This is a genomic window from [Clostridium] aminophilum DSM 10710 (genome assembly GCF_000711825.1).
Lineage (GTDB): Bacteria > Bacillota > Clostridia > Lachnospirales > Lachnospiraceae > Clostridium_R > Clostridium_R aminophilum.
The window spans coordinates 57,672-99,711 of sequence record NZ_JONJ01000014.1 but is presented as its reverse complement, the minus strand read 5'-3'; the positions used below and the strand labels follow the sequence as shown (position 1 = coordinate 99,711).

At 50.4% G+C, this 42,040-nt stretch carries 32 protein-coding genes and 1 other RNA gene; 2 read left to right on the top strand and 31 right to left on the bottom strand.

What is annotated here, in order from left to right; translation table 11 throughout:
* Window positions 1–401: 401 nt before the first annotated feature.
* The 17 genes from BR86_RS0110960 to BR86_RS0110880 form a co-directional block, all read right to left on the bottom strand.
* Window positions 402–1,142 carry a YebC/PmpR family DNA-binding transcriptional regulator gene (locus tag BR86_RS0110960; protein ID WP_031473865.1) on the bottom strand — a complete coding sequence of 247 codons (741 nt, stop codon included), beginning with the start codon at window positions 1,140–1,142 and terminating at the stop codon, window positions 402–404.
* A gap of 90 nt (window positions 1,143–1,232) precedes the next feature.
* A complete protein-coding gene (locus tag BR86_RS15280; protein WP_051684760.1) occupies window positions 1,233–2,015 on the bottom strand; it encodes a hemolysin family protein in 783 nt (260 codons plus the stop codon).
* On the bottom strand, window positions 1,964–2,590 hold the full coding sequence (locus BR86_RS15275; protein WP_051684759.1) for a DUF21 domain-containing protein: 627 nt from the start codon (window positions 2,588–2,590) through the stop codon (window positions 1,964–1,966). The genes BR86_RS15280 and BR86_RS15275 overlap by 52 nt, the downstream gene beginning before the upstream one ends.
* Before the next feature lie 37 nt (window positions 2,591–2,627).
* Window positions 2,628–4,160 carry a bifunctional ADP-dependent NAD(P)H-hydrate dehydratase/NAD(P)H-hydrate epimerase gene (locus BR86_RS0110950; RefSeq protein ID WP_031473863.1) on the bottom strand — a complete coding sequence of 511 codons (1,533 nt, stop codon included), beginning with the start codon at window positions 4,158–4,160 and terminating at the stop codon, window positions 2,628–2,630.
* Window positions 4,157–4,528, bottom strand: coding sequence for a holo-ACP synthase (gene acpS / locus BR86_RS0110945; protein WP_031473861.1), 372 nt, complete (start codon window positions 4,526–4,528; stop codon window positions 4,157–4,159). Before acpS ends, BR86_RS0110950 begins: the two co-directional genes overlap by 4 nt.
* On the bottom strand, window positions 4,525–5,205 hold the full coding sequence (locus BR86_RS0110940; protein ID WP_031473859.1) for a redox-sensing transcriptional repressor Rex: 681 nt from the start codon (window positions 5,203–5,205) through the stop codon (window positions 4,525–4,527). Before BR86_RS0110940 ends, acpS begins: the two co-directional genes overlap by 4 nt.
* 280 nt (window positions 5,206–5,485) lie before the next feature.
* Window positions 5,486–6,640, bottom strand: a complete 1,155-nt coding sequence (locus BR86_RS0110935; RefSeq protein ID WP_051684757.1) for a hypothetical protein — start codon at window positions 6,638–6,640, stop codon at window positions 5,486–5,488.
* 17 nt (window positions 6,641–6,657) lie between these two features.
* Entirely contained in the window at window positions 6,658–8,043 is a 1,386-nt protein-coding gene (locus BR86_RS0110930; protein ID WP_031473855.1) for an SPFH domain-containing protein, read from the bottom strand.
* A 298-nt stretch (window positions 8,044–8,341) separates the two neighbouring features.
* Window positions 8,342–9,289, bottom strand: a complete 948-nt coding sequence (gene argF / locus BR86_RS0110920) for an ornithine carbamoyltransferase (protein ID WP_051684756.1) — start codon at window positions 9,287–9,289, stop codon at window positions 8,342–8,344.
* A complete protein-coding gene (locus tag BR86_RS0110915; protein WP_031473851.1) occupies window positions 9,286–10,473 on the bottom strand; it encodes an aspartate aminotransferase family protein in 1,188 nt (395 codons plus the stop codon). Before BR86_RS0110915 ends, argF begins: the two co-directional genes overlap by 4 nt.
* A 31-nt stretch (window positions 10,474–10,504) precedes the next feature.
* Complete coding sequence (gene argB, locus BR86_RS0110910) at window positions 10,505–11,371, bottom strand: acetylglutamate kinase (protein WP_031473849.1); 867 nt, start codon at window positions 11,369–11,371, stop codon at window positions 10,505–10,507.
* Window positions 11,372–11,457: 86 nt separating this feature from the next.
* Window positions 11,458–12,396, bottom strand: a complete 939-nt coding sequence (gene argC / locus BR86_RS0110905) for an N-acetyl-gamma-glutamyl-phosphate reductase (RefSeq protein WP_031473847.1) — start codon at window positions 12,394–12,396, stop codon at window positions 11,458–11,460.
* A 33-nt stretch (window positions 12,397–12,429) separates the two neighbouring features.
* Window positions 12,430–13,824: an argininosuccinate lyase gene (argH, locus tag BR86_RS0110900; RefSeq protein ID WP_031473845.1), complete on the bottom strand. Its 1,395-nt coding sequence runs from the start codon at window positions 13,822–13,824 to the stop codon at window positions 12,430–12,432.
* A 27-nt stretch (window positions 13,825–13,851) separates the two neighbouring features.
* Window positions 13,852–15,105, bottom strand: coding sequence for an argininosuccinate synthase (locus BR86_RS0110895; protein WP_031473843.1), 1,254 nt, complete (start codon window positions 15,103–15,105; stop codon window positions 13,852–13,854).
* Between the two features lie 543 nt (window positions 15,106–15,648).
* A complete protein-coding gene (locus BR86_RS0110890) occupies window positions 15,649–17,022 on the bottom strand; it encodes an ABC transporter permease (RefSeq protein ID WP_031473841.1) in 1,374 nt (457 codons plus the stop codon).
* 208 nt (window positions 17,023–17,230) lie between these two features.
* Window positions 17,231–19,204: a COG1361 S-layer family protein gene (locus tag BR86_RS0110885; protein ID WP_143099362.1), complete on the bottom strand. Its 1,974-nt coding sequence runs from the start codon at window positions 19,202–19,204 to the stop codon at window positions 17,231–17,233.
* 126 nt (window positions 19,205–19,330) lie between these two features.
* Complete coding sequence (locus BR86_RS0110880) at window positions 19,331–20,017, bottom strand: ABC transporter ATP-binding protein (protein ID WP_031473837.1); 687 nt, start codon at window positions 20,015–20,017, stop codon at window positions 19,331–19,333.
* A gap of 255 nt (window positions 20,018–20,272) precedes the next feature.
* Here BR86_RS0110880 and pyrB point away from each other — a divergent pair, with 255 nt between their 5' ends.
* Both pyrB and BR86_RS0110870 read left to right on the top strand, forming a co-directional pair.
* On the top strand, window positions 20,273–21,196 hold the full coding sequence (gene pyrB, locus BR86_RS0110875) for an aspartate carbamoyltransferase (RefSeq protein ID WP_031473835.1): 924 nt from the start codon (window positions 20,273–20,275) through the stop codon (window positions 21,194–21,196).
* Window positions 21,190–21,621, top strand: coding sequence for an aspartate carbamoyltransferase regulatory subunit (locus BR86_RS0110870; RefSeq protein ID WP_031473833.1), 432 nt, complete (start codon window positions 21,190–21,192; stop codon window positions 21,619–21,621). The genes pyrB and BR86_RS0110870 overlap by 7 nt, the downstream gene beginning before the upstream one ends.
* 378 nt (window positions 21,622–21,999) lie before the next feature.
* Here BR86_RS0110870 and rnpB read toward each other — a convergent pair.
* The 14 genes from rnpB to BR86_RS15270 form a co-directional block, all read right to left on the bottom strand.
* Window positions 22,000–22,348: RNase P RNA component class A (gene rnpB / locus BR86_RS15285), an RNA gene on the bottom strand.
* A 65-nt stretch (window positions 22,349–22,413) separates the two neighbouring features.
* A complete protein-coding gene (locus BR86_RS0110865) occupies window positions 22,414–24,066 on the bottom strand; it encodes a nucleoside kinase (RefSeq protein WP_031473831.1) in 1,653 nt (550 codons plus the stop codon).
* Window positions 24,067–24,079: 13 nt separating this feature from the next.
* Entirely contained in the window at window positions 24,080–24,880 is an 801-nt protein-coding gene (locus BR86_RS0110860; RefSeq protein ID WP_031473829.1) for a Nif3-like dinuclear metal center hexameric protein, read from the bottom strand.
* Entirely contained in the window at window positions 24,867–25,583 is a 717-nt protein-coding gene (locus BR86_RS0110855; protein ID WP_242841604.1) for a tRNA (adenine(22)-N(1))-methyltransferase, read from the bottom strand. The genes BR86_RS0110860 and BR86_RS0110855 overlap by 14 nt, the downstream gene beginning before the upstream one ends.
* A 117-nt stretch (window positions 25,584–25,700) precedes the next feature.
* On the bottom strand, window positions 25,701–26,870 hold the full coding sequence (gene rpoD, locus BR86_RS0110845) for an RNA polymerase sigma factor RpoD (protein ID WP_031473825.1): 1,170 nt from the start codon (window positions 26,868–26,870) through the stop codon (window positions 25,701–25,703).
* Window positions 26,871–26,988: 118 nt separating this feature from the next.
* The gene (gene dnaG, locus BR86_RS0110840) at window positions 26,989–29,070 is read right to left on the bottom strand and encodes a DNA primase (protein ID WP_031473823.1); all 2,082 of its coding nucleotides are present in this window, start codon (window positions 29,068–29,070) and stop codon (window positions 26,989–26,991) included.
* Between the two features lie 224 nt (window positions 29,071–29,294).
* Complete coding sequence (locus BR86_RS0110835) at window positions 29,295–30,629, bottom strand: saccharopine dehydrogenase NADP-binding domain-containing protein (protein ID WP_031473821.1); 1,335 nt, start codon at window positions 30,627–30,629, stop codon at window positions 29,295–29,297.
* Window positions 30,630–30,633: 4 nt separating this feature from the next.
* Window positions 30,634–33,321 carry an MFS transporter gene (locus tag BR86_RS0110830; RefSeq protein ID WP_161767321.1) on the bottom strand — a complete coding sequence of 896 codons (2,688 nt, stop codon included), beginning with the start codon at window positions 33,319–33,321 and terminating at the stop codon, window positions 30,634–30,636.
* Between the two features lie 294 nt (window positions 33,322–33,615).
* Window positions 33,616–34,341 (bottom strand): GntR family transcriptional regulator, encoded by a 726-nt coding sequence (locus BR86_RS0110825; protein WP_051684754.1) that lies wholly within the window; start codon window positions 34,339–34,341, stop codon window positions 33,616–33,618.
* A gap of 317 nt (window positions 34,342–34,658) precedes the next feature.
* A complete protein-coding gene (locus tag BR86_RS0110820; protein ID WP_051684753.1) occupies window positions 34,659–35,663 on the bottom strand; it encodes a hypothetical protein in 1,005 nt (334 codons plus the stop codon).
* 26 nt (window positions 35,664–35,689) lie between these two features.
* Window positions 35,690–37,438, bottom strand: a complete 1,749-nt coding sequence (locus BR86_RS0110815; RefSeq protein ID WP_031473816.1) for a hydantoinase B/oxoprolinase family protein — start codon at window positions 37,436–37,438, stop codon at window positions 35,690–35,692.
* A gap of 1 nt (window position 37,439) precedes the next feature.
* A complete protein-coding gene (locus BR86_RS0110810) occupies window positions 37,440–39,503 on the bottom strand; it encodes a hydantoinase/oxoprolinase family protein (RefSeq protein WP_031473814.1) in 2,064 nt (687 codons plus the stop codon).
* 154 nt (window positions 39,504–39,657) lie between these two features.
* Window positions 39,658–40,578, bottom strand: a complete 921-nt coding sequence (locus BR86_RS0110805) for a PfkB family carbohydrate kinase (RefSeq protein WP_051684752.1) — start codon at window positions 40,576–40,578, stop codon at window positions 39,658–39,660.
* 184 nt (window positions 40,579–40,762) lie between these two features.
* A complete protein-coding gene (locus tag BR86_RS15270; RefSeq protein ID WP_075034489.1) occupies window positions 40,763–41,935 on the bottom strand; it encodes a TRAP transporter substrate-binding protein in 1,173 nt (390 codons plus the stop codon).
* Between the last annotated feature and the right edge of the window lie 105 nt (window positions 41,936–42,040).

Genomic DNA, 42,040 nt, shown 5'->3' with positions numbered 1-42,040 from the left:
TAGGGTCAGCAATTACAGTTTATCTGAGGTATCTTTCTTTTTCTATAAATTTACACTTCTATCCACACTTTAAATGTTACAGGAAGCTATGAAACAAAAAAATCCCCGATCCGATCTCCCGATCGGACCAGGGACGTAAGATACGCGGTTCCACCCTGATTACCGCAAAAAATGCGGTCTCTCATTGTGATGATAACGGAATCACCGGACTTTATTGGAGTCTCTCCGAGGTGGCCGTGAACCTGTCCCGGCAGAGCGCTTTCAGCACCGGAATCCGGGCGCTCCTCTCTTTGCCGTTCGTATGAACACTAATCCTCATCTGCGATTTCAGTGATATATTGAAATGCGTTTTTCGCATTTCCTTCAGGCATTCGGTATTATATACCGCCTCCGGAAAAAAATCAATCCTCGTCTGCGTTCTCCCAGTTGTTGTGAACGGCCTGAACGTCGTCGTCCTCATCCAGAAGATCCAGAATACGGTTGAGCTTCTTCTTTGCATCCTCGTCGGAGACATTGACCCAGGTCTGCGGAATCATGGTGATGTCTGCTTCCACCATCGCGATGCCTTCCTTCTCAAGTGCCTCGCGAACCTCGGAGAAATTCTCCGGATCGGTGATCACTTCGAAATCATCCTCATTCTCGGTGAAGTCCTCTGCACCTGCGTCGAGAGCGAGCATCATGAGCTCGTCCGCATCCATCTCGCACTCTTCCTTGTCGATGATGATCTGACCCTTGCGGTCAAACATGAAGGAAACGCTTCCCTGTGCGCCGACATTGCCGTCGCCCTTGGAGAATGCCGCGCGAACGTTTGCCGCGGTACGGTTCTTGTTGTCGGTCAGAGTCTCAACGATGATCGCAACGCCTGCCGGACCGTAACCCTCATATACCAGGTTCTCGTAGTTTACGGATGCCGCATCACCGGCCGCTTTCTTGATACCACGGTCAATGGTGTCGTTCGGCATGTTTGCCGCCTTTGCCTTCGCAATGACATCACGGAGCTTGCTGTTGTTTGCCGGGTCTGCTCCGCCTTCTTTTACTGCAACGGCGATCTCACGTCCGATGACAGTGAAGATTTTTCCCTTAGCCGCATCGTTTTTCTCTTTTTTGTGTTTGATATTCGCAAATTTTGAATGTCCTGACATAACAGCACTCCTCTGTATTTTTTCTTTGTTCCATGTTAGGAAACTTAACAATCAAATATTTTAACACTCGGTTCCGGTCCTGACAAGCGGTTATTTCACTGTATTTGCAGACTGACTTTCCGCGGCGGGCTCCGCCGGCTGCGCACTGCCTGCGGCCGCATTTGCCCCCGGTTTCTGGGCGTAGATCAGATGAAGCGTTCTGCGGCGCACATCGCGGACACGGAAAGTCCAACCGCAGGACCGGATAATCGGTTTTTCATGTTCCTCCGGAATGCGGCCGAGCTGACCGATCAGATAACCGCTGATCGTCTCGAAGGACTCGAGCGTCTTCCCGTCAAATTCAATATCCAATGCGCGGGCCACATCTTCCAGCGGCGTATCGCCGACGAGAAGAAAGCTCCCGTCCGATCTCCGGGTAATTCTCTGCTCATCCTCGTCGTACTCGTCTTCGATGTTTCCGACGATCTCTTCGAGGATATCCTCCATGGTGATCAGTCCGGCCGTCTGTCCGTACTCATCGATCACGACCGCCATATGCACCTTTCTGGTCTGCATCTGATGAAAGAGCTGGTCAATGCTGGCGATCTCGGGGATAAAATACGGTTCCCGGATCAGTCCTTTCAACTCCTTCAGTTTTTTCTGACGGTTTCCGTCCTCCTCCGAAAATTGCAGCACATCGCGGATATGGATCACACCGATGATGCGGTCGATGGTATCGAGATACACCGGAAACCGGGAATTTGCCGCCTCATTTAGAATGAAATCCACGGCGTCATGAAGAATCATTTCCCCGTCCAGCGCCACGATGCCGGAACGGTGCGTCATGATATCACCGGCGGATTTTTTGCCGAGTTCAAACACATTATTAACCATCTCGGCTCCTGTGCCTTTAATACGCCGTTTTCATGTCCCTCTGTCACCAGATATTTCAGATCATCGCGGGTGACCTGCTCGTGATCCACCGCCGGATCAGTGCCGATCAGGCGAAGAAGCGGATACGACAGCCACCGGATAATCGCGCGCAACGGTGAGAGAATCGTGATCACCGCGGTGACCGGATGAAGAAAGCGTTTCGCCCAGCCCTCCGGATAATCCGCGCCCCTTTTCCGTGGAATGACAATGCCGAACACAACCGTGAACAGCGCCGTTCCGAGAATCACCGCCGGAATCGCAGCCCCCGGAAGCTCCCGAAGCAGCAGATAACCGATCACACCCTCCGCCATGCACAGGATCTGCTCCATCAGGTGAAGGGATGAAATGAAGCCTTTCGGCTCATCGATGAGTTCCATGAGCGCTTTCGCATCCGGATCCCCGTCTTCACTCTGATCTTCCAGTTCCGTCTGATTCAGATTCTGGATCGCCGACCCGAAGCCGTAGAATACCGCTAATATACTGCTCACCGCACAAATCGTCAGAATTCCGACCGGCCAATATTGGTGTATGTCCATTTCTCTTCCCGTCCTTTAAAACATCCTCATGAAGTTCTCATGAAGCAGTAAATGATCTCATCAGCCGGTCCGCTATCTCCGTGGCAAGCACCGAGTGCTCTCCCTTTTCGATTCCGGCAAGTGTTCCGGCTTTTCCGTGTATATATACTCCAAGGCAGGCGGCATCGTCAAGTTCGAGGTCAAGCGCCGCCAGCCCCGCGATGGTTCCCGCAAGCACATCGCCGCTGCCTCCCTTCGCCATGGCCCCGCTGCCGCTGTCGCCGAGAAATACATTTCCGTCATGCCGGGCAACCACCGTCACGGAATCCTTCAGTACGCAGATTACGCCGTGCTCCTCACTGTACTCTTTCGCACATTTGACCGGATCCCGCTTGATCTCCGCAGCATCCAGATCGGTAAGTCGCGTCATCTCGCCGATATGGGGCGTAATGATGACATTTTCCGTAAAATACCCGGCAAGGTGCGGATATTCCGCCACCGCATTCAGTCCGTCGGCGTCAAGAATAATCGGAACATACGCGCTCAGAAGAATGTGCTGAAGAAGCTTCTCCACATGTCTTCCGGTCCCGAGCCCCGGGCCGAGGACGATCACGGATGCCCACTCGCAGGCTTCTTCCGCCATCTTCCGGAAGTTTTCCGGTTCCTCCATCGCCTCTTCCGGATCGTAAGCGGTAATGATCGCCTCCGGAAGAAGGGTCTGAAGAACCGGCACATTGGCCCGCACCGTAAAGAGGCGAACAAGTCCCGCACCGGTCCGGTACGCCGCAAGCGCCGCAAAATATGCTGCTCCGCACATTCCCTCCGAGCCTGCCGCGATCAGAACCTTACCGTAGGTTCCCTTGTGCGAATCCGCTTTTCTCGGCGGGATCCGGTGAAGATCCTCCGCATCGTATGCAAAGAAGCGGTCGCCGGAATATCCGTTATATTCCGGGAATCCGATGTCCGCGATCTCGATCCGTCCGCAGAGTCCGTGCCCCGGATAGAACACCATACCGGTCTTCTCAAGTCCGAAGGTGACGGTCAGATCCGCGCGGACCGCACTGCCGAGTATGGCTCCGGTTCTGCTGTCCACGCCGCTCGGAAGATCCACCGCGACAACCGTCCCGCTGTTTCTCGCGTTCAGGTACGAGACCGCATCCGCAAAGTCTCCCTCCACATTCCGGGAAAGACCGACGCCGAAGAGCGCATCCACGGCAAGGATAAATTCTCCGCCCTCAAAATCATTCCACGCGGTAACCGGAATGCCAAGCCGGTCCGCAATGTCCAGCTGTTCCTGCATCTCCGGGGTATACCTTGACGGATCGCCCACCGTGACGATGGCGGTCTCATATCCCCGAAGCGTCCAGATTCGGGCCATCGCCACACCGTCCGCACCGTTATTGCCGGTTCCCGCCAGAATCAGAAGCGGCTGTTTCCGCTCTCTGCGGAAACATTCCGGAAATGTCTTCTCCGCACAGTCACAGCAGGAAAGCGCGGCCCGCTCCATCAAAACCAGCGAAGGGATTCCGATTTCGCGGATCGCATGCGCGTCAATTTCTTTCATCTGAGCACCGGTAACAAGATGTCTCATGGCTGATCCTGCCTTTCCGCGACCGCAAACGCAGTCGCCTCCGTCTTTGTATTGGTAATAGAAACATGAATCCGGACGATACCGAGGCTGTCCGCGCGTTCCTTTGCTTTTCCGTAGAGAACGCAGTACGGTGCGCCGAGTTCATCGCGGAGTGCCTCGATGTCCGTCGGTCCGAAGTTCCGAAATCCGGTCCCGAGCGCTTTGGAAACCGCTTCTTTTACCGCAAAATCGCCGGCAAGCCGCGAGCTGCTGCCCCCGGCCTGTCGGCGCTCATTCTCCGTAAAGACATGCGAAACAAAGGTCTCCCTCCGGCAGGCATGTTCCATACGTTCTATCTCTGTTGTATCGATTCCGATTCCAGCAATCATTGATTTTCCATCTCTCGAAGCGTTTCGGCTTCCTGCTTCATCTTGTCCTGAAGCGAACAGACGCGATAGGAAAGACGCATCAGGCTCTCTGACAAATGAACATTCTCGACAACGACATCATCCGGAACCTGAAGATCCACATGGGCAAAATTCCAGATTGCCTTAATGCCCGAATTCACCAGTCTCTGTGCAATCTCCGCCGCTTTCGATTTCGGAATCGTGAGCGCTGCGATCTGAACGTTATTCTCATGGATAAAGTTTTCCAGATCATCGATTCCTCGAATTTCCACGCCGCGGACCACAAGCCCCACCAGGCGCGGGTTCACGTCAAACATTCCCTTCAGCACAAAACCACGTTTTTCAAAGTTCGCATAATTGGCAATCGCCTGTCCGAGGTTCCCGGCACCGATGATGATCAGATTGTGCTGGCGGTCGATTCCGAGAATCTTGGCAATCTCCGAGTACAGATACTTTACATTGTAACCGTATCCCTGCTGCCCGAACCCGCCGAAATTGTTAAGATCCTGACGGATCTGGGAAGCTGTAACCTTCATCCGCACACTGAGATCATTGGAAGAAATCCGTTCAACCCCTTCTTCGATCAGTTCTCCAAGATACCGGTAATACCGCGGAAGTCTGGTAATTACCGCCTTTGAAATCGTTTTCTGCTGCTCCACTTTTAAAACCTTCTCTCTGTCAAAATCATTCCCGGACATACAGACTTTGATTTTTGCGGCCCCCCGCAAGCGCCCGTACCCGCAAGCGTTGCCGGCGACTGCCGCGATCACGAATTGAAACGCGCGAAGCGTGTTTCGTCTCGTCTCTGATTAGTCAGTTTTGATTATAACATACGTCAAATTCTTGTCAATCAGATATGATTTCAACAAATTTACACCGCAATATTCACTCCGCACCGTATTTTTGTACAGTTTGCAGCGGAAATATAACCTGTTTCGGTCAGAAACCGCCGTTGATCAGATAGTAGAGAATGAATGCAACGGCCAGACCGATCAGAATCGCGGCTGCGACGCGAAGAGCCGAAACCGGCGTGTCGCCGCTGACGCGGCCCGTCTGTCCGTTGACCACAAAGCGGTATACTTTATCGCCGTAGCGGAAGGATGACATCCAGACCGGAAGTAAAATATAACGGTAGCCGATCCCGGAATAATCCGTCCGGATCGAGGTGACCTCCGCACGGTCACAGACATGCTGGCTCCGGATCCGCCCCGCCGCTTCGCTCCGCATTCTGGATTCAAGGATATCCTTTGCCTCAGTCCACGCATCCTTCATGCGGACGGTATAACGCTCCGCCGTAAATCCCGCAAGATAATCCGGCTTGTAAACCACCGCCTCTTCCATCCGGAACGGTTCTACCCCGCGGATCATCGCCTGACTGTTTTTAGTCGATGCGCAGACGATCTGATCCCGGACCGGGAGGGAGAATTCGCCGCGTGTCGAATGCCAGTCCACCACAACCTGTGTCTTTTTTCCGTCCGAGCTATGCACGGTCCGCTCTCTCCCGTATCGGCCGGTGTAAACTGAGTGGGAATCGGCGTCAAAGGACCAGTACGGGAGATACACGCCCTGAAACGCGTCCGGACGCGCGCTCTGCTTCGCCTGCGTCGGGCAGAACAGTTTTCCGTTGATCCACCTTGTAAACCGTCCTGCCGCCTCCTTCCGGGCGATGCCGAACGGAATCACGCCGCCCGGAGCCATCACATTCTGCTCCGCATCGCCGGCTTCCACGATCTGCGTGCTTCCGCAGTACGGGCAGACCTGCGCGATGGCATTGACATCATAGACACTTCTCGCGCCGCAGGAACGGCAGACAACGGTTCTCGTCTCCAGTCCCCAGTCCGTGGAAGCCGTTTCCTCCGAATGCTCAAAATCAAGCACTTCCGGCCGGTCCGGTTCCCGATCTTCTTCTATCTCTTCTTCATAGCCGCAGAACTCACATTTCAGACGGGAACTCTTCGGATCAAAGATCAGAGGAGCTCCGCACTGCGGACATTTTTTATTTGACTCTTCGACCTGTCTGGCCTCCTTCGGCTCTTCATATCCCTCATCCGGGGATCCGCCGGAAGCCTCCGTCGTCATTCTGGTCTCATCCATTGATCTACCTCATCCGATCATCTGACAATATCGCCGTCATCAAACGGGTCCCCGCAGTTCGGGCAGAACTTCGGCGGCCTGGTCGGATCTTCCGGCTCCCAGCCGCATTTATCGCAGCGATACTGCGGTATCCCGGCCGGTTTTGCCTTGCCGCACTCGGAACAGAATCTGCCCTTGTTTTTTGCGCCGCAGGAGCAGGTCCAGAACAGTTCTCCCGTCTGCGGTCTCTCTTTTCCGCACTCCGAACAGAATTTTCCGGTATTCCCCTTATGCCCGCATTCACAGTCCCAGGAAGCCGCATTGGATGCTGCCGGTGCGGGGGCCGCCCCGGACGGTGCGCTCTGCGCCGCTGCCTGCTGTGCTGCGGCCTGCTGCTGTGCCGCGGCCTGCTGCTGTGCCGCCATTCCGAACAGACTTCCCGCATTCATCCCGCCGGCCATATTGGCCATATTCATCCCGGCAAAGGCCATCATCGGTCCGGCTGATGTGTTGGCGGCGGCCGCTTTCATTGCGTCCGCCTGCGCAGCCGTCAGATGCGCCGCGGCCATCGCCGGATTGGAGAGAACGGCATTCTTCTGCAGCTCCTTGATGGTCTTCTCATCCTCCTCGGAAGCAGTGATGGAATTGACGCCGATCGCCGTGATGGAGATTCCGTAGTGTCCGCCCCAGTTCTCCGTCAGCTCCTGATCCAGCGCTCTGCCAAGCTCCATGGAATGCGCCGGAACTGCACTGTAACGGACACCCATCTCCGAAATTCTCGCGAATGCCGGCTGCAGCGCGGTCAAAAGTTCACTGCGCATCTGGGATTCGATCCGGTCTTTCGTATAGTCATTCTCAACATTGCCGCAGATATTCTTGTAGAAGAGGATCGGATCCGTGATGCGGAACGCATATTCTCCGTGGCAACGGATCGCGATATCCATATCCAGTCCGATGTTGCGGTCCACCACGCGGAACGGGATCGGCGTCGCCGTGCCGTATTTGTTTCCGATAATATCTTTGGTGTTGAAATAGTACACTCTCTGATCGTTCCCCGTATCGCCGCCGAAGCCGACGCGGTGCGCGAAGCGTCGAAAGCTTTCCCTGACGCTCTCTTTCAGATTACCGTAAAAGATACTCGGCTCCGTGGACTGATCATACTGAAACGCGCCCGGCTCCGCACAGATCTCCACAATCTCGCCCTGATCGACGATGATCATGCACTGACCGTCATTGACCGTGACAATGGATCCCTGCGAAATGATATTATCGGTTCGTTTTGTGTTGAATGCCCTCTTCTGCTGTCTGACCTGTCCCTTTACCGCTAATGTATCGTTGTCAAGTGACGGACAGTAAAAATACTCTTTCCACTGGTCTGCCAACACCGTTCCCGCTGAAGCAGCTGCAACCTGAATCAGTCCCATATCGGTCCTCCTCTTCCTTCTGCCGTTCTCTTTAATGTTCTTTCTCCGGAATTTTTTATGACAGACACAGTTATTTCCCGCATTTGCCATGTGACAGATTAATTGTACTCTATTTTTCCAAAAACTCCATGTTCATATCCTGAATATTTTCTGACAAATAGATCGTGGCGGCGCGCTTCCGCTCAGCGTCGTGTGCATCCTCACGGAGCGTTATTGTTTCATAGGGAATTTCGGAGAAATTTCCTGTGAAATAAAAAAAGCAGATGCCCGATGATGATTCGGACACCTGCTTCTCACATTACTCGAATTTTTCTTTCTTCATCGGCTCGGATTTTCCGGCTCCCCGTCCCATCAGAAGAACCATCACGGCCTTCTGCACGTGAAGGCGGTTCTCCGCCTCCTCAAAGATCTCTTCCGAATGTTTCTCAAAGGTCTCTTCCGTGATCTCAAATCCGCGGTTGGCCGGCAGACTGTGCTGAAGCAGCACATCCGGTTTTGCGGCGGAAAGCATATGCTCGCTGACGGTAAATCCGCGGAAGACTTTCTGCATCTGAACAGTGGAGGCCTTCTCCCCCGGCGGAAGGAGCGATCCGGTCACCACGACGTCGGCATCCTTTACCGCTTCCGTCGGAGAATAGGAGTACTCACAGTCCGGATTGCCCTTTGCAAAATTCTTTGCAGCATTGTCCGGTCCGTATCCCGGCGGAGTCGCAACGCTTACCTTCATGCCCATTTTCAATGCGCCGACGATAAAAGAATTGCAGACATTGTTGCCGGAGCCGACATACGCGGCTTTCAGACCGTTCAGCACACCGTATTTTTCGCGAATGGTCATGAGATCAGCCAGAACCTGACACGGATGCGCGAGATCCGTCATGCCGTTGATGATCGGTACCGTGCTGTATTTCGCAAACTCTTCCAGTTCCTGCTGCTTTCTCGTGCGGATGACCACCCCGCTCAGATAACGGGAAAGTGTCCTGGCCGTGTCCTGAACCGGTTCCCCGTTAAAAATCTGCATGTCGTCCGCGGACAGATACTGTGACTGACCGCCCAGCTGATAAATGCCGGTCTCAAAAGAAACTCTCGTTCGGGTGGACGCCGTATGGAAGATCAGTCCGAGTGATTTTCCGGACAATCTCGTGTGTGCAATGTCGTGTCTGCTCTCATACTTCAGCTGATCCGCAAGATCGAGAATCTGTGTGATCTCTTCCGGAGTGCAGTCCACAAGTCTTAACAGATTGTTCATGATCCGAATACCTTTTTCATAACCGCTACCGCGCGGTCAATTTCCTCTCTGGTAATGACAAGCGGCGGAAGAAGACGGATGACATCTGTTCCTGCTGTCAGAACCATTACCCCCTGGTTTAAAAGTTCTTCTACAATTTTAAGCCTGTTTTCCGGATTCTTCAACACAATTCCGAGCATAAGACCCATGCCGCGGACATCCGTAATCTCCGGAGAACCGATCGAGAGGATGCTATCTTTCAGATATTCGCCCTTTTTCTCCACTTCCGCAAGGAATTCCGGCTGAGTGACCACATCCAGAACAGCACTCGCCGCCGCGCAGCTCATCGGGCTTCCGCCGAAGGTACTTCCGTGATCCCCCTTGCCGAGAACGTCGGCACACTTTTCGCCGACCATGACCGCTCCGATGGGAAGACCGCCGCCGAGTCCCTTTGCCATGCTGACCACATCCGGCGTAACGCCGAACTTCTGGAATGAGAACAGCGCTCCGCTTCTTCCGATTCCGGTCTGAACCTCATCGACCATAAAAAGAATATCATTTTCACGGCAGAACTCGCAGGCCGCCTTCACGTAGTCCGCATTCAGAGGGCGGACGCCGGATTCACCCTGAATCAGCTCCATCATCACACCGCAGGTATCTTTCCCGGCCTTTTTCTTCAGGTCCTCGAGATCATTTGCCTCCGCATAATCGAAGCCCTCGGTAAACGGGAAGAAATTCTGGTGGAAATGATCCTGACCGGTCGCCTTCAGTGTGGTGATGGTGCGCCCGTGGAAGGAATTGACCAGTGTCACGATCTTGCTTCGGCCGTCACCGTATTTGTCATGGGAATACTTCCGGGCAATCTTGATCATTCCCTCGTTCGCCTCCGCGCCCGAGTTTCCGAAGAACACCCGGGACATACCGGTCGCCTTCACCAGTTTTTCCGCCGCGTTGATCATCGGCTCGGTATAATAAAGGTTGGAGACATGCATCAGCTTGTTCGCCTGCTCCGTCACCGCCGCCGTCACCTTCGGATTGTGGTAGCCGAGACAGTTTACGCCGATGCCGCTGGTCAGATCCACATACTCTTTTCCGTCGACGTCCACGAGAACCGCGCCGTCACCGTGATCGAAGCACACCGGAAAACGGCCGTAAGTCTGCATGACATAGGTTGCCTCGCGATCTTTGATTTCCTGAAAACTCATCGTTATTCTCCCCCTTTTCCCTCTTATGCGCTTATGAGAACATGGTTCCGACACCCTCGGAGCTGAGAAGCTCGATCAGGATGGAATGCGGCACACGGCCGTCTTGAATATTGGCTCTCTCGACACCCTGACGGACCGCTTCGACGCAGCAGTCCACTTTCGGGATCATTCCGCCGGAAATGATACCCTGCGTGATCAGCGCCGGAACCTGCGATACTTTCAGTTCCGGGATCAGAGTGCTGTCGTCCTTCGGGTCACGGAGAAGGCCCTTGACATCCGTGAGAAGAATGAGTTTCTTTGCATGGAGTGCAACGGCAAGCTTTTCCGCTGCGGTATCGGCATTGATATTGAAATTCTCGTCATCATTCATGCCCGCGGCTACCGAAGACACAACCGGAATATAGCCCTTTGCCAGAAGATCGGTCACAATCTCCGGATGAACCTCCACAATATCGCCGACCTGGCCGTAGTCGGTTCCGTCCGGATCCACCTTCTTCACTGCGCGGAAGAGACCGCCGTCCATGCCGCCGAGACCCACGCCGTGGCCGCCTGCCTTGTCCAGAAGGCTGACCAGATTCTTATTGACTTTTCCGCAGAGAATCTGCTGAACAATGTCCATGGTCACCTGATCGGTGTATCGGAGTCCGTTGATGAACTTCGACTCATGTCCGATCTTCTTCAGCATCGCAGAAATTTCCGGGCCGCCCCCGTGCACGAGAACGACATGAATACCCAGCATGTTCAGAAGGACGATGTCCTTGATGACATCCTGCTTCAGTTCTTCGCTTGTCATGGCGTTTCCGCCGTATTTTACAACAATGATCTGTCCGGTATATTCCTGAATATACGGAAGCGCCTCAACCAGTATCTTTGCTCTCTCTTCCGGCATAATGGTCATTTCTTTTCCTCCTGTCTCATTTCGGTTCCTGTCATTTTCTCTGTGAATACCTTCACGTGAATGCCGTTACGTGATTTCCGGCACCATCACACGTTCAGTCCGGCTGTCTCGTTGAAGCCGAGCATGATATTCATGTTCTGAACAGCGGAACCGCTGGCTCCCTTTCCAAGATTGTCAAACAGTGCGGTCACAATGGTCTGATCCTCGTGGCCGTTCACGATCAGCTGCATTTTGTCACTTCCGGCAAGAGTGTTGGCCGCGATCATGCCGTCATATCCAAACTCGTGCACCTGCACCATCGCTGCATCCGCATACCACTCCGCCAGTTTCTTCTGAACATCCTGCGCGCTCGTTACGCCGTTCAGCTGACTGTTGTGGAACATGATTGTGACCGCCATTCCTTTGTAGTAATCATCCACTACCGGAAGGAATACCGGCGCATGGGTCAGTCCGCAGATCTTCTGCATTTCCGGAATGTGCTTGTGTTTGAGTGTCAGTCCGTAAATTCTCGGGCTTGACAGCTCTGCCGGACGGCCTTCGTCCTCATACTCCGCTATCATCTTCTTTCCGCCGCCGGAGTATCCGGTCAGGGAAAATGCGGTCAGCGGAAGGTCTTTCGGGATCACACCCGTTTCCACCAATGCATAGACCGGAATCACAAAACCGGAGGCGTGACATCCCGGATTCGCCACCCGCTTCGATGCCGCAATCGCCGCTCTTTTCTCAGGGGAGAGTTCCGGAATACCGTAGTCCCAGCCGGGGGCAACACGGTGAACGGTCGCCGCATCGATGATGCGTGTCTTCGGATTCACCACGAGTTCCGCGGCCTCCTTCGCCGCATCATCCGGAAGGCAGAAGAAAACGATATCCGCCTCATTCATGATTCTCTTTCTCTCTTCCACATCCCGGTGCTTCTCATCCGAAATCTTCAAAAGCTCAATATCAGTTCTGCTGCCCAGTCTGTCCGCTATCTGAAGTCCCGTTGTTCCGGATTGTCCATCGATGTATACAAGAGGTTTTGCCATAGGATACCGCCTTTCTTCTGCTTTATTCTTCGGTTAAGATTCAAACGCCCGGTGCGCCTCGATAAATGATCCGATCACGCCGATCTGCCGCTCAACTTCCTCCGGTGCCGGTCCGCCGAATGACTTTCTCCCCTTCACACAGGTGGAAAGATCAATGGCGTGGTAGACATCCTCCTCGAACAGCTCGGAGTGCTGACGGAATTCTTCGAGTGTCAGGTCGCCCAGTCCCTTTTCCTTCTTTACACACTCGCCGACAAGCTGTCCGGTGATATGGTATGCATCGCGGAACGGAACGCCTTTTTTGGTGAGATAGTCCGCACAGTCCGTCGCATTGATGAATCCGCGGCTGGCGGCTTTCTTCATATTCTCCGGAAGAACGGTCATGGTCTCGAACATCGGTTTCAGAACCTTCAGACACATTTTCACCGTGTCAATGGCATCGAACACCGCTTCCTTGTCTTCCTGCATATCTTTATTGTAGGCAAGCGGAAGACCCTTCAGGAAGGTCAGGCACGTCATCAGCGCGCCGTACACTCTTCCGGTCTTGCCGCGGATCAGCTCGCACACATCCGGGTTCTTTTTCTGCGGCATGATGGAGCTTCCGGTGGAAAATGCGTCATCCAGTTCGATAAACTTGAATTCCCAGGAACACCAGAGGATGATCTCCTCGGACAGGCGGGAAAGGTGCATCATCAGAATCGACAGGTCCGAGCAGAGCTCGATGCAGTAATCGCGGTCCGAAACACCGTCCAGAGAATTATCGGTCACAGCGGCAAATCCGAGCTGCTCCCGGACATAATCACGGTCGATCGGATAGGTCGTGCCGGCCAGAGCACCCGAGCCGAGAGGCATTTCATCCATCAGCTCATAGGTGTTCTCCAGTCGCTTCACATCCCTTTTCAGCATATTCGCGTAAGCCATCATATAATGGCCGAAAGTGACCGGCTGCGCCCTCTGAAGGTGCGTGTATCCCGGCATCACCGTCTCCGTGTGCTTTCCGGCGGAATCGTTCAATGCCTGCATCATGTCGAGGATCAGGGCGTGAATGTTCCGGATCTCTTTTTTGACGTACAGTCTCATGTCCAGTGCGACCTGATCATTTCTGGATCTCGAGGTGTGAAGACGCTTTCCCGCGTCGCCGATCCGCTCGGTCAGAATCTGTTCCACAAACATATGAATATCTTCCGCATCATCGGAAAATGCAATCTTTCCCTCTTCGATCTCTTTCAGAATCACACCGAGTTCCTTCACGATGCGGTCCGCCTCGTCCTGCGGGATGATTCCCTGCTTTCCGAGCATCTTCGCATGTGCCGTCGAACCGGTGATATCCTCCCGATAAAGACGGTTGTCAAACGGAAGGGATGAATTGAAATCATCCACAGTCTTATCGGTTGTCTTGCTGAACCGTCCAGCCCACATTTTTGCCATCTGATGTCCTCACTTCCTGCCCTAAAATTATTCCACGTCCGGGAAATGCTTTCCGGTCTTTGCCGCAAGTTCTGCGTCATTCAGTGCGCGAACCTTAAGCGGAAGGCCGTAAAGATTGATGAATCCTGCCGAATCTGCCTGATTGTAGCAGTCGTCCTCATCAAAGGTTGCCATTCCGGAGGAATACAGACTGTACGGACTGGTCACGGAAGCCGGGATAATGTTGCCCTTGTACAGTTTCAGCTTCACGTCGCCGGTAACGGTCTCCTGTGTGGAATCCACGAAAGCGCTCAGCGCCTTGCGAAGCGGTGTGTACCACTGACCGTTGTAGACAAGCTCGCCGAACTTCTGTGCCGCAATCGCCTTGAAGTGGGAGGTTTCCTTGTCCAGTGTGATCTCTTCCAGTTTGCTGTGTGCCGCATAGAGAATGGTTCCGCCCGGAGTCTCATATACGCCGCGGCTCTTCATTCCGACCAGACGGTTCTCGACGATATCCAGAATGCCGATTCCGTTTGCTCCGCCGATACCGTTCAGATACTCGATCAGGCTGAGCGCATCCATCTCCTTGCCGTCCGCCGCAGTCGGCACACCCTTCTCAAAATGGATCTCCACGTAGGTAGCCTTGTCCGGGGCATTTTCCGGAGAAACGCCGAGTTCCAGGAATCCCTCTTTATTGATCGGAGCCTCGTTCGCCGGGTCTTCCAGATCCAGACCTTCATGGCTCAGATGCCAAAGATTCTTGTCCTTGGAATAGTTGGTCTCCTTGCTGATCTTCAGCGGAATGTTGTGTGCTTCCGCATATTCGATCTCCTTCTCACGGGAATCCAGCTCCCAGAAACGCCACGGTGCAATGACATCCATGGCCGGAGCAAAGTGCTTGATCGCAAGTTCAAATCGAACCTGATCGTTGCCCTTTCCGGTACATCCGTGGGCAATGGCGTCCGCACCCTCTTTCTTTGCGATCTCGACAATTCTCTTTGCGATGATCGGACGGGCGAAGGATGTTCCGAGAAGGTATTTCTCGTATTCGCCGCCGGCCTTAATGGTCGGAACAATGTACTCTTCCGCAAACTCTTTCTTCAGATCGAGGATATAAAGCTTGGAAGCGCCGGTTTTCTTTGCCTTTTCTTCCAGTCCGTCCAGCTCCGCTCCCTGACCGACATCCGCCGATACCGCAATGATCTCAGCACCGTAATGCTCTTTCAGCCACGGAATAAGAACCGATGTGTCAAGTCCTCCGGAATATGCAAGCACGATTTTGTTATACTTTTTCTCTGCCATAGTCTGTATCCTCCCTGTCATGATATTGAGTTCCGGTGTGCGCCCCGCTCCATTCTTACCTGGAGTTATCGGGTCCCGCCATACAATTCCTCCGGGTGATTTCTCCTGAAGTTGAACCGATTATATCGCCTCATTGAATATTATGCAACCACATTTTGCATATTTATTGCATATTATTACATCTTTATGCACTTATTAGGTGTTATTATCCATTTTTGATGCATATATAGACATTATGACGAGAATCCGGCCGCGATGTAATATTCACAAAACATTGCATATTTTGGTGTTTTATGTATTATTATACATCATTTTTATGTCGGCTATAACCCGCTTTCATGGAGCCTCACATTCTGATTCTACACCCATTTTTATGATCGCAAGCGCAGATGATACTTTTTTTTTCGCGGGACGTGCACATCCTCGCGGAGAGCTTATGCGGTATGGGAAAGTGTGAAGCACTTTCTTATACCACAAAAAATCTCCGGATCCGGCCTCTGACAGCCGGATCCGGAGATCCATCATTTGATTTTATTTATTCCGTTAGTCATTGCGGATAGCGCTGAGCGGACTGAGCTTCATTGCCCGCTGAGCCGGGAAGAAGCCCGCTGCCATTCCGACAAGAACAGCAAACAGGAGGGCTGCTGCCGCAAGCCAGATCGGGATGACCGATATGGCAACGGACGCCGTATCTCCTCCAAACTCACTCCCGGCGATCGCACCGCCCAGAAGTCGGTTGATCACCACGGAAATCCCATAGCTGAATACCAGACCGAATACTCCGCCCAACAGGCCGATGAGACCTGCCTCGATCAGAAACATGCTGCGGATGTCGCGCATATCGCATCCGAGAACTTTCATGATGCCGATCTCTCTGGTTCTCTCATAGATCGACATCATCATCGTATTGGCTATGCCGATGGCGGCAACGAGAAGCGATACCGCTCCGATTCCGCCGAGAACTGCCTGAATCATGTTTGAAGTCTGTTGTGTCTGCTTCAGATATTCCATCTGGCTTGTCGCCTGATATCCCATATCCTGCAGCGTCTTCTGGACGATCTCAACTTCCTCCATATCATCGACGTCGACTCTCGCCTCATTGTAAATAAAGTAGCGGTAAGGCTTTCCCTTTTTGTTCGTCGGCTGCCCCGGAATCGCCCGTTTTCGGTATATTTTCCGAAGCTGCGCTTTCAGCTGATCCAGATCCGTGATCACGCTGTAACTGTATCGGTTCCAGGAACCCTCTTTGCCTTCAATGTAACCAACCGTGTCCAGAATGTATTTTTTCGGTGCGGTCGGTTTGGTCCCGTCGTCTCCGGATGCCGGATTCTTCGCCGCATAATAAGAGTCTGTATCGAATATGGTAAACATCGGCAGATGAAAATCAACCTTCTGTTCCATACCGTCCATATCAAAGTCATACCGGTTCGACGCTTTCGGATCAAAGAAACTGGTTCCGACCATATTGCCGACCAGAAGCTTCACACCGTTATCCGACTCCTTCGGATACGTTCCCTCCCGAAGTTGGATGGATTGCATGGCCCGGATCGGAATTCCGGTCAGGGTGACATTTGCCTCATACGGTCCCTGTTTCATCAGAACGCTGGTCTCAAGAACCGGATAGGCATCCTGAACATGCGGAATAGAACGAAAACTGTCCACCTTCTCGTCCGTCAGAAACTTTGACTCCGCATTCTTGTCCTGCGTCGCGTCCCCGTAATTATAGACGGTAATCTGCGTCAGACTTCCGAGCTGTTCGACAGAGGACATAAAAAACTGCTTCAGTCCGATTCCAAGGCTCAGCATGACCACAATGGACGTCACGCCGATAAAGACGCCGAGCACCGTGAGAAATGTCCTCAGGCGCCGTCTGCTGAGGCTGCCGAGACTGATTTTCAAAAGATCCCGAAAACTCATTTCTCTGCAGCCTCCTTTCTTCTCCTTCACCGGCGGTTATCTCTGCCGCTGTACCTGTTTCTGTACCTGTGCCTGCTTCTGTGTCTATGCCTGCTGTACCTGCTGTTTCTGTGTCTGTTCTGTGTTCGCTGCGGTTTCTACTGTCTGCTGCTTTTTCTCTTTGCGGAATAATCAGACCGCCTTATTTAGCAGGAGATCCATTCACGTTCTACTGACCGGAAGTATTGTCCTGACCGTCCCCGCCGTCAATGGCTTCCTCTTCCCGTCTCTTTCTCTCGGCTTCTTTCTTTTTCCGCTTTCTGTGCCAGAAGAAGATCCCCGCCGCTGCGACCGCACCGATCAGAGCTGCCGCAATCATCTTATTCCGTCCGGATCCGGTATCTTCCTCGATCTCCGGCTCCATCCCCGTATAATCCATCTCCGGCACCGGCTCGGTGACCATCAGCGTCAGTTCCTTCTCTGACTCGGTGATCTCGCCGTTTTCATCCTCGTAAGAAATGATGATCCGGATCTTTCCGTCATCCTCCGTCGGAGCGACGCCCTTCAGCATGGCATCCACATTTCCGGTCTCACCGGGCTTGATATTGCCGACATAGGCGTCACGGGTCTCGATGGAAGCGCCTTCAAAGCGCGCCGTCACGTTGTAGAGAATCACCTTTCCCGTGTTATTGATTCCGAACATGACATTGGATTCATTGCCCACCGTCACATTGTCCGGCATCACTTCAATGGTTCCGGTTGTAAAACGCGGTTCCTGTTTGACCGGGATGGCAATGCTGACTTCCGCGGAGGCATTCTTAAACTCCGGGCTGTCGTAGACTTCCTTGATCGTCATCTTATACGACTTCTGCGCCGCAATGGGTGACGGTGTGTACTGCAACACCAGCTCCGAAGACCCGTTTGGGCCGAGGCTGTTGATCACCTTGCTGGACCCGCCGCTGGACGATGTGAAGATCGGCGTGGATTCCACCTCTTCCGACACGAAATTCAGCATGATATTCGATGCACCGATGCTGCCGGACGCATTTTTCATCGTCACATGAAGTTCAAACGGCTGACCGGCATAGACCTCTTCCGGCTCGGTGCGGAAGGAATCCACAACAATTCGCGCCTTGCTGCGGTCCTGCTCGCCTGCATCCTTATCAAGATCATTGTCATCCTTCTTTCCCTTTACACGGACGTAGAACACCAGATCTTTCGGCTCGGAATACTCGCCGTTTTCTTCCTCCCGCCAGCGGACCTGATAATGGATCGGATAGAAGCCGCCGGTCACATCTTCCCGAACCGCCATACTGTAGTGGGCGGATGTTCTCGCCCCGGATTCCATATCGCCGAGTTTCCGCTGATAATTTCCCTCATTGATATCGAAAGGGAATTTTGTGACATCCCCGTCCACCTGCATGTCAACGGTAACATCATGGGCCTTCCGCTGTCCGATATTGGTGAAATTGACATCAAAATCCATGACCTCCGAATGCAGCGCATACGGTGTAAACTGGTCATCGCCGATCCGGAAATCATAATCCAGCGTCGACTTGTCCTCATCATCCTTGTCCTTATCCGATGCCGGGGAAACCCAGATATTGACGCCGCTTGTCCAGTTGGGCACATGCGCGTCCCCGTCACTCTCAAAACGGAAAAAAGCCTGATAATATCCTTCCGAGAGATCTTTTCTCAGCCGGTAGGTCAATGTGACCGACTTCGCCTTTCCCTTTCCGATGTTTCCGATGGTCTTCTCCTTAAATGTATCGGAATCTGCCTCAAACGGATACTGGGAATCCACATAGCGGAAGTACGTGTCTTCCTCGTCCTCATCGTCTTTCTCCCGGATGAGATTCTGATCCTCCATGATGCTTTGGGACTCATCCGGTGTGCAGAGCGTCACCTTCAGATTCTTGATGTCGTACGACTCATCGCCGTGGACAACCATCGAGATCTTAATCTTCTGTCCCGCTCTTGCCCGCGGAACTTTGCTGGTCGTGATTCTCCCGTCATTAAAGGATGTCACATCCAGCATGGCCGCCTCGGCCCGCATCGGAAATTCTCCGTCAAAGAGAGCCCCCGGTGCCGTATGATCTGCCGATTCGGTATTCCGTACCGCTGCCGGCGCAAAACTGATCACCGCCGCGGCCAGCAGAACCTGTGCGGTCCGAACGACATACTTACACCATTTCTTTTTCATATTTCTTTTCCCCGATTCATCAATCTCCGTTTGGCGGCCGGTTCGTCTTTCTGCTTTCAAAACCTGCCGGAACCATTTCTTATCCGGTCCGACCGTCAGGCGATCCATAAAAAAACATCTTTTCCCTCAGTCGATCGTGTGGATCTTTCCGTCCACAATATGAAAACGCCGGTCCGCATATGACGCAATCTGATTGTCATGCGTAACCATAACCAGCGTCTGCCTCTGTTCCCGGACGATGTTCTGCATCAGTTTCAGCACATCCATCGTCGTGTGAGAATCCAGATTTCCGGTGGGTTCATCCGCAAATATGATCTCCGGCTTTACCGCCAGAGCCCGGGCGATACCGACACGCTGCTGCTGACCGCCGGACATCTGTCCCGGCATATGGTCCATGACCTTTCCGAGCCCGACCAGCTTCAGATATTCTTCCGCAATCCGCATTCTCTCCTCCGGCCGCATGCGCCGGAACGAAAGCGGAAATGCCACATTTTCCTGCGCATTCATCGTCGGAAGAAGATTGTAGGACTGGAAAATGAACCCGACCCGTTCCCTGCGGAATGCAACCAGCTCATTTTCCGTCATGTGCTCGATATGTGTTCCCGCAATCACGATTTCTCCGCGGGACGGCGGTTCCAGCCCGGCCAGCATATTTAAAAGAGTGGACTTTCCTGATCCGGAAGGCCCGACGATCGCGCAGAATTCGCCGCGCCGGATATCGAAGCTGAGTCCGTCGAGTGCATGAACCGCTGTCTCACCGACGTGATAGATCTTATAAAGATTTTTCACCCGGATCACCGGTTTCTCTTCCATATGACCGCTCCTCTCTCTTTCCGAACCGTTGGAAATATTGACCGCAAATCCGTTCTTCTCTCCGTCGTCTTTGGTTAACCTTAGGATAGTTTACCACAAAAACCATATTCCGCCTTATTACTTAATCCTTACAAAAACCACCCAATAATGTCTGTTTTTTGACCGAAGATCTCATCGGAATCCCATGTGGAATTTCCCGATCATTTGCTATATAATCATTCCGACAACTGAAGACTGGCACCAAAGGAGAATCACATGAGACACATGCTTAATCCGCTGGATTTTTCTGTAGAGGAGACCAATCAGCTTCTGGATCTCGCCACAGATATCATGTCGGACCCGGACAAATACGCTCACGTTTGTGACAGAAAGAAGATTGCAACGCTCTTCTACGAGCCGAGCACACGGACACGCCTCAGTTTCGAGACAGCAATGCTGAACCTCGGCGGAAGCGTCATCGGCTTTTCTTCTTCACAGTCCAGTTCCGCCTCAAAGGGCGAGAGCGTATCGGACACCATCCGCGTTATTTCCTGTTTCGCTGATATTGCAGCGATCCGTCACCCGAAAGAAGGCGCGGCGATCGTCGCAGCATCAAAATCCGGTATCCCGGTAATCAATGCCGGAGACGGCGGACATCAGCATCCGACCCAGACACTGACCGATCTCATGACCATCCGTACCTTAAAGGGAAGACTGGATCATATGACCGTCGGCCTGTGCGGCGACTTAAAATTCGGCCGTACCGTTCATTCTCTGATCAATGCGCTCTCCCGCTATGAGGGAGTCCGTTTTGTCCTGATCTCTCCACCGGAACTGCGTGTGCCGGATTATATTAAAGAAGATGTTCTGGATCCGAAAGGCATCGAGTACAAAGAAGTCGTCAGCCTGGACGATGTCATCCCGGAACTCGATGTTCTCTATATGACCCGAGTACAGAGAGAACGTTTTTTCAATGAAGAAGATTATCTCCGCATGAAAGGCTTCTATATTCTGGATGCGAAGAAAATGAAACTGGCCAAAGATGACATGTATGTTCTCCACCCGCTTCCGCGTGTCAATGAGATCACCGTGGAAGTTGACGATGATCCGCGTGCCGCTTACTTCAAGCAGGTACAGTTCGGAGTTTACGTGAGAATGGCACTGATTATGACACTTCTGGGGGTAGAAAAACCATGCTGAACATAAGCGGACTGGGCGAAGGCATCGTCCTCGATCACATCAAACCGGGCAGGAGCCTTGACATCTATTTCATGCTCGGACTGGACAAACTGGAATGCCAGGTTGCCATCATCAAAAATGCAAAGAGCAAGGCCATGGGCCGCAAGGACATCATCAAAATCGAAGGCGGACTGGATCTTGTCGATCTGGACGCACTCGGCTATATCGACCACACCATCACGGTCAACATCATCCGTGACGGCGTCGTTGCGGAGAAGAAGAAACTCTCTCTCCCGAAGATGGTCACCAACATCATTCAATGTCACAATCCCCGCTGCATCACTACCATCGAGCAGGAACTCCCGCAGGTCTTCTATCTCGCCGATGAGGAAAAGGGAACCTACCGCTGCAAATACTGCGACGAAAAGTACGCGAAAAAGGGATGAACAAAGTCCGCAAGCGGACTTCGGCTCCCCCATCCCCTCAGTCCTGAGGGGAGCCCCGCGGACTTTGCGCGCCGCCGCTGGTCACCGTTAGGTGACAGCTTCCTTACAGCGGCGTGCGCATCCTCGCGGAGCGTTTTTATTTCCTAGGGAATTTCGGAGAAATTTCCTAGGAAATAAAAAAGAGAAGGCAATCGGACGCCAAAGCCGATTGCCTTCTCTTTTTTATCCCGCGGTATATCCCCTGATCCGGTGCGTATAGTCTTTTTCCCGGGATCAGGTGTATATCGTTTCTCTTCTGAATTATTTTTCTGAATTGATCTTCTGAAATAATCTCTCGAACGAATCTTCTGAGTTTATCAGAAATACTATATTATTAGAGTTCTGAGCCGAACGGTAAGCCGGGTTATGTCTTTGGATGGTCATCTATCTAGACCTGATGTCGCCACCAGGCTCAATCGACCTGCCCGAGAACTGACGGGCCGCCATATGTTCTCTGTTCGGTCTTTCTCCGGATGGGGTTTACATGTGCCCCGCCTGTTACCACGCGGGCGGTAGTCTCTTACACTGCCTTTCCACCCTTACCATGAAATCATGGCGGTTTATTTCTGTTGCACTGTCCTGGGAGTCACCTCCACCAGACGTTATCTGGCATCCTGCCCTGCGAAGCCCGGACTTTCCTCTCCCGCGGCCTTTCGGCACTTACGGCAGCGACCATCTGTCCTGCTCAGAACATCCGTTACTTTATCATCTTTTATTCTCTCTGTCAAATGAGATCTCTGTCTCTTCTTCTCTTTATGCGCCGAAGCATCCTCCGCCCACAAACTCCCGGAGCAGGGAATTGTTCGGAACGGTCTCGCTCGAAACGCCAAGGAAATAGCTGAGGAATTTCAGCAGACGTTTCGCCTCCGGATACTCTTCGCTGTCCCGCGGCACCCTGTAGAGGAGCGGCTCCGCAAACTGTTTGAGCACCGACAGCTCGTACAGCAGCGCCGAGTTAAACATCACATCCGCCTCATCCTGATACGGGAAAATGTTCTTTTCCTCTCCCCGGCGAACACTGTCCCACATCGCGATCGTCGCCTGCGCACCGTGGCCTCTTGTTCTCGCGTCGCGGATGATGCGGCGGATCAGTCTTCCGTCGGTCGTCGGGATCCGGTTGTGCTCGTCAATGTTCAGCTGAGTCAGCGCACTGATATAGATCTTGAACTTCTTGTCCTTCGGAAAACCACCGGACAGTTTTTCATTCAGGCAGTGGATTCCCTCCAGTACCAGAACGTCTCCCTCTCCGATTTGCAGGAAATTCTTGTTGTACTCCCTCGTTCCGGTAAGGAAATTGAATTTCGGAAGTTCCACCTGCTCCCCGCGAAGAAGCGCGTTGATATCTCTGGACAAAAGATCTACGTCCAGCGCGTCGATGGACTCAAAATCCAGCTTCCCGTTCTCGTCTCTCGGCGTTCTCGTGCGATCCACAAAATAATTATCCGTCTCGATCGGATGCGGCGTGAGCCCGAGCGCAGCCAGCTGGATGGACAGACGGTGGGAAAATGTGGTCTTGCCGGAGGACGACGGCCCCGCGATCAGAATGATCTTCCGGCCGGACCGGTAGATTTCTTCGGCGATCTCTCCGATCTTTTTTTCCTGAATCGCCTCCTGCATGAGAATCAGATCCTGTGTTCTTCCCTCTGCGATGGCGTCATTCAGCGTTCCCACGTCAAATACACCGAGTTTTGCTCCCCATGTATCCGCTTCCCTCTGAATTTCGAACAGTTTCGAACTCGGAGAAAATTCCGGAATGCGGTCCGGATCTTCCACGGTCGGAAGGAGAAGGACAAATCCTTTTCCGTAGAGAGCCAGTTTCCACGTGCGGATATATCCGGTATCCGGGACCATATATCCGAAAAAGTAATCGTCAAAATTCTCGATGCTGTACACATTGACACGGGACGCTCTGCGGTAATGGAACAGCCGTTCCTTGTCAAACATATGATGCTTGTGGAAGAGCGCGATCGCGTCGTCGGTATTGATGCTTCTCTTGTGAATCGGAATCCGGCTCTCGGACAGTCTCCGCATCTCCGCATCCACGCGGTCCAGAAGTTCCTGCGTCACATTCAGATTATTGCGCGGTTCCAGATAAAGGCCGCTCCCGATGGAAAACAGCACTTTCAGACGATTGACATCATCCTTGCCGCATACATCAAAAAATGCCTTCATCAGAAGAAACAGTGCGCTTCGGCTGTAGGCGGACAATCCGCTCTTATCGCGTGCCGTGATGGGTGTCAGCGTTCCGGCCTCCTCGATGGGCCGATGCAGCTCGCGAAGCTTTCCGTTGATCTCCGCCAGAAGAATCTTCGGCGCATCCGGATTCTCATAGCGGTCCGTCAACTCACGGATCGCAGTTCCGTGTTCCACTTCGTAAGTGTCTTCTCCGATTTTGATCGTAAGCATGTGAATACCTCCCTCAGATCACCTCTGCCGGAAAATGTTCCTCCGCCGTCATGATCTCCACTTCATCCGTCAGAATCTCCTCCAGATAATCCTTCATCACCGGCATAAATATGTGTTCGATACCGTAATGTCCCGCGTCAATGACCGGAATGCCCTTCTCAAGACCGTCCAGTCCCTGATGATGACTGATATCGCCCGAAATGTAGACTTCTGCGCCGCTTGCCACCGCGGCATCCACATCGCTTCCGCCGGAGCCCGGAAGGATCGCGGCGCGCCGGATCATTTTCTCCGAACCCAAATCTCCGAAAACGGAAACATGCGGAATACGGAACACCTTTTTGGTATATTCCGCGATCTCCCTCAGCGTCATCGGTGCCGGCAGATTCCCTACCACACCGATTCCGTATTCTTTTCCGTCCGGGCCGGCTCCGGTCGGCTCCAGAACCTTCATATTCTGAAGATCCATCATTTTACCGGCACTGTCGCCCATTCCTCCCGGCATGCAGTCAAAGTTTGTGTGCATCGCATAATACGCGATGTCTTTCGACGCAAGCCGCAGAATCCGTTTCCCCACAAAGTCGCTGTCATTGACCAGTTTCAGTCCCTTAAAGATCAGCGGATGATGGGTTATGATCATATCCGCGCCCCGCGCCTCCGCTTCGTCGAGAACGGCGTCGGTCAGGTCAACCGCCAGCAGGATCTTTGACACCTCTTTATCGTGTCTGCCCGTCTGAAAGCCCGGATTGTCCCATTCTTCGGCATAAGACAGCGGCACCAGTTTTTCGCATACCAGAATGACGTCACTGCATTTCATGTTCTGCCTCCTTGATCGCCGCAAGATATTCCCGCAGTTCCCGCGCGCGCTCTCTGCTCCGCCCGGAATCCTGATGTTCCAGTTCCGAGAGAATCTGCAGACTGACCTGCCTTTCTTTCTCGAGATATTCGCGGAACACAGGATCTTTTTCGCGGATCAGGCATGCCCCGAACCGGAGGAAAATGCTGTCTTCCGGAAGCGCGCTGCCCTCTTCGCGAAGTTCCGTATCCATCACCGTGTAATACTTCCCGGCGTCCTTCACCATCTTTTCCCGCACAATTACAAGACCTTTCCGGTTTAAGAAGCGTCGGAATTCCATGATGTCCGACTGCGGTGAAAGAATCAGATGCTTCAGTCTGCGGACGCAGGCCCAGCCGGCCTCGATGATTTTTTCCTCGAGCGGTCCGCCCATTCCGGCGATCACGCAGGTATCGGTCTCTCCCGGCACCATTTTTTCAAAGCCATTGGAAAGCCGGGTTTCGATCCGGTCGGAAAGGCCGTACCGGCGGATGTGCTGTTCTGCCCGCTCCAGTGGTCCCGGAACAACATCCATCGCCAGTGCCCGCGGCGAAACGCCGCTCTGCACCAGATGGATCGGAATATACCCGTGGTCGGTTCCGATATCCGCTGCGGTCTCCCCGGGACGCACAAAGGACGCCACCAGAGAAAGCCGGGCGGAAAGTTCGATTGTATTTCCTGTCATAGATTTGTCTGTTCCTTTATTTTCGTGCATATGCGCCAAAGCCCGCGCGTTTTGCCCGGTTCCGGCGGCTGCCCCGATCCCGCGGAAGGACCGCAAAGCGGTTTCGCAGCGGCAGCGTCACTCATCCAGAAAATCTTTTAATTTTCTGCTTCTGCTGGGATGTCTCAGCTTGCGCAGTGCCTTTGCCTCGATCTGACGGATTCGCTCTCTCGTGACATCGAACGTCTGTCCGACTTCCTCGAGGGTGCGCTGTTTTCCGTCATCCAGACCGAAACGCATGCGGAGGACCCGCTGCTCGCGGTCGGTCAGCGTATCCAGTGCCTCCATGATCTCCTCATGAAGCGACTGTTTCTCCGCCTCATCCTGCGGCACGCGGACATTGTCATTCGGAATGAAATCGCCCATGTGGCTGTCACCCTCTTCTCCGATCGGAGTCTCAAGAGAAACCGGATCCTGTGCGAGCGTCATGATCCTGCGCACCTGTTCGACCTTGATGCCCATGCGCTCCGCGATCTCCTCAGGAGACGGATCTCTTCCGAGTTCCTGGAGAAGCTGCCGCGCCGTGCGCTGCTGCCGGCTCATCGTCTCGTACATGTGAACCGGCTTGCGGATGGTATCTCCCTGATCCGCGATCGCTCTCGTGATCGCCTGACGGATCCACCATGTCGCGTATGTGCTGAACTTAAATCCCTTTCGATAATCGTATTTCTCAACTGCTTTCAGCAGACCGAGATTTCCCTCCTGAATCAGATCCAGGAAAGAAAGCTTCCTGCCGAGATATTTTTTTGCGATACTTACCACCAGACGGAGATTTGCCTGAGCGAGCTCATTTTTCGCCAGTTTCTTCTCCTCGTCGGTTCCCTCTTCAATCTGTCTTGCCAGCTCAATCTCCCGATCACTGGACAGAAGCGGCACCTTTCCGATTTCCTTCAGATACATTCTGACCGGATCGGTGACACTGCTTCCCTCACCGATGCGCTCAATCGAAGCATCGTCCAGCGCAACGTCTTCCTCGGATATCTCATCCTCATGGTCCATCAGATTGTCATCTTCGATGTCATTCTCTATGTCCTGAGCCAGCTCCGGATCAAATTCCTCGTCGGTCTCCTCCGCGACCACGTCGACACCGTTCCTGTCGAGGAATTCATAAATCCGGTCCATCTCATCCGGTTTCGGGACCCGGAACACCTGCACAATGTCACGCTCATCCAGAACGTTTTTCTTCGTCTGCGCAAGCTTCAGCAATTCCTGAAGCTTCGCTTCGAACTCTGCGTCCCCGATGATCATTTCTCCTCTGTCCTCTGTTCTCCTGGTTCTGGCCATGTTTGCTCCCCCTTGTGGTTTTTGTGACTTCGTTCACCTGTTTAACTGCAAAAGGTATTACGGCAAGACAGACTGCATTTGATCAGTCCATCGTAACTCTGAGGTTTGTAAGATCCCGCTGTGCGTGTATCAGTTCCTGCATTTTTGCGATATCCGTGCAGGATGCCAGCTGATGTTCTATGCTGTTTTTCTTGATTCGAAGCACGGTTTCGGAAAATGCCTTCTTCTGTGCTTCATTCTCCAGGGATTCGGCGATATCGCAATTAAATAACTTTGCCACCTCTTCCTGGCTTCCTTCATCATCAATGAAATGATTCAGGATCTTTGCCGGATTGACACTGCCGTCCGGCGTGTTTTCGTGTTCCCGGAATACATCCTCCGCCGCTCTCCGGTAAAGCGGTTCCACAAAATCTTCCGGTCCGATGATGCCGCTCAGTTTTTCAAAGAGCGCCGGTTTTTCGATCAGCCAGGTCAGAAGAAGTCTCTCTGACTGACGAAGTCCCTCCTCGGAAGCACTTCTCCTTTTCGGCGCGCTCCGAACCGGCTCCGGCGTCCGCCGTCCCCCGTTTTCCGCCTCCCGGAACCGGGCGGAATCCGGTCTTTCTCCCGCATCCGCAAACTCATCCGGCACATATCCGCCGAAATCATCCGGGTCCGACGCGTAGTCCTCCGGATTCCAGCCGTCCGGAATAAAATTATCCGGCATAAAGCTGTTCTCCTCGTAATTCTGCGTGTTCGGTCCGTTTGATCCGGCCCTTGTCTCTTCCTGATTTCGTCCGGTGGATTTTACACTTTGCGGTGTCTGAAAACCGTAGGCATCTTTTTTCGGTTCGGTCCGGCTCCGGAAATAGCCTTCCTGACTCTCCGGCCCGGTACCGTATTTCATCGCCAGCTGATTGACCAGTCCCCGCAGCTTGTCCTGCGGAATCATGAATTCTCTCGCGACGGCTTCCGTGTAATTGTCTCTCTCCAGAGCTTCCTCAAAAACGAGCAGTTTACGGGCAGTCTTGTTATAGAATTCCGTCTTCTGATCCGGGTCGGACATGTCCAGATCCCGCTTCAGCACGTCGATTTCAAAATAAAAACTGTTTCTCGCCTCTTCGATCCGCGCCTCGAAGGCTTCCGCGCCTTCCGCCTTGATAAACTCGTCCGGATCCTTATGCGGCTTCATATTCAGAACTTTGGTCGTAATTCCGACCTCCCGAAGCATCGGGATCGCGCGGAGCGCCGCCTTGGTCCCGGCTCCGTCGCTGTCATACGTCAGAATGACCGTATCGGTGTATCGTTTCAGAATCTTGGCATGATTCTCGGTGAGCGCGGTTCCCAGCGACGCCACAGCATTGGTGAATCCGGCCTGATGCATGGAGATCACATCCATATATCCCTCACACAGAAGCATATATTTTTTTCTCGTGGTTCTCGCATAATTCAGACCGTACAGATTCCGGTTCTTCTCGAACACTTTCGTCTCCGGCGAATTCAGATATTTCGGTTCCCCGTCGCCCATGACGCGGCCGCCAAAACCGATCACACGGTTGTTCGCATCCATAATCGGAAACATCACACGGTCCCAGAACTTGTCGTAAACGCCGCGTTCCTTGTAGCTGACAAGGCCCGTCTCCTTTAACACCGAATCGCTGTATCCCTTGCTCTTCAGATACTGATATAAATCATTGCTGGTTTTGTTGGAATATCCGAGACCGAAATGCCGGATGGTCTCATCGCTGAGCTGTCTTCCCGCAAAATAATCCAATCCGCGTTTGCCCTGCGGGGCCTTCAGCTGATGATAGAAATAGTTTGCTGCGGTCTTATTGATTTCAAGAATCGTATTCTTCAGATCCTGCTGTTCTTTCTGCTGACGGCTGTACTGCATCTTCGGCAGAGTGACGCCGCCCCGGTCCGCAAGCATCTCCAGTGCCTCGCGGAACGTGAAATTCTCATATTTCATCACGAACGTGATGACATTTCCGCTGACGCCGCAGCCAAAGCAATGATACATCTGCTTGGTGGGCGAGACGGAGAAGGAAGGCGATTTTTCACCGTGAAAAGGACAGAGTCCGAAGTAATTCGCACCGGATTTTTTCAGTTTTATATATCCGGAAATGACGTCCACAATATCGTTTCTGGACCGTACTTCCTCGATTACCTCGTCCGGATAATACATGCTGCTGTCATCCCCTTCCGTCATGTATAGATTGAAGCCAATGATATTGACAGCATATCACATTTTATCTGTTTTTAACAGTATAAAGTGAATAAGAATGATAATATTCAGAATTTTGTCAATTCATCCTTTCCCTATCGATATATTTCTTTTCGATCCATGAAAAAGGATCAAGGGCCTGATCCATCCCTTGATCCTTCTTTGACAGCAGAGTTCGTTTACGTTTACTTTTTGTCCGGTTCAAGAAGCCGGCATTCCCCGGAAATCACCGGAAGATACGGTGCAATATAGGAGATCACTTCATCGGTGTCCAGCTGCTCCGGATAAAGGATTCCCTCATTCGGATGTTTGAAGATGTACTTCAGCGCGGCAAAGATGGAAACCGCCACAAGGTATGCGACCGGGGTTCCGATACATCCATCCTCAAGATTTGCTTCGGTTCCAACATATCTGCTTTTGAAGTTTTTCCCCTCAACCAGCATTCCAATAGCCTCACCGCCGGAAACGATCTCATCCAGAGCGATCACATGGTAGTGATCGACGTTCTCTGTCCGAACGGTTTTAACCGCAATCTCGCAGGGAAGATAGACAAACATTGCAGACGGGGCATACTCCAGTTCTCCATCTTCATCCCATACAGAGAAGTATTCACGCATGGAGTGGAGTTCTTCGTGATCATCGGCGCATCCCTCAATAATCTGATCATTGATGACCGCTTTTACTTTGGAAAACTTGCCCGAAAAATTGAGCTGCAGCAATCTGCTGTCCGGATCAAAACCGTAAATCTGATCCACATCCGCCCCCATTCTTCTCAGCGCCTCGGATAATTTCACTTCCGTTCCCACGATCATGGATGCCCTGTCATCCATTTCATTATAGAAATCCACTGCATTCCAGGTGGAATAAACCGTGTTTGGCGCGGGCTCGGTAATATTGGTCTCTGTTGTGTCATAATCGGACTCGATCAAATACGTCACCCGGAGTTCCCGGGCCAGCTGGGCAAATTGGTCTTCTTTGATAAGATTTTTCAAATGTTCCCGGTTTTCCACGACAAAAGGAGTATCATCCTCCTCCACGATATCGCAAAGGGCTTTTTTGGTCAAAACGTTGATCACACCGGAGTTTACTCCGAAATTCAGCACGGTTGTAGGGGTCTTCGGATTCTTCCGGGCCAGTTTCAGCGTCTCCTGAAGATGTTCTTCATAGTCCAGATTCGCCTGATTATTGACCGGAAACCAGCCGTCCGAAGTAGTAATGAAATGAATACCCCGTTTGGTACATTCCTCGGTCAGAACGAAATCATCCAGTTCATTCGCAAGATCCAATAAAAAGTCCCCGCGATTTAAGTGCTGAAAGATTTCCTGATAATTATCGTGGTTGATGATCATTCGGTGAATGTTCTCTTCCTTTCCGCCCCGGGATCTGAAAAAATCAAGCATTTTCTCGTTTTTATCGATCACGATCATATCATCCGGATCAAACATTTTTTCCTTCAGGAGTATATCCATCAACGACTGCGGCACTACTCCCATACCCAGAAACATAATTTTTGGCATCATATTATTAGTCCTCCTCATTCGAGTTATTTGTTTTCATTTTTTCAGCAATCATTCCGTACACTCTTGGTGATACAAGACACAAGAACCCAAGGAAACCGGCTGCGACAGACGATGAGACGGTGAACAGCGGTCCCAGAACCGGTCCGTGCAGGACCTTAAACCCGTCTTCCAAAGCAAAATAATTCTCCAGAACATCTTTTCCTTCCACGCCGTCATTTTCCGTCAGGCCAATCAGCCAGCTGATCCGGTGCACTTCAACGACACGGATCATGACGCAGACGATAAAGAGAACGATCGTGGCAAACACAACATTCGTGTTCAGAATCAGAAGCATGATTGCAATGCCGCAGACCGACAGCGCGGTGATCATGGCTTTCAGAGGATGCCATTTGTTAAATATCTCCACGATGCTCTCAGCGAAATAGGTGATTGTGACGGAGAATACACCGATGCTGGTCATCTCGATCTCGGTAAGTCCGGCATTTTCCGAAATCAGCGGGAACAGATACTCATCATAGCTGGTGGCAAATGAAATGGTGAGTACCATCAGAAGGATATAGATCAGAGCACGCGGCCGGGCAAAAGCCTTCCAGACCTGCAGCGTTTTGACCTCTTCATCATCCTCCTCATCTTCAAAGATGACAAAACTGAACGGGATCAACAATACGCAGACAATCACCCCGATACCGTACATACAGGAAAAACCGAGGGAAGATGCAACAAGACCCGCAATCATCGTAAAGATCAGGGTCGCAGCCTCGGTCGCACTCTGACTCTCCGAAATCTTTTTATTTCTGCGATCCATGTCCTCGATCTCATAGGGAATTCCTTCTGCCAGCGCATACAGAACGCTTTCGAGGAAGATTCCTTCCAGGAACTTACATACCGCAAAGAAATAAATATTTCCCCGGTGAATGGAGAACACCATACCGGCAAAGGAAGCGGCGCTGATGATCGCGGAGGCGACACCCATCCGTCTCTCTCCAAAACGGCCGAGAAGCATCGATGTGATGACAGACCCCAGCCAGGAGCCGATGCGGTAGGCAGTGAATGGAATCGCGAACAGGAGCGCCATGTCGATATCCGAATTCGCGCTTATACTGGAAACCGCCATGACCATCATCATACCGTCCATATATACCAGTCCGGTCACCAGAAAATCATAGGTATTGCTCAGGCAGTATTTTGCCTCTCTGGGCTGGCTTTTCCGGATGGCCGTATACTCCCTCAGTTCCCTGGAGTACTTTCGGATCACATCGACGAGCATGACAGCAAATACAACAAAAGAAACCAGCTGCATTGCCGAGCCGATCACTCTGCGGATCCGGTCATTTCGGAGCTTGCCATATTCACTTCCCATTTCGAGGAATCCGACCATGTTGTTCTCGTTATCATAGATCGGAGAATGGACAAAACCATAGATTCCGTCCACTTCCTTTTCGACCGTATAACCCATTATGTGCGATGAATCGGGATTGTCGTCGGCAGCAATCGAAAGATCCGTGTACAGCGTTCCGAGAATATACTCATTGTAGGAATCTGCGATAAGATATGCTTCTCCGCCCTTATCAAATGCATAGATCTGAGCATACATTCCCATCTCTTTCCCGTTTGCCCTGCAGACTTCCTGAAGGTAAGGGCCAATCCATTCCGTCCTGTCTCTCAGCTCTTCCGTCTTGAAATCTTCCGGCTCTTTGCCTCCAAGAACGCTGAGTTCATCCATGGCAAAATAGCGAAAACCTGCCGAGACGGCTTCGGCGGCGGAAATGGTTCTAAGCCGTTGTTCTTCATCAAATTCTTTCAGCGTTATGCCGGTGTAATACGCCACAACCGATAAAAAGAGTCCAATAAAAGCGATTGCGATCTTATATCGGTTCAGATAACCGGTGGAAACAATCCGGAAAACGGCATACAGAACGGTGATCACAAGAATAACCGCGCCCAGATGATACAGGATATCCATAATCCTGGTAAACGTGGAAAATGTGATCGACGCACTCCAGCTTTGATTGTGAAATTGGGTGTGAATTATGTCAGGATGAAAACTGAGCTCATGCTCAGACATGTCATAGTAATAGACCTCGCCAAAGCGATTGTAGATTTCTATCCGGTTCTCATCGATATTATACTCTCCTGCCTGAATTATCTCAGGAGCCGTAACCGACGCTGCAACCGTGTATTCCGTCTCGGAATCTTCATTGACCGAATCAGCGCTGACCCGGATCAGCTGAATGCTGCTGTCCTGGATCTTTGTGATATATGCGTATCCGTCGCGAACCACGACATCCTTGAGCTGATTGGAATTGATGCGCTGATTCTCGTCATAATTCTGTATGTACAGTTCACCGAGATATTTGCCCGAAGAAGAATATTTCAGAAGTTTTTCATTACTGTAATAATTATAATCGTTGTAGATATCCCCGACAATTGCATAGACATCGGCCCCGTCGGACGCAACGACGCGGGGCTCACTCTGCACTCCGTTGATATCGGTGGAAATGATCCGGATCAGTTCCCGGTCATGCGATGCAAAAAGAAGCTGCCTGTCCCAGATTGCGACCATCCCGTTCTCCTGATCCACCACATCCAGCACATTGGACTGATCAAGTTCGATTGAGCGCATAAAGGGATAGTAATGTGTTCTCCGGGCGCCGATAAATACAAATAAAGCAGCCAGTATTGATATGATCAAAAATAGTTTTTTTCTCAAATGCAACTCCTCTTTCATTCACCGGTACATTCTTGACTACATTCATGAAAATCAATCGAATCGTTGTAACTTCCTGTTGGAGAGGAACTGTTGGAGCTAAACTGATGAAACTAAACTGTTCAAACTGAACTGTTCAAACTGAAATCTATATCAATATCTTGTTGTCATTTATTTAATTTTAACTCTTTAACAAAATAGGGTCAATGACGCCGGCGGTAAAAAAGAAAAACCGGGAAAGGAATACCATCCTTTCCCGGTCAAAGAATTAAGAATTCATCAGCGAATAACTAAATCAAAGTCCTCGCCGTACCCTACATTTTGAATCGTATGAAGCACCTTTCCATTTTCTGTCAGCGCATAACCAAATGTATTTAATACCGGCGTGTTCCGCGGAACTTCCAACATTTTCGACTGCTTCGCATTTGTACGTACAATTCTCAAGGACAGCTTTCCCGGAAAAATATTTACCTTTTTTTCCTCTCGTAAATATCGATATAGAGAATCATGATCTAAGTTCACATTTAACAGAAACGCATATTCCATGGGAAAAACATTTGTCTCAATAACAATCGGTCGCTCATTCGCATAACGTAAACGAACAATTTCAACAGCCTGTTCTCCCGGCTTCAGGCCCAATTCTGCCAAAACCGTATGGTCTTTCGGACACACCACTTTTGCACTAAGAAGTTTTGAGCTTGCCTTCATTCCGTTTGCAATGCATAGCTCCGTAAAACTGATTTTTTCCGTATTCAAAGATTTATAAATCGTTTTTGTGCAGACAAATGTTCCTTTTCCCTGTTTCTTCTCAACCAATCCCTGACTACAAAGCTCATCAATTGCCCGTCGTATTGTAATTCTGCTGACACTGTATATTTCACTCAGTTTACTCTCGATCGGAAGCTTTTCTCCGGACTTATAGACGCCTGTCGTTATATCTTTCTTCACAGCATCAATAATCTGCTGGTACAAAGGAATAACGCTATCATACTCAATGGTTCCCATTCGCTTCCCCCCAATCCACAAACGCTTTCCGCAATCTATAGTAAAATATTATTTTTATTGTTTAAATCATCATAACACATACTATATCATCATTCCAATATAGATCATATTTTTTCTTCATATTTTAATTTATTTTGAATGCAATAATAAAATTCTTTTAAGTATTTGACACATACAGTCTTTTCTTACGCAACAAGGCTGGATAATGCTCCCGTTTTGGAGACTATCCAGCCTATCGAATATGATAAGGAAAAGAAACTATAACGTCTTAATTGTGAAGCCTCACTCGACTAAAGTCACGAGTGTACAGCTGGTCATCAATACTCAAATTTCCACATATATCTACGATATGACATCGGATGCATCCTTACCTCCCCCATCGCTGTAATAAACTGTTTCGTAATCGGATGAATAAGAAGCGAATTGAAATACTCTGCAACCTTTTCGTCTAATCGATCCAAGCCAAGTTTTTCCGCATCAATAATATAGTGGTGTCCGGCAAATTTGTTCAGAAATCTCTCTGCTCGGTCATCAAGATATCTTGTTCGTCCAGCACTCTTCAGGAGAAGTATCGCAAGGTCCTTATCGGTCGTCTCAAATGCCCCGTGGAAATACTCTCCGGAATGAATCGGAACACAATGAACCGTCTGCATCTCCTGGAAAAAGCAGAAAGCATCGGAATATACCGCTTCATACGTAACTCCGCTTCCGAGAACGTTCCAAACCTTATCGTCCTTATAATCCATGGCAAATTTTGCCGTATCCTCTTTTACCTTTTCGTAAGCTTTTCCATAGATTTCCGGCATCAATTCAAATGCTTTCTGAGCCTGATCGTAATACTCGTATCCTTCATACTCTTTCAAGAGCCAAAAAGCAATTTTTAAAGCAGTACCCTGACTGTTATAATGAATTAGGGAAGGATCTTTATACCACTCATCTGCATGATAATAGGTAATATAAAACTGTGCGCTCTGTGCAGTAAGACTGTCATCATAACCTGTAAGGCCTACTGTTACTGCGCCCAGCTTATTCGCAGTCTTTACCGCTTCCACCGTTTCAGCCGTAGCCTTCGTCGATGTGCAAATGACAAGTGCATTCGATCCCACCGCCTTAGGTGTTGCATAGACGAACTCATTGCTATTATATCCGGCAATCCGAAGATTGCGAGCTTCTGCATTCAAAAGATATCTTGCAGGATAACTTGAAGCAAGCGATCCGCCGCAAGCCACAAAAATAACAGTCTGCAAACCTCCCTCTCTCTTCGCAAACTCTTCCTTTACTCTATTCATTACTTCCGTAACTTCGCTCATTCCCATAACCATGATTGTTTCTTCCTTTCCTTAAACCATCATTCATTTGCCCTAAGCTTTTGAGTCGCGTTTTCATCAATGACGTAGTCGCCATTTTTCTCAATAATCTCAACACCGTAGAGGTCCCGAGCAGCCTTCTGCGATACCTTTTCTTCAATCACATCACGCAATACGAGTTCTGCATCTCGCTTCTTCGGATTCCCATATCCGCCTGCCCCCGGTGTAACAACGCGGATAATATCTCCTTTATTCATGGTTTTTGACGTCGTCTTATGCCCCATTTGGGTTACCGTACCATCTGGTTCAATTCGATAAAATGCTCCGCATCCGCCTTCCAGACCTCCGGCTAATCCCCATGGATGGAATTTGTGTCGATCCCCCAGACCGGTGTATTTTACACCATCCTGCAGGATTTCCAATTCACGATTGATTGCCAAACCACCTCTCATCATTCCAGCTCCGCCCGAATCTTTCATCAATTCGTACCTACGCGCCAGTATCTTATGAAACTCCATTTCCGTCGCTTCAATCGGCATATTGGACGTGTTGGTCATGTTAACCTGGGTTCCTGATAATCCATCATACTCTTTGCTTGCTCCACCGCCTCCTGCAATTACCTCATGAAAAATGAAGACCGAATCCGTTCCAATCTCGCCGGTTCCGGCAAGAATGGTTGTTGTGCATGCTCCGTTTCCAGCCGTAGTAACGCTCTCCGGAAATAAAGGTGCCAATGCCCCGAAAATCGCATCCGGAACTCGCTGACTGCAATCCATCTGTGCCCCGACCGGTGCCGGTTCAATCGGATTTAAAATGCAGCCCTTGGGCGCAATAATCCTGATCGCACGATTGATTCCTTCATTGACCGGTATGTCACTACCCATCAGTGCCTTGATAGCAAAGAATACGTCAGCTTTGGTACATGGATATGGAACATTGATCGGTGCCTCAATCTGATCTGCAGTGCCGGTAAAATCAATGGTGAGGTCATCTTCTTTTATGGTGACTTTAACCTTGATCGGAAGCGGATCCGGGTATTTCTCTCCGCAACCGTCCACATAATCCGTAAATTCATATACCCCATCCGGAAGCTCTTTTACGACCGCCCTTACACGGCGTTCCGAATAACTTACCAGTTCTTTCATGCAGTCGATCAGTATATCGTGATATCTCCCGTATGCCTCCTGAATTCTCTGTACTCCGATCAGGTTTGCTGACATTTGTGCGGTAAGATCTCCATATCGTTCCTGAGGTACCCGAGAATTATCAAGAAGCAGATCCATAACACTCGGTAAAATCTCATCATTTTCCCGAATTCGGATCACAGGGATCCGTAAACCCTCCTGAAACATGCTATCTGCATCTCCTGATGTGGAACCCGGTACCTTTCCGCCAATATCCGAATGATGACCGATATTTGCAATCCAACCGACAAGCTTTTCGTCCACAAAAGCCGGTGCGGCAAATACAATATCCGGCAGATGGTTACCTCCTCCATGGTAACAGTCATTTGCCACAAACATATCTCCCGGCTTTATATTCTCTCTTCCGAATTTCTCATAGATATTCGGAACAACGCTCAACAAAGAACCCAAAAGTGCAGCTAGACTTTCTACCTGTGCAACACTGTTTCCATCCGGATCAATCACGGCAGTACAAACATCCCGTCGTTCCTTCATATTGGTCGAATACGCACTTCGAACAATAATTCCATATGTTTCTTCCGCAATCGACATGAGAAGATTCCGAACAACCTCAACCGTAACAGTGTCTACTTTTTTCTGTCCCATCTTAGTTCTCCTCTCTATAGTCAATCTGCAGATTATCGTATCCATCCACATGAATAACCCAATTTTTCGGAACGACCAGTGTCGAATCCATCTGTTCGCAAATGCACGGGCCAGGAATACTCTGTCCTGCAGTAAAATCAAAGCGTTTGTAAACCGGCGTTTTTATCCTCTCTGACTCTCCCTGAAATAAAACGTCCCGGATTTCAACCGGAGCCGGTACAGGTACTTCCGGATGCAATTCTTTTTTTACAAACTCCGGTTTATCAATAGTTCCAACCGCTGTCAGACGATAGCTGACAAACTGCACCGTTGCATTCTCGTTACAGTATCCATAGCTTCTTTTATGCTCACGGTGAAACGCTGCTATGGATTCTTTCAACAGCTCCTCATCTATTTTTCCGGTTGAAACAGGGATATTAATCTCAAAGTTCTGCCGAAGATACCGCATATCAATCGAAAACTCGAAGTTCCTCCGCACTTCCGGTATTCCTTCCCGGTTGAGCGCTTCCGTTCCCTGCCGAATCATATCTTCAAACATTTTATTTACGGTTTTCAGATTCTCCGCGGTTCCATCTACAATTGATGTTCTACTGATATCAAACCTGGTATCTGCAAGCAGAAGTCCCAGAGAGCAAAGTGTTCCTGCATGAGGCGGAATAATGACTCTCTTCATACCAAGTTCTTTCGCCACCTCACAAGCATGAAGCGGACCTGCACCGCCAAATGCCATAAGACTAAATTCGCGAACATCATACCCTTTCTCAACAGATACACTTCTTACAGCCCGAACCATATTCGAATTCACAACAGTGATGATTCCATTCGCAGCTTCTTCCGTCGTTAATCCGCTCATATTACTGATTTTTTCCCGAATTGCTTTCTTGGCCAACTCCACATCAACATCCATTCGTCCGCCAAGAATTTTCTTCTGGTTCAGTTTTCCAAGAACGATGTTCGCATCCGTAACACAAGGATTCTCACCACCGCGCTTGTAGCAGGCCGGTCCCGGTGTTGCCCCTGCAGATTCCGGCCCTACTTTTAACGCTCCGCCGGCATCAATCTTCGCGATCGAACCACCCCCTGCACCAATTGTAATAATGTTGATCATTGGAATTCTACAAGGATATCCCTCTACATCGCGTTCATTTGTGACCTGTGGCGTATAGTTCTCGATCAGAGAGATATCCGCACTAGTCCCCCCCATATCGAATGTAATAATCTTATCTGCATTACACTGTTTCCCAATGAAAGCTGCGGCAACTGCTCCGGCCGAAGGCCCGGATACAGCACATTTGATCGGACAGTCAATGGTTTCTTTTATGGAAATGATGGATCCATTTGACATGGTAATGTATGGTTCCACGTTCACGCCCATATCATGAACGGATTCTCTAAAATTATGAACGTACTTCTTCATCACCGGCCCAAGATAACTATTCAGAACCGTGGTGCTCATACGGCTGTATTCGCGGAATTCCGGACTGATTTCGCAGGAAGTCGTAATATACGCCTCTGGATACTCTTCTTCAATCAGTTTTCGAATCCTCTGCTCGTGATCCGGGTTAATAAAACTGAATAACGTGCACACAGCAATGGCAGTTGCATTCTTATTCTTTAAATACCGAATAACCTCTCTTGTTTCTTCTTCATCAAGCTCGGTCTCAACAGAACCATCATAAAGAATTCTTTCCGTAACGCCGCAGTTAAGGCCTGACGGAATCAACGGATATGGTTTCTGTGCCTTCAAGTCATATAATGAAGGTCTTCTCTGTGTGCCGATTTCCATAAGATCTTTAAAACCTTTTGTTGTAATCAGTCCCACCTTCGCGCCCTTCTTTTCGATCAGCGCATTTGTACCAACAGTGGTTCCATGCGCAAGGTACGATACTTCTGAAGGGGCTGCTTTCTTGATGTCTAAGACATCCTTTACCCCCTTTACAATTGCTCTGGAAGGATCATCCGGAGTTGAACTGTCCTTGTAATTAAACAGTTCCCCCGTCTCAAGATTAAATACGGAAAAATCAGTAAAAGTTCCGCCCACATCTACGCCGATCATGTACCCCATAAATCGTTCACCTCTCTGATAACTGACAATGCTTTTCTTTAGGACCTTTTGTATTGTTATATAACGATATATGATGATTGTAATATCAAAATAGCACCGCTGTTTTCTTATGTCAAGTGCAATCCCTGTGATTTTACCCTATCCGTTCCCTCTCTTAACGTGACACAGTCTTTGTAATTTCCTGTATTCTGTTATACATTTCTTCCGGAACTCTGATCCCGTCTCCGGATCCTCCAGAAATCAAACATATCTTCGACGAAAACTCTGCAGCTCTCTCTAGACCATTCCGGATAATGGCCTTTCGATCATCCTTTTTTTTCCATACATCTTTTCCCATTTGTGTCACATTCTCTGCTACTGCGACCATAAACGCCGACGCAAAACTATCTCCCGCACCCATGGTGTCAATCGCCTGAACCAAGTGCGGCAGCTGTCGAAAATGGTTTTCTCCATCGCTGGCAAATGCCCCATCGCTTCCCCGCGTAGCAACAACAATGTCACACCCTTTTTCATGCATGTGTTCACACAGATTCCATATCTCTTCTTCTGACAGATCACTGCATGATGCAAATGCTACGTCAACGTATGGGCATACACGGTTCACCCGTTCCTCTTCCGTCCATCGATAAGAAAAATCATAGCTAATCCACGGACCTAACCCCTTCAATTTCGGCAGTTCCAAATCGGTAAATCCATTATTGGACATATGAACCGCCTCAAATCCAGAAATATACTGAAGATCATTTTCCTGAAGAATGATCGGATGTTTTTGAAGTACTCCTCCCCTGTTACTTCCGCAAAAAACCCGATCCCCGTCTTCCAGTTTTACGCACGCAAAGCCATTCTCCTCGCCCGGATATATTCTTGTATGGCTTCGATCAATACCGCGCTGATCCAAAATCTCTATCACACGTTGCCCAACGGGATCATCCCCATGCGCGCCAATAAACGCACTTTCTGCCCCAAGCATTCTTGCATATGCAGCATAATTAAAGGCCTGACCTCCCGGATACATTATTCCGGTGTGAATATAAATATCACAGACGTTATCTCCAATTCCGATCACCTTAACCATGAGTTCTCTCCTTGTATCATGCCTCTAGTTTGTGTACTTGATAAAAGAGCCATGTGTCATGCTATATTAACAGCGTTCACATGGCTCTTGGTTGATCATGAAAGTATGCAGAAAAGCTAATTCGGCTCACTGCATTTTCTTTTCACTCTCCGACACACGCCATGATATTTAACCACTCAAATCATCAATTCTTGTGTGTCTTTTCGTATTCTTCGTTAAGTTTTACTACACGATCATAAAGATCCGGTGTCTTAAAGAATCCCTCTGCCTGAAGCTGGGATCCAAGGTCCGCTGCAGCCGCCATAAATGCATCTTTATCAATGTCCACAAAAGTAGCATTTCCTTCTGTTTCCAGCCACTTACGATCTGCTTCCCATGTAGCTTTGATCTGGTTGTTATAAACATCCTGACTCTTTTTTGCTGCCACAGTAATGATCTCCTGTTCTTCTTTCGGAAGCGCATTCCACCAGTCATTTGCAAAATAAATGCACTCTACCGGATATGCGTAATCCACCTCTGAGAAAAACGGTGCAGATTCATAAAGACCTGCAGACCGATATGCGTCTTTCGAGCATTCGCCACCATCTACCGTTCCCTGTTTCAGTGCATATGCATATTCCGACCAGGAAACAACAACCGGCGTTGCCCCCATCGCCTGCGCATTCTTCTCAAAAATCGGAAGCTGCGGAATACGATATTTCATCCCCTTCATATCTGCCGGAGTTTTTAACGGCTTCTTTCCAAAGAATCCTCTTGGGTTCTTTTTGTATCCATACGCTACAACATGGAATCCATTGTCATCCAAATCGCCCCAAAGCGTTTTCGCGTCGTCTGAACCAAGAAAATTCATCATCTGTTCCGATGAGCCAAATGCAAACGCCATAGAAAGAATGTTCAGATCTGTAGAATACGATGCAAGAGAATCCAATGAACTCATCATGCCTTCCTGAAGTCCGGTCTGAAGGTTCTCCATCATGGTTGCCTCGTTACCGAGCTGCTCTGCCGGATAAAAATCAAATCTGTATTTTCCGCCACTGTTCGCGTTGATCAGATTGCAGAAATAATCGCATGCTGCATATGCTGGTTCGCCGACCGCTCCGGCATTTCCAAATTTCACAACCGTTGCTTTGGAATAATCGATGGATTCTGCAGCTTTTTTCGCTGATGCTTCATCCAAATCCATGCTGACACTTTCTGTTGCCGAAGTTTCCGCTGATCCAGCGGCTTCGGTTGTAGCCTCTGTCACCGCTGCTGTCGATGACGGCGCATTCGTGGCTGACTGTGTTTGTGCTCCGCTGCATGCGCACATTCCGGCTACCATGGTCCCGGCTAAAACCAGACTTACTGCCTTTTTCATAAATTTAAACCTCCTTTAAAAGTTTGATGTTTATATAACATCTCTACATTACGTTCAATTTTTTCGGTTCATCTGCTGTTGCATAATAACGAACCACATCATTTT

Coding starts and splice junctions, on each gene's coding strand:
- BR86_RS0110960 (WP_031473865.1), bottom strand. CDS start 1,142: ATGTCAGGACATTCAAAATTTGCGAATATCAAACACAAAAAAGAGAAA.
- BR86_RS15280 (WP_051684760.1), bottom strand. CDS start 2,015: ATGGTTAATAATGTGTTTGAACTCGGCAAAAAATCCGCCGGTGATATC.
- BR86_RS15275 (WP_051684759.1), bottom strand. CDS start 2,590: ATGGACATACACCAATATTGGCCGGTCGGAATTCTGACGATTTGTGCG.
- BR86_RS0110950 (WP_031473863.1), bottom strand. CDS start 4,160: ATGAGACATCTTGTTACCGGTGCTCAGATGAAAGAAATTGACGCGCAT.
- acpS (WP_031473861.1), bottom strand. CDS start 4,528: ATGATTGCTGGAATCGGAATCGATACAACAGAGATAGAACGTATGGAA.
- BR86_RS0110935 (WP_051684757.1), bottom strand. CDS start 6,640: ATGGATGAGACCAGAATGACGACGGAGGCTTCCGGCGGATCCCCGGAT.
- BR86_RS0110930 (WP_031473855.1), bottom strand. CDS start 8,043: ATGGGACTGATTCAGGTTGCAGCTGCTTCAGCGGGAACGGTGTTGGCA.
- argF (WP_051684756.1), bottom strand. CDS start 9,289: ATGAACAATCTGTTAAGACTTGTGGACTGCACTCCGGAAGAGATCACA.
- BR86_RS0110915 (WP_031473851.1), bottom strand. CDS start 10,473: ATGAGTTTTCAGGAAATCAAAGATCGCGAGGCAACCTATGTCATGCAG.
- argB (WP_031473849.1), bottom strand. CDS start 11,371: ATGACCATTATGCCGGAAGAGAGAGCAAAGATACTGGTTGAGGCGCTT.
- argC (WP_031473847.1), bottom strand. CDS start 12,396: ATGGCAAAACCTCTTGTATACATCGATGGACAATCCGGAACAACGGGA.
- argH (WP_031473845.1), bottom strand. CDS start 13,824: ATGGCAAAAATGTGGGCTGGACGGTTCAGCAAGACAACCGATAAGACT.
- BR86_RS0110895 (WP_031473843.1), bottom strand. CDS start 15,105: ATGGCAGAGAAAAAGTATAACAAAATCGTGCTTGCATATTCCGGAGGA.
- BR86_RS0110890 (WP_031473841.1), bottom strand. CDS start 17,022: ATGAGTTTTCGGGATCTTTTGAAAATCAGTCTCGGCAGCCTCAGCAGA.
- BR86_RS0110885 (WP_143099362.1), bottom strand. CDS start 19,204: ATGAAAAAGAAATGGTGTAAGTATGTCGTTCGGACCGCACAGGTTCTG.
- BR86_RS0110880 (WP_031473837.1), bottom strand. CDS start 20,017: ATGGAAGAGAAACCGGTGATCCGGGTGAAAAATCTTTATAAGATCTAT.
- pyrB (WP_031473835.1), top strand. CDS start 20,273: ATGAGACACATGCTTAATCCGCTGGATTTTTCTGTAGAGGAGACCAAT.
- BR86_RS0110870 (WP_031473833.1), top strand. CDS start 21,190: ATGCTGAACATAAGCGGACTGGGCGAAGGCATCGTCCTCGATCACATC.
- BR86_RS0110865 (WP_031473831.1), bottom strand. CDS start 24,066: ATGCTTACGATCAAAATCGGAGAAGACACTTACGAAGTGGAACACGGA.
- BR86_RS0110860 (WP_031473829.1), bottom strand. CDS start 24,880: ATGAAATGCAGTGACGTCATTCTGGTATGCGAAAAACTGGTGCCGCTG.
- BR86_RS0110855 (WP_242841604.1), bottom strand. CDS start 25,583: ATGACAGGAAATACAATCGAACTTTCCGCCCGGCTTTCTCTGGTGGCG.
- rpoD (WP_031473825.1), bottom strand. CDS start 26,870: ATGATCATCGGGGACGCAGAGTTCGAAGCGAAGCTTCAGGAATTGCTG.
- dnaG (WP_031473823.1), bottom strand. CDS start 29,070: ATGTATTATCCGGACGAGGTAATCGAGGAAGTACGGTCCAGAAACGAT.
- BR86_RS0110835 (WP_031473821.1), bottom strand. CDS start 30,629: ATGATGCCAAAAATTATGTTTCTGGGTATGGGAGTAGTGCCGCAGTCG.
- BR86_RS0110825 (WP_051684754.1), bottom strand. CDS start 34,341: ATGGGAACCATTGAGTATGATAGCGTTATTCCTTTGTACCAGCAGATT.
- BR86_RS0110820 (WP_051684753.1), bottom strand. CDS start 35,663: ATGGTTATGGGAATGAGCGAAGTTACGGAAGTAATGAATAGAGTAAAG.
- BR86_RS0110815 (WP_031473816.1), bottom strand. CDS start 37,438: ATGGGACAGAAAAAAGTAGACACTGTTACGGTTGAGGTTGTTCGGAAT.
- BR86_RS0110810 (WP_031473814.1), bottom strand. CDS start 39,503: ATGGGGTACATGATCGGCGTAGATGTGGGCGGAACTTTTACTGATTTT.
- BR86_RS0110805 (WP_051684752.1), bottom strand. CDS start 40,578: ATGGTTAAGGTGATCGGAATTGGAGATAACGTCTGTGATATTTATATT.
- BR86_RS15270 (WP_075034489.1), bottom strand. CDS start 41,935: ATGAAAAAGGCAGTAAGTCTGGTTTTAGCCGGGACCATGGTAGCCGGA.